Origin of the sequence: Exiguobacterium sp. UBA3491 (assembly GCF_002377745.1) — a bacterium.
In the GTDB taxonomy this organism is placed as follows: Bacteria; Bacillota; Bacilli; order Exiguobacteriales; family Exiguobacteriaceae; genus Exiguobacterium_A.
In genome coordinates this window covers 16,041-58,184 of the sequence record NZ_DFQK01000015.1, presented here as the reverse complement: position 1 = coordinate 58,184, position 42,144 = coordinate 16,041, and the positions used below count along the sequence as shown (strand labels likewise).

The 42,144-nt window shown below is 49.4% G+C and carries 49 protein-coding genes and 3 riboswitches; of the genes, 27 read left to right on the top strand and 22 right to left on the bottom strand.

The genetic code is table 11. From position 1 onward, the window contains the following. Both B4F99_RS05230 and B4F99_RS05225 read right to left on the bottom strand, forming a co-directional pair. A partial coding sequence (locus B4F99_RS05230; protein WP_290755807.1) for a Glu/Leu/Phe/Val dehydrogenase dimerization domain-containing protein occupies window positions 1-219 on the bottom strand: 219 nt, incomplete at its 3' end. Between the two features lie 37 nt (window positions 220-256). Beyond that, the gene (locus tag B4F99_RS05225) at window positions 257-658 is read right to left on the bottom strand and encodes a thioesterase family protein (RefSeq protein ID WP_290755804.1); all 402 of its coding nucleotides are present in this window, start codon (window positions 656-658) and stop codon (window positions 257-259) included. A 356-nt stretch (window positions 659-1,014) separates the two neighbouring features. Here B4F99_RS05225 and B4F99_RS05220 point away from each other — a divergent pair, with 356 nt between their 5' ends. The 12 genes from B4F99_RS05220 (at window position 1,015) to paaX (ending at window position 11,386) form a co-directional block, all read left to right on the top strand. Continuing rightward, on the top strand, window positions 1,015-2,268 hold the full coding sequence (locus B4F99_RS05220) for a phenylacetate--CoA ligase family protein (RefSeq protein WP_290755926.1): 1,254 nt from the start codon (window positions 1,015-1,017) through the stop codon (window positions 2,266-2,268). 18 nt (window positions 2,269-2,286) lie between these two features. Further along, the gene (gene paaA / locus B4F99_RS05215; protein WP_290755802.1) at window positions 2,287-3,258 is read left to right on the top strand and encodes a 1,2-phenylacetyl-CoA epoxidase subunit PaaA; all 972 of its coding nucleotides are present in this window, start codon (window positions 2,287-2,289) and stop codon (window positions 3,256-3,258) included. Window positions 3,259-3,272: 14 nt separating this feature from the next. Beyond that, complete coding sequence (paaB, locus tag B4F99_RS05210) at window positions 3,273-3,617, top strand: 1,2-phenylacetyl-CoA epoxidase subunit PaaB (RefSeq protein ID WP_290755800.1); 345 nt, start codon at window positions 3,273-3,275, stop codon at window positions 3,615-3,617. Then, a complete protein-coding gene (gene paaC, locus B4F99_RS05205) occupies window positions 3,614-4,399 on the top strand; it encodes a 1,2-phenylacetyl-CoA epoxidase subunit PaaC (protein ID WP_214856074.1) in 786 nt (261 codons plus the stop codon). Before paaB ends, paaC begins: the two co-directional genes overlap by 4 nt. A gap of 14 nt (window positions 4,400-4,413) precedes the next feature. Beyond that, a complete protein-coding gene (gene paaD / locus B4F99_RS05200; protein ID WP_056063796.1) occupies window positions 4,414-4,908 on the top strand; it encodes a 1,2-phenylacetyl-CoA epoxidase subunit PaaD in 495 nt (164 codons plus the stop codon). 15 nt (window positions 4,909-4,923) lie between these two features. Beyond that, entirely contained in the window at window positions 4,924-5,247 is a 324-nt protein-coding gene (locus B4F99_RS05195; protein ID WP_023466996.1) for an EthD family reductase, read from the top strand. After that, window positions 5,225-6,004, top strand: coding sequence for an enoyl-CoA hydratase/isomerase family protein (locus B4F99_RS05190; protein WP_290755796.1), 780 nt, complete (start codon window positions 5,225-5,227; stop codon window positions 6,002-6,004). Before B4F99_RS05195 ends, B4F99_RS05190 begins: the two co-directional genes overlap by 23 nt. A gap of 5 nt (window positions 6,005-6,009) precedes the next feature. Continuing rightward, entirely contained in the window at window positions 6,010-7,518 is a 1,509-nt protein-coding gene (locus B4F99_RS05185) for an aldehyde dehydrogenase family protein (RefSeq protein ID WP_290755794.1), read from the top strand. A gap of 74 nt (window positions 7,519-7,592) precedes the next feature. Further along, a complete protein-coding gene (locus B4F99_RS05180; protein ID WP_290755792.1) occupies window positions 7,593-8,459 on the top strand; it encodes a 3-hydroxyacyl-CoA dehydrogenase in 867 nt (288 codons plus the stop codon). Beyond that, complete coding sequence (locus B4F99_RS05175) at window positions 8,456-9,664, top strand: acetyl-CoA C-acyltransferase (protein WP_290755790.1); 1,209 nt, start codon at window positions 8,456-8,458, stop codon at window positions 9,662-9,664. The genes B4F99_RS05180 and B4F99_RS05175 overlap by 4 nt, the downstream gene beginning before the upstream one ends. Continuing rightward, the gene (locus tag B4F99_RS05170; protein ID WP_290755788.1) at window positions 9,661-10,428 is read left to right on the top strand and encodes an enoyl-CoA hydratase-related protein; all 768 of its coding nucleotides are present in this window, start codon (window positions 9,661-9,663) and stop codon (window positions 10,426-10,428) included. Before B4F99_RS05175 ends, B4F99_RS05170 begins: the two co-directional genes overlap by 4 nt. A 73-nt stretch (window positions 10,429-10,501) precedes the next feature. Then, a complete protein-coding gene (gene paaX, locus B4F99_RS05165) occupies window positions 10,502-11,386 on the top strand; it encodes a phenylacetic acid degradation operon negative regulatory protein PaaX (protein WP_053452558.1) in 885 nt (294 codons plus the stop codon). A gap of 46 nt (window positions 11,387-11,432) precedes the next feature. Here the strand turns inward: paaX and B4F99_RS05160 are convergent, their stop codons facing one another. Continuing rightward, window positions 11,433-11,972 (bottom strand): gamma carbonic anhydrase family protein, encoded by a 540-nt coding sequence (locus tag B4F99_RS05160; protein WP_290755785.1) that lies wholly within the window; start codon window positions 11,970-11,972, stop codon window positions 11,433-11,435. A 91-nt stretch (window positions 11,973-12,063) separates the two neighbouring features. Here B4F99_RS05160 and B4F99_RS05155 point away from each other — a divergent pair, with 91 nt between their 5' ends. The 4 genes from B4F99_RS05155 (at window position 12,064) to B4F99_RS05140 (ending at window position 14,746) form a co-directional block, all read left to right on the top strand. After that, entirely contained in the window at window positions 12,064-13,002 is a 939-nt protein-coding gene (locus B4F99_RS05155) for an NAD(P)H-dependent flavin oxidoreductase (RefSeq protein WP_290755783.1), read from the top strand. 136 nt (window positions 13,003-13,138) lie between these two features. Next, entirely contained in the window at window positions 13,139-13,567 is a 429-nt protein-coding gene (locus B4F99_RS05150) for a DMT family transporter (protein ID WP_035411027.1), read from the top strand. Window positions 13,568-13,582: 15 nt separating this feature from the next. Then, a complete protein-coding gene (locus B4F99_RS05145) occupies window positions 13,583-14,251 on the top strand; it encodes a Crp/Fnr family transcriptional regulator (RefSeq protein ID WP_290755781.1) in 669 nt (222 codons plus the stop codon). Between the two features lie 12 nt (window positions 14,252-14,263). Continuing rightward, window positions 14,264-14,746 (top strand): DMT family transporter, encoded by a 483-nt coding sequence (locus tag B4F99_RS05140; protein WP_290755779.1) that lies wholly within the window; start codon window positions 14,264-14,266, stop codon window positions 14,744-14,746. Window positions 14,747-14,822: 76 nt separating this feature from the next. Here B4F99_RS05140 and msrA read toward each other — a convergent pair whose 3' ends face one another. Both msrA and B4F99_RS05130 read right to left on the bottom strand, forming a co-directional pair. Continuing rightward, window positions 14,823-15,353 carry a peptide-methionine (S)-S-oxide reductase MsrA gene (msrA, locus tag B4F99_RS05135; protein ID WP_056063762.1) on the bottom strand — a complete coding sequence of 177 codons (531 nt, stop codon included), beginning with the start codon at window positions 15,351-15,353 and terminating at the stop codon, window positions 14,823-14,825. 94 nt (window positions 15,354-15,447) lie between these two features. Beyond that, window positions 15,448-15,551, bottom strand: a riboswitch (SAM riboswitch). A 62-nt stretch (window positions 15,552-15,613) separates the two neighbouring features. Next, complete coding sequence (locus B4F99_RS05130; RefSeq protein ID WP_215148357.1) at window positions 15,614-16,792, bottom strand: M20 metallopeptidase family protein; 1,179 nt, start codon at window positions 16,790-16,792, stop codon at window positions 15,614-15,616. Window positions 16,793-16,869: 77 nt separating this feature from the next. Here B4F99_RS05130 and B4F99_RS05125 point away from each other — a divergent pair, with 77 nt between their 5' ends. After that, window positions 16,870-17,163 carry a putative quinol monooxygenase gene (locus tag B4F99_RS05125; protein ID WP_035411012.1) on the top strand — a complete coding sequence of 98 codons (294 nt, stop codon included), beginning with the start codon at window positions 16,870-16,872 and terminating at the stop codon, window positions 17,161-17,163. A 55-nt stretch (window positions 17,164-17,218) separates the two neighbouring features. Here B4F99_RS05125 and B4F99_RS05120 read toward each other — a convergent pair whose 3' ends face one another. Together B4F99_RS05120 and B4F99_RS05115 are read right to left on the bottom strand one after the other, a co-directional pair. Next, window positions 17,219-19,579, bottom strand: a complete 2,361-nt coding sequence (locus tag B4F99_RS05120; RefSeq protein ID WP_290755776.1) for a C40 family peptidase — start codon at window positions 19,577-19,579, stop codon at window positions 17,219-17,221. A 141-nt stretch (window positions 19,580-19,720) separates the two neighbouring features. Beyond that, window positions 19,721-20,275, bottom strand: coding sequence for a GNAT family N-acetyltransferase (locus B4F99_RS05115; protein WP_290755774.1), 555 nt, complete (start codon window positions 20,273-20,275; stop codon window positions 19,721-19,723). A gap of 269 nt (window positions 20,276-20,544) precedes the next feature. Here B4F99_RS05115 and B4F99_RS05110 point away from each other — a divergent pair, with 269 nt between their 5' ends. From B4F99_RS05110 to B4F99_RS05100, 3 genes are all read left to right on the top strand, one after another. Next, window positions 20,545-20,874, top strand: coding sequence for a DMT family transporter (locus tag B4F99_RS05110; protein WP_029340708.1), 330 nt, complete (start codon window positions 20,545-20,547; stop codon window positions 20,872-20,874). Next, on the top strand, window positions 20,871-21,188 hold the full coding sequence (locus B4F99_RS05105; RefSeq protein WP_050678973.1) for a DMT family transporter: 318 nt from the start codon (window positions 20,871-20,873) through the stop codon (window positions 21,186-21,188). Before B4F99_RS05110 ends, B4F99_RS05105 begins: the two co-directional genes overlap by 4 nt. A gap of 128 nt (window positions 21,189-21,316) precedes the next feature. Beyond that, window positions 21,317-22,060 (top strand): general stress protein, encoded by a 744-nt coding sequence (locus B4F99_RS05100; protein WP_064300616.1) that lies wholly within the window; start codon window positions 21,317-21,319, stop codon window positions 22,058-22,060. 111 nt (window positions 22,061-22,171) lie between these two features. Here B4F99_RS05100 and B4F99_RS05095 read toward each other — a convergent pair whose 3' ends face one another. Further along, window positions 22,172-22,987: an aldo/keto reductase gene (locus B4F99_RS05095; RefSeq protein ID WP_290755770.1), complete on the bottom strand. Its 816-nt coding sequence runs from the start codon at window positions 22,985-22,987 to the stop codon at window positions 22,172-22,174. Between the two features lie 132 nt (window positions 22,988-23,119). Between B4F99_RS05095 and B4F99_RS05090 the strand changes: the two genes are divergently transcribed. Next, complete coding sequence (locus B4F99_RS05090) at window positions 23,120-24,145, top strand: iron-containing alcohol dehydrogenase (protein ID WP_290755768.1); 1,026 nt, start codon at window positions 23,120-23,122, stop codon at window positions 24,143-24,145. Between the two features lie 54 nt (window positions 24,146-24,199). Here B4F99_RS05090 and B4F99_RS05085 read toward each other — a convergent pair whose 3' ends face one another. From B4F99_RS05085 to B4F99_RS05050, 8 genes are all read right to left on the bottom strand, one after another. Next, a complete protein-coding gene (locus B4F99_RS05085; RefSeq protein ID WP_290755766.1) occupies window positions 24,200-25,162 on the bottom strand; it encodes an EAL domain-containing protein in 963 nt (320 codons plus the stop codon). 177 nt (window positions 25,163-25,339) lie between these two features. After that, window positions 25,340-25,603: a DUF1294 domain-containing protein gene (locus tag B4F99_RS05080; RefSeq protein ID WP_035410989.1), complete on the bottom strand. Its 264-nt coding sequence runs from the start codon at window positions 25,601-25,603 to the stop codon at window positions 25,340-25,342. Window positions 25,604-25,620: 17 nt separating this feature from the next. Next, window positions 25,621-26,361: a TPM domain-containing protein gene (locus tag B4F99_RS05075; protein ID WP_290755763.1), complete on the bottom strand. Its 741-nt coding sequence runs from the start codon at window positions 26,359-26,361 to the stop codon at window positions 25,621-25,623. Continuing rightward, window positions 26,358-26,951, bottom strand: a complete 594-nt coding sequence (locus B4F99_RS05070; protein ID WP_290755761.1) for a LemA family protein — start codon at window positions 26,949-26,951, stop codon at window positions 26,358-26,360. The genes B4F99_RS05075 and B4F99_RS05070 overlap by 4 nt, the downstream gene beginning before the upstream one ends. 107 nt (window positions 26,952-27,058) lie before the next feature. Further along, complete coding sequence (locus tag B4F99_RS05065) at window positions 27,059-27,895, bottom strand: undecaprenyl-diphosphate phosphatase (protein ID WP_290755759.1); 837 nt, start codon at window positions 27,893-27,895, stop codon at window positions 27,059-27,061. A gap of 331 nt (window positions 27,896-28,226) precedes the next feature. Beyond that, on the bottom strand, window positions 28,227-29,039 hold the full coding sequence (locus tag B4F99_RS05060) for a ZIP family metal transporter (protein WP_023467025.1): 813 nt from the start codon (window positions 29,037-29,039) through the stop codon (window positions 28,227-28,229). Window positions 29,040-29,090: 51 nt separating this feature from the next. Next, window positions 29,091-29,420, bottom strand: a complete 330-nt coding sequence (locus B4F99_RS05055) for a YolD-like family protein (RefSeq protein WP_214856048.1) — start codon at window positions 29,418-29,420, stop codon at window positions 29,091-29,093. Beyond that, a complete protein-coding gene (locus B4F99_RS05050; protein ID WP_214856047.1) occupies window positions 29,404-30,726 on the bottom strand; it encodes a DNA polymerase thumb domain-containing protein in 1,323 nt (440 codons plus the stop codon). The genes B4F99_RS05055 and B4F99_RS05050 overlap by 17 nt, the downstream gene beginning before the upstream one ends. 176 nt (window positions 30,727-30,902) lie before the next feature. On the opposite strand from B4F99_RS05050, the gene B4F99_RS05045 reads away from it, so the two are divergent. After that, window positions 30,903-31,541, top strand: a complete 639-nt coding sequence (locus B4F99_RS05045) for a pentapeptide repeat-containing protein (RefSeq protein WP_035410976.1) — start codon at window positions 30,903-30,905, stop codon at window positions 31,539-31,541. A 48-nt stretch (window positions 31,542-31,589) separates the two neighbouring features. On the opposite strand, the gene B4F99_RS05040 is transcribed toward B4F99_RS05045, so the two are convergent. The 6 genes from B4F99_RS05040 to B4F99_RS05015 form a co-directional block, all read right to left on the bottom strand. Next, window positions 31,590-32,345, bottom strand: coding sequence for an MBL fold metallo-hydrolase (locus tag B4F99_RS05040; RefSeq protein ID WP_056063727.1), 756 nt, complete (start codon window positions 32,343-32,345; stop codon window positions 31,590-31,592). 60 nt (window positions 32,346-32,405) lie between these two features. After that, a complete protein-coding gene (locus B4F99_RS05035; RefSeq protein ID WP_056063724.1) occupies window positions 32,406-32,894 on the bottom strand; it encodes an arsinothricin resistance N-acetyltransferase ArsN1 family A in 489 nt (162 codons plus the stop codon). A 125-nt stretch (window positions 32,895-33,019) separates the two neighbouring features. Further along, on the bottom strand, window positions 33,020-33,556 hold the full coding sequence (locus B4F99_RS05030) for a 1,2-dihydroxy-3-keto-5-methylthiopentene dioxygenase (RefSeq protein ID WP_035410968.1): 537 nt from the start codon (window positions 33,554-33,556) through the stop codon (window positions 33,020-33,022). Window positions 33,557-33,572: 16 nt separating this feature from the next. Next, complete coding sequence (locus B4F99_RS05025) at window positions 33,573-34,193, bottom strand: methylthioribulose 1-phosphate dehydratase (protein ID WP_290755756.1); 621 nt, start codon at window positions 34,191-34,193, stop codon at window positions 33,573-33,575. Then, window positions 34,190-34,849, bottom strand: a complete 660-nt coding sequence (locus B4F99_RS05020; RefSeq protein WP_214856043.1) for a 2-hydroxy-3-keto-5-methylthiopentenyl-1-phosphate phosphatase — start codon at window positions 34,847-34,849, stop codon at window positions 34,190-34,192. Before B4F99_RS05020 ends, B4F99_RS05025 begins: the two co-directional genes overlap by 4 nt. Beyond that, window positions 34,846-36,036 (bottom strand): 2,3-diketo-5-methylthiopentyl-1-phosphate enolase, encoded by a 1,191-nt coding sequence (locus B4F99_RS05015; RefSeq protein WP_290755753.1) that lies wholly within the window; start codon window positions 36,034-36,036, stop codon window positions 34,846-34,848. The genes B4F99_RS05020 and B4F99_RS05015 overlap by 4 nt, the downstream gene beginning before the upstream one ends. A gap of 70 nt (window positions 36,037-36,106) precedes the next feature. Continuing rightward, window positions 36,107-36,208, bottom strand: a riboswitch (SAM riboswitch). A 205-nt stretch (window positions 36,209-36,413) separates the two neighbouring features. After that, window positions 36,414-36,517, top strand: a riboswitch (SAM riboswitch). Window positions 36,518-36,595: 78 nt separating this feature from the next. On the opposite strand from B4F99_RS05015, the gene mtnK reads away from it, so the two are divergent. The 5 genes from mtnK to B4F99_RS04990 form a co-directional block, all read left to right on the top strand. Then, a complete protein-coding gene (gene mtnK, locus B4F99_RS05010) occupies window positions 36,596-37,762 on the top strand; it encodes an S-methyl-5-thioribose kinase (RefSeq protein ID WP_290755752.1) in 1,167 nt (388 codons plus the stop codon). Beyond that, entirely contained in the window at window positions 37,759-38,808 is a 1,050-nt protein-coding gene (gene mtnA / locus B4F99_RS05005) for an S-methyl-5-thioribose-1-phosphate isomerase (RefSeq protein WP_290755750.1), read from the top strand. The genes mtnK and mtnA overlap by 4 nt, the downstream gene beginning before the upstream one ends. A gap of 11 nt (window positions 38,809-38,819) precedes the next feature. Then, window positions 38,820-39,902, top strand: coding sequence for a sugar ABC transporter substrate-binding protein (locus tag B4F99_RS05000; protein WP_029340727.1), 1,083 nt, complete (start codon window positions 38,820-38,822; stop codon window positions 39,900-39,902). Then, window positions 39,899-41,407 carry a sugar ABC transporter ATP-binding protein gene (locus B4F99_RS04995; protein WP_290755749.1) on the top strand — a complete coding sequence of 503 codons (1,509 nt, stop codon included), beginning with the start codon at window positions 39,899-39,901 and terminating at the stop codon, window positions 41,405-41,407. The genes B4F99_RS05000 and B4F99_RS04995 overlap by 4 nt, the downstream gene beginning before the upstream one ends. Then, window positions 41,404-42,144, top strand: a 741-nt coding sequence (locus B4F99_RS04990) for an ABC transporter permease (RefSeq protein ID WP_290755747.1), incomplete at its 3' end; no start/stop codon positions are given. The genes B4F99_RS04995 and B4F99_RS04990, both read left to right, overlap by 4 nt.

Below are 42,144 nucleotides of genomic sequence, written 5' to 3'. Positions count from 1 at the left end.
GCCACGTGACAGGCGGAGGACATCGTCAAGTGCTTCATCGACAGAAGCGTAAGGCGCCATGCGGCAACCACCGAGAGCGGGACCGAGCGTCGTATCGTGGATGGCGATGATTGCTTGTAACCCTGAGACAGGGTCGTTGCAAAAGACGACTTGCTCGTGACCCGCGATTTTTTCCATGATCGAGAGCGTTGGATTCGTAGATGGGTTTAACATGTTCATAGTAGAGTCCTCCTCTATCAAATATAAGTAAGCGCTTTCATTTTGTTGGAGCATTGACTTGCAATTTTTCTTGAATCCGGCTTTTTTCTAAAATGAATTGTGTTACTTCTCCTGTTCCAATGACCGCTTGTCCGTCTCGGACTTCGATGTCAGCGTCAACGCGACGTGCTGTGACGCGTGTTACTGTAGCGGTCACGATCAATCGTGCGCCTTCAGCTGCCATACCAAGATGCTTCAGTGAAACTGCACCCCCGACACCTTCTTCACCAGCTTCTAGGTAAGGCAAGATCAGTTGACGTGCTGCCCATTCCATGTGATAAACCATCGAAACGGTGGAGTATGCTGGATGAACGAGCTGACCTTCGAATCGTGCAAACATATCTTCCGAGACGACTGCTTGAATCTCTGCTGTATCCCCGACAGCTAAACCTGGCTTCATCGTGATCCCCCTTCACTACAACGAATCCTCATTCCATCAAGTGGTCTTACCAAAAATAGTATAACACTTGTCACACGATATTTTATCAATCCGTTACAAAATGAGCAAATCATTTCAGAAATATTTTCCAAAAAAAAGACTCTCGTCATGAAAAAATAGCTTTATAAGCCGATTGATTTACTGGTAAGGTGCGTCGAAGTGATAAAGTGAGAATCGTTTGGGAGCATTTAACAAAACAAGATTGACAACATTGTGAACGTATCGTACGTTAAACATATAACTAAAAATAAACGACCGTCTTATTATTGTATACATGATGAGGAGGTGCAGATGTGTACGATCAACATCACGAAACGATGGATGCTCAAACGCGGGAGCAGCTACAAATGGAGCGATTGCGCCAAACGATGGAACACGTCACGCGCGTCCCGTTCTATCAAGAACGTCTGCAGACATTGCAGATGACGGCACATGATTTTCAAACGATCGAAGATCTACGAAAATTTCCCTTCACACGCAAGCAAGATTTACGCGATCATTATCCGTTCGGGCTATTTGCCGTCGAACGAGAACAGGTCACTCGAATTCACGCCTCGTCTGGTACGAGTGGTAAACCGACTGTCGTCGGGTATACGCAAGAAGATTTAGACGACTGGGCAGATGCCGTAGCACGGAGCTTAGTCTTAGCCGGTGGTTCACCAGCTGACTTGTTGCACAATGCCTACGGCTACGGACTGTTCACAGGTGGACTCGGTCTTCATGCAGGTGCTGAAAAACTAGGCATGACGATCTTGCCGATTTCCGGTGGCAACACGGATCGGCAAATCACGTTAATCGAGGATTTCCGACCGGATGGCATCTGTGGGACACCTTCGTATATTTTGCGATTAGCAGAACGCATGATCGAACGGGGGATCGATCCACGCAAGACAAGCATGCGTTACGGCATCTTTGGAGCTGAACCATGGTCGGAAGAGATGCGGCAGACACTCGAACAGACCTTTGATCTACAGGCATTTGATATTTATGGACTCAGTGAAATCATGGGACCAGGTGTCGCGATGGAGTGTCAGGAGCAGGCAGGTCTGCATATCATGGATGACTTATTCATTACGGAAGTCGTCGATCCCGTTACGGGGAAACCGGTACCAGATGGCATGGTCGGGGAACTCGTTTTTACAAGCTTAAAAAAGAAAGCGCTTCCAATCGTTCGTTACCGGACAGGTGACTTAGCATCGATCACGCACGAAGCGTGTGCTTGTGGTCGGACGACAACACGGATGTCACGTGTCAAAGGGCGAACGGACGACATGCTGATTATCCGAGGGGTCAACGTCTTCCCGTCAGAAATCGAGCGGGTCTTACTCCAACAGCCGGACGTGACGCCGCATTATCAAATTCATCTCGTGCGTAAAGCAGGACTCGATGCCGTTGAGCTACATATCGAATTCGAAAACATCTCGGAGCGACAAATGCGTTCGATATGTGACGCCATCAAGTCGGAATGCCTCATTTCCATTGATCTCGTCTGTCACCCGCACCAAGGGTTACCACGATCGGAAGGGAAAGCCGTTCGGATCGTTGATCGACGCTCGACATCACTCGTCTGATTCAAAGGAGGAACTAGCATGTATGATGCAACACAACTGTTCGAACCCGTCCAACTGACGGAAGAAGAAAAATTCGCACGCTTCAAGGAACGAATCGAGCAAGGTGAAAAAATCGAAGCCGATGACTGGATGCCTGATTTTTACCGGGACACGCTAATTAAATTGATTTCGATGCATGGTATCAGTGAAATCATGGGTGCGCTTCCGGAAAAAGAATGGGTTCCAAAAGCACCATCACTTCGCCGGAAGCTTGGCATCATGGCGAAGGTCCAGGATGAGATGGGGCATGGACAACTGTTACTTCGTGTCGTCGAGGATTTGATGAAGCCGTATGGCAAGACACGTGGGGATTTGATGGATGATTTATTTACGGGACGATTGAAATTTCACAACGTCTTCCACATGCCGACACGGTCATGGGCCGATGCCGGAATGATTGGTTGGCTTGTCGATGGGGCGGCAATCATCACGCAGACGAACATGCTCGGCGCTTCGTACGGACCGTACGCGCGTGCCTTGCAACGGATCTGTGCAGAGGAAGTCTTCCACGCACAGCACGGGGAGTCAATCATCATGGCACTCGCAGAAGGAACACCGGAACAGCGGGAAATGATTCAAGAATCACTGGATGAGTGGTGGGAATCCTTGTTGATGTTCTTTGGACCAGCCTCGAAAGAGACGACCGGGACATCGAAACAGGACGTGACGATTGCTTATAAGATTCGGACGAAAACGAATGAAGAGCTCCGGCAAAACTTCTTTACAAAGTACGTGCCGCGGATTCGTTCGCTCGGACTCGTCATTCCAGACCCGACGTTACGTTTTGATGAAGAGACAGGGCAATGGGAATACGCACAGCCGGACTGGACGAAATTCAAGACAATCATCCAAGGTGGAGGACCGCGTTCGAAAGAGCGACTGGATCTGCGCCGGACATCTTATGAGAATAATGCTTGGGTACGGGATGCACTCGCTGAAACGAAGGCATGAGAGGGGAAGGTACGATGAACGAGACGTTCTATCACGAATTCGAAGTCTTTAGCAAACGGACGCCGAACGCGGCGTTCACGCATCAATTCAGTTTACTTGCTCCAAATAAAGAGATGGCACTGTTGATGGCACAAGAAAATTTCATGCGCCGAGAACCAGTCGTCGATATCTGGGTCGTCAAACGTGAAGATATCCGTGGTTTGACACCCGATGAAAAGCAGATGCTCCAACGGCTCGACAATAAAGATTACCGGACGACGAAAGGATACGGCTACTTGAAGAAAAAATGGCGGCATTATGAGCAACAGATGCTCGATGAAAAAGAAATCATGTCGTGGCAAGGAGGCGATTCGAAATGACGGAACAAGAACGGACGGCACTCGCCTCCTTACTGTATCAACTCGCAGATGATGACTTTCTCTATGCGTATCGTGGTTCGGAATGGCTCGGGCTTGCACCGCATATCGAAGAGGACGTCGCTTCATCCTCGATCGCGCAAGATTCGATGGGACACGCGGCGATGTATTACCAACTCCTTGAGGAACTTGGTGAAGGGAATGCTGATGCGTTAGCCCACGTCCGCTTGGCACACGAACGGAAGAACTCGATTCTTGTCGAACGTGTCAATGGACCCGGCTATTATATGGAAAAACCCGAATATGACTGGGCATTCGCTGTCGTCCGGAACTATTGCTATACAGTCGCGAAAAAGATTCGGATTGATGCGTTGAAATCGAGCAGTTACGAGCCACTCGCTGCGGCTGCCGTCAAGATCAACATGGAGTTGTACTATCATTTGCTGCACTGGCAAACATGGTTCACCCAACTTTATCAATCGACGGAGACAGCTCGCCAGAAGATGGATGCAGCCCTAGAAAAAGTCCTCTATGACTTCGGCGACATGTTCGATTATGGCGAACACGGTCAACTGATCGAAGAGATGCGGTTGATTGAAGGGCAAGGGATTTTACTTGATTGTTGGTATCAGACGATCACACCGTTACTCGTCGAATTGAACGTGACCCTCCCAGAAATGCAGATGACACGCAACGGGCGGGACGGCGATCATACGGAAGACTTGAATGATGCACTCGCGACACTCGGAGAAGTCTATCTGATTGATCAAACGGCGACGTGGTGAAAGGAGAGGGAAGCATGACGACGACACTTCAACATGCAATCCGTGAAGCCCTGAACGGGGTGAAGGATCCAGAAATCGATAGCGTCAGTATTTTAGATCTTGGCATGGTCGAAACGATGGACGCGGAAGCGACGGCGCATGGCTACACGGTGCACGTCACGCTTCTCCCGACGTTTCTCGGTTGTCCGGCGCTTGAAATCATTAAAAAAAATACCGAAGCTGCTTTGCAGGTGATTCCGAACGTCGAGCAGGTCGATGTCCAGTTCCGGTTTGATCCACCGTGGACGTCAGACCGGATCACAGAACAAGGGATGCAAGGATTGAAGGCATTCGGCATCGCACCCCCTCGATTCGAACAAGGGAAGTGGGAGATCGACTGTCCGTACTGTGGGTCGACGTACGTGACGATGGAAAACTTATTCGGACCGACCGCTTGTCGAAGTATTCTCTATTGTAAATCGTGTAAAAATCCATTCGAGGCGATGAAACCCGTCTCTACTCTCATGTGAAGGAAGGTAATCAATATGGCAAAATTAATCGCACTGTACAAACATCCGGAAAACAAGGAAGCATTCGATCAGCATTACTTTGAGGTCCATGGTCCATTGACAGCAAAAATTCCAGGACTGCAAGAAATGAATGTCACGAAAATCGTCGGTTCACCAATGGGCGGGGACGGAAAGTATTACTTGATGTGCGAGATGGTCTATGAAAGTCAGGAAGCGATGCAAGCAGGCATGCGTTCTCTCGAAGGAAAAGCGTCAGGGAAAGACTTGATGAGCTTTGCGGGGGATCTCGTCACATTGATGATTGGTGAAGATGTCCATGCCGACACAACAGTACGTTAAGACGGAAATGGTTGGTCGGATCGGTCGAATTCGCCTCGACCGGACGGCACGATACAATGCGCTGAACCGGACGATGGTCCGCGAAATCGTCGAGGCGATGGAGATATTTGATCGTGACGATCGGGTGACGGTCATCGTCTTGACGGGAAACGGAAAGTCGTTTTCAGCAGGTGCCGATATCGAGGAGATGCTCGAAGCGACACCGATCTCGATGGAACTCCTCGATCCGTTCGCGGACTGGGACCGGATCAGCCGAATCAAAAAACCGATCATCGCAGGTGTCCATGGTTTCGTCCTTGGAGGCGGTTTCGAACTGGCGCTCGCTTGTGATTTAATCTACGCCGATCCCGCGACTCAGTTCGGTTTTCCAGAAGTCGGACTCGGCGTCATGCCGGGAGCAGGCGGGACGCAACGTTTGACAAAATGCATCGGTCGGACGCGGGCGCTCGAATGGCTCTTCACGGGTGACCGGATGCAGGCAGACGAAGCAGAACGACTTGGCATCATCAATCGAGTGACGATGGATGTTGAAGCGACGGTGCTTGCGATGGCAGAGCGGTTATCGAACCAGCCGAGCATGGCGTTACGACTGATCAAGGATGCAGCAAACAAAGCCGTCGATTTATCGTTACAAGATGGCATGGAGCACGAACGTCGGAACTTCTATCTGTTGTTCGCAACAGCCGATCAAACAGAAGGTATGCAAGCTTTTCTCGAAAAACGCCCACCGATTTTCAATCAACAGGAACAGGAGTGAATAAAATGTCGACAGTACATGAAAAAACACTTGAAATGAAACGGTCCGTCTATCATTTGCTCATTAACGGCGAACAAGTCGAAGGTGCAACAGGCGAGACATTTAAAACATATAATCCGGCAACAGGTGAAGTGATTGCGGAAGTTGCAAAAGCCTCGAAGGAAGACGCTGATCGTGCCGTTCAAGCCGCACGGGATGCGTTTGATCACGGGAAGTGGAAGATGTGGCCGGTCGGACGCCGCGCGCAAATCTTAAATAAGATTGCGAGCATCATGCGTTCCCGCTTCAACGAAATCGTTGAACTCGAGATTCTCGATACAGGGAAATCACTAGCAGCGGCACAAGGACAAGTCACGCAAGCGATTGAAGACTTTGAGTTCTACGCAGGTGCGATCGTCGGTCATCGTGGTGTCGTCAATAACATGCCGGGACAATTCCATAACTACACAGAAAAAGAAGCGGTCGGTGTTTGTGCGCAAATCATTCCGTGGAACTATCCATTGATGATGGCAGCTTGGAAAGTCGCACCAGCGATTGCAGTCGGTTGTTCGGTCGTCGTCAAACCAGCGACATTGACTCCGTTGACAGCGATCATTCTCGGTGAGATTTGTCTAGAAGCTGGCGTTCCGGCAGGTGTCGTCAACGTCATCCCAGGCTCAGGACGCGAAATCGGCAACCATCTCGTCGAGCATCCAAACGTCGATAAAGTCGCCTTCACGGGCTCGACGCCAGTCGGAAAAGACATCATGGGACGTGCCTCGGAAACACTAAAACGAGTCACACTCGAACTCGGTGGAAAATCACCGAACATCGTCTTTGAAGATGCAGATGTGACAGCAGCCGTTGATGGTTCGTTGTTCGGAATCTTCTATAACAGCGGTCAATCATGTGAAGCACGCTCGCGTTTGTATGTTCACGAAGAGATTTACGACGCGTTCATGGAGCAATTCGTCGCGAAGACAAAACAACTCGTTCTCGGCAATCCATTTGATAAAGGGACACACGTCGGAGCGATCATCGACCAACAACAAGTCGATGTCATCGATGGATACGTCCAGTCAGCGAAAGCAGACGGAGCGACAATCGTCACAGGTGGTCATGCGACAGCACCAGAAGGATACGAAAAAGGCTTCTGGTACGCACCAACGATCATCACGGACGTCACGCACGAGATGAAAGCGGTCAATGAAGAAATCTTCGGACCGGTCGTCGTCGTCATGCCGTTCAAAGATGAAAAAGAAGCGATTCGTTTAGCGAACGACACATCGTTTGGACTCGGATCAGCGGTTTGGACAAAAGACGGTGCAAAAGCGACGCGCGTTGCCAACCAAATCAAAGCCGGTATCGTCATGGTCAACTGTCCGTTCTCTGCTTTCCCAGGTACACCGTTTGGTGGGTATAAGCAATCAGGATTCGGTCGTGAACTCTGTATCGAAACACTTGATCTGTACACAGAAACGAAGAGTATCTTGTCGTATTACGGCAGTCGTCCACTCAATCCGTTCGGACTATAAGCAAGAGGGAAGGCTGGAGTTCCGTCGGGAAGTCCAGCCTTTTTTAACAGCACAGGGGATAAGGGGGAAGTCAGATGATAGAACAAATCGTTGTCGTCGGATCCGGCGTCATGGGACGTGGCATTGCGTACGTTGCCGCACACCGCGGATTTCAGGTGACACTCGTTGATATCAAAGAAGCGTATGTCGAAAGTGCCTATCAAGAACTCGAACGCATCGCGGAGAAAGGCATTACGCGAGGCAAAATGTCCGCGAGTGAAGTCGAGGGACTGTTCGATCGATTAAGTTTGTCGACGGATTTAGCAACAGCTGCACAACAAGCGGATCTCGTCATTGAGGCGGTACCGGAACAACTCAGCATTAAACAGCAAGTCTTTGAAACGTTAGAAGCGAATGCACGTCCGGACTGTTACTTTGCGACGAACACGTCGACGATGAGTCCGACGGAAATTGCCTCTTTTACGAACCGGGCGGACCGGGTCATGGCGATGCATTTCTTCAATCCGGTTCATTTGATGCCACTGATCGAGCTCGTTCGTGGTCTTGAGACGTCGGATGAGACGGTTGCTGCCTTAGAGAAAGTGGCGCGTCAGATGCAAAAGGAAACGGTCGTCATCCGTGAGTTTCCCGGTTTTGTGACTTCACGGATCAGTGCGCTCGTCGGAAACGAAGCGTTTTATATGTTGCAAGAAGGGCTTGGAACACCGGAAGAGATCGATAAAGCAATCAAACTCGGCTTGAATTATCCGATGGGACCCTTTGAACTGGGTGACTTGGTCGGACTCGATACTCGACTCCACAACTTAAAGTATCTCCATGAGAAACTCGGTGAAAAATACCGTCCGGCACCACTGCTTGAACAGTATGTCAAAGCCGGTCGACTCGGTCGTAAAACAGGTCGTGGGGTTTACGACTACACGAATCGTGAGGTGACGTCATGAAACGTGTTGCCATCATCGATGCCGTTCGGACACCAATCGGTCGCTATAACGGCGCGTTGCGTCAAGTTCGCCCGGATGATTTAGGGGCACGTGTCATCGAAGCGTTGCTGAAGCGCAATCCACAAGTCGATCCAAAGACGATCGAGGAAGTCATTTTCGGCAATGCGAATCAGGCGGGGGAAGATAACCGGAACGTCGCCCGGATGTCCGGACTGTTGGCTGGTCTACCGGTCGAAGTCGCCGGTACGACGATCAATCGCTTATGTGGATCAGGACTCGATGCTGTCATCGCAGCTGCTCGCGGAATTGCCTTAGGTGAAGGGGACATCTATATCGCTGGAGGAACGGAAAGCATGACACGTGCACCGTTCGTCCTCGCGAAGCCGGATCAAGCCAACCCACGTGGCAATCAGACGATGTATGATACGACAATTGGCTGGCGGTTCGTCAATGATCGTTTAGCAGATAAATATGGAACGGATTCGATGCCAGAGACAGCTGAGAACGTCGCCCGTCAGTACGGCATCTCACGCGAAGCACAGGATGACTTTGCGTTTGAGAGTCAGCAACGCGCAAAACGAGCCATCGAGGCAGAGCGCTTCACGGAAGAACTAGTTGCGGTTACGCAAATGGATCGGAAAGGCAACGTCAGCGTCTTTGATCAAGATGAACACCCACGCCCTGAGACGACACGTGAGAAACTCGCGACGCTTCGTCCTTTATTCCCGAACGGTACCGTGACGGCGGGAAATGCATCTGGCGTCAACGATGGTGCGTCGGCGCTGTTATTGATGAGTGAAGAAAAAGCAAACGAACTCGGCTTGACACCGCTTGGGTATTACCGAGCGAGTGCGACAGCAGGCGTTAAACCCGCCATCATGGGCATCGGACCGATCGACGCGACGGAAAAAGTTCTTAGACGGGCAGGATTGACGGTCGAACAGCTCGATCAGATTGAGTTGAACGAAGCGTTTGCGGCTCAAAGTCTTGCTTGTATTGAAGCACTCGGTCTACCGAGCGAAAAAGTCAACGTCAACGGCGGAGCGATTGCCTTCGGTCATCCGCTCGGCGCAAGTGGAGCGCGGATTTTGACGACGTTATTGCATGAGATGCGCCGGACGAACCGGACATATGGTCTTGCCACGATGTGTGTCGGAGTTGGACAAGGGATCGCACTCGTCGTCGATCGGGAGGGACTCGTATGATTCATTTGGAACGAGAAGGCTATATCGCGATCGTCCGGATCGATCGCCCAGAACGGTTGAACTGTCTCGATTATCCGACACTTGTCGCCTTACAGGAACAAGTCGATATGTTGTCGGCCGACTTGGAAGCGCGGGTCGTCCTGTTCACCGGAACCGGTAAAGCTTTCAGTGCCGGCGCCGATTTAAAGGAACGCGTACATTTGAATGAAGAAGAAGTCCGACGTAATGTCCTTGCGATTCGCAACGTCTTCACCTCGATTGCACAATTACCCCAACCGACGATCGCTGCCGTCAATGGGCACGCGCTCGGTGGTGGCTTTGAATGGATTCTTGCCTGTGATTTCCGCTTTCTCGTCGAGGATGCACTCGTCGGGTTGACGGAAACTAGCTTCGGAATCATTCCTGGGGCTGGCGGAACACAACGCTTGCCACGATTGATTGGGGAGACCCGGGCAAAGGAATTGATCTTCACGGCGAAAAAAATCGATGCGATGACAGCAGAACGGTACGGACTCGCGACAGCCGTCGTCGCCCGGGAAGCGTTGATGACGACCTGTCTTGAGTTTGCCCATCAAATGTTACAGAACGGACCAATCGCCTTGCGCCAGGCGAAGCGAGCAATTGATCAAGGACGGGACGTCTCACTCGAGAAAGGACTGCAGCTCGAGACGGAAGCCTATGAAGTCGTCATTCCGACCGCCGATCGTCAGGAAGCGCTACAAGCCTTCGCTGAAAAACGACCACCACGCTTTGAAGGAAGATGAGGATGGTCGACGTTTGAAATAACCCGTATACTAACGATACACACTATGAACGACTGAAGAGAGAGTGAATACCATGAGTGCGAACACCCAATCAATGATCTTTACGATTTACGGCGATTATATCCGTCATTACGGCAATCAAATCTGGGTCGGGAGTTTAATTCGACTCGTCAAAGAGTTCGGACATAACGAACAAGCCGTTCGGGTCGCAGTATCCCGGATGGTCAAACAAGGCTGGCTCGTCTCCGAGAAGCAGGGGAGTAAAAGCTTCTATTCGTTGACGCCGCGTGGGGTGGAACGGATGGAAGAAGCAGCGCGCCGGATCTATAAATCAACACCGCACGACTGGGACGGGAAGTGGCGGACGTTAATGTACACGATTCCTGAGGATAAGCGACAGATTCGCGATGAGCTTCGTAAAGAACTGACGTGGAGTGGGTTTGGCAACTTATCAAACGGGGTCTGGATTTCGCCGAATCCGCTTGAAAAAGAGGCGGAACGATTGATTGAAGCGTACGAAATCGAAGAGTATGTCGATTTCTTCGTCGGTGAATACCACGGTCCAAAGCAAGACCAATCCCTTGTTGAGCGCGCTTTTCCACTAGAGGAATTGCAGGAACGTTACGAAACGTTCATCACGGATTATAGCCGGCAATACATCGTCCATCAGAGTCAGCTCCAACTAGGAGAAATGACGGATGAGCAGTGTTTCGTCGAACGGACGATGCTCGTACATGAGTACCGGAAATTCCTCTTCACGGATCCGGGACTCCCGCAAGAACTATTACCGGATGCTTGGAGCGGACACCATGCGGCACTGTTGTTCGAGCAATATTACCGTCTGCTTGCGCAACCAGCGAGCCGGTTCTTTGAATCAATCTTTGAAGAGACACACGATGTGTCACAACGTAGCGCTTCGTATGATGCAACAGAACACCCGCTGTTTGCGGAACGATGATATACAAAAGAGCGGGACGGATCGCGCGATCCGCCCCGCATTCGTGTCATTCAGATGTGTTCTGTTCAGCTGATCCTGCGAGAATGTTTCGGAAAGCATATCCTTTATCGACGTAGGAATCAATCGACTCCTGAATCATCGCGAGATCCGCTTCCGTCAGTTCACGCACGACTTTACCGGGTGAGCCGATGATCAGCGAACGGGGTGGGAAGACTTTTCCTGATGGAATCAACGCGTTCGCCCCGATGATGCATTCTTCACCGATGTCTGCATGATCAAGAACGGTCGCGCCCATTCCGACGATCGAACGACGTCCGATTTTACAGCCGTGTAAAATCGCGTTATGTCCGACCGTCACTTCATCCTCGATGACGACAGGTGCGCCTTCGTACAGATGAATCGTTGCGTTGTCTTGGATACTGCAGCGTTTGCCGATTGTAATCGGTCCTTCGTCACCGCGTAAGACAGCGTTGAACCAGATGGTAGACTCGGAACCGATTGTGACGTCTCCAATCAGATAAGCGCCAGGAGCGATGAATACATCGGATGCTACGTTCGGATGAATCGATTGATACGGAATCTTCATAACAGAACGACCTCATTTCTAGGATAAGATGAACTACTATTCATTCCCTGTCAGTATATCATGCGGTGGGAGTCGAGAACGGAGGAAAGATATGTTTCCGATTTGTGAGCTATTCAACATTCGTTATCCATTGATCCAAGGAGGGATGGGTAACATTAGTCATGCAGCACTCACGGCAGCGGTGTCGAATGCCGGAGGACTCGGAACGCTTGGGTGCGGTACGTTGTCGGTCGATGAAGTAAAGTCTCGGATTCAGGAGACACGAATGCTGACGGATCAACCGTTTGCCTTGAACATCGCGATTCGTGTGTCTCCTTATACGGAAGCACTGATCGATCTCGCGATTGCAGAAAAGATCCCGGTCGTCTCCTTGTCGGCGGGAAATCCGGCACCGTACATAGAGCGACTTCAAGTTGCCGGTATCAAAACGATCGCGGTCGTCGCTTCAGTCAAACAGGCAGTAAAGGCAGAACAGGCAGGGGCAGATGTACTCGTAGCGGAGGGAGTTGAAGCGGCAGGCATCAATTCACCGCTCGAGTTGACGACACTGACCTTGATTCCGCAACTCGTCGATCGGGTCAACATTCCGGTCCTTGCAGCAGGTGGGATTGGCGATGGGCGTGGACTAGCAGCTGTCCTTTTGCTTGGTGCTGCCGGCGTCCAGCTCGGAACACGGTTGATCGCGACGGAAGATGCGAAGGTCCATCCAGTTTATAAATCGCGCTTAACGGATGCGACAGATACCGATACACGCATCATCGGGCGCTCCGTTGGATTTGTCCGACGTGTCCTTGGTGGTCCTTACGTCGAACACCTCACAGCCGAGACACCTGCTGCTTTTCTCGATCAGACGAATGAGTCGTATCATATTACAGGCGCTCTTGAAGGCGATGAAGAGAAAGGATATGTCAACGCTGGACTGGTTGCCGGTTTGATTGGTGATGTGCCAACGGTTGCTGAGTTGTTTATGCGCATGATGGAGGAAGCAGAGGAACAGCTGAAGCGGACGACTGCTCGTTTTGCGACATGAACATACAATGATGACCCGTAAACCCGCTTTCCACAAGCGGGTTTTTTCATGTTTTTTTGAAAATGGGACATTTGTCCTTTTCAAGTGAGGCACGAATAAGGTCTACTCTAGTGTAGAGATTAAAGGAGGAGATGACGTGCAAGGAGTCGTGTTTGCTTTGATGAGCGGTCTGTTCATCGCCCTGCAAGGCATATTCAATGCGCGCCTTGCGACAGGCGTCGGACCGTGGTTATCCGTATTGATCGTCCACTTTGTTGGTCTGATGGGTTGTTTAGTCATTTATAGCTTCGTACGAGATCGGAAAATCGGCGGATTCCGTCAGTTACCGTGGATTTATGCGAGCGGTGGTTTGATTGGCGTGCTAGTCGTCGTAACGGAACTGACAGCGATCCAAAAACTCGGCATGACATGGGCGATGTGTTTGTTACTCGTCGCGCAGATTTTATGTGCCTTTCTGATTGATTTAAAAGGATGGTTCGGTGTCTTAAAAAAACAAGGAAATCGTGGTCAGTGGGTTGGTGTGGGTCTCATGCTTGCAGGAGTTGCGATTTTCTCACTTGCCTAAAGGGAGGGAACGAACATGGAAACCGTCATCCAACAATATGGACTGGATACGATTTTAACGAAAGAGACGCGCGCTTGGTTGCGTGAAGAAACCTTCCGAAAAGGAGAACTCCTCTGTACGACCGGTGCGACAATCGACCGGATGTACTTCATCGTCGCAGGCAAGGTCAAGATTTCTGCTGCTTCATCAGAAGGAAAACAACGGATTTTACGATTCAAAACACCACTGACAGTGATTGGTGACGCCGAGTTCATCAATGAACGAGAAGTGTTGAATACAGTTGAGGCGGTGACCGATGTCGATGTGTTGAGCGTGCCGTATACGATTTTACGCGAGCACAATACGACGAATGTCTTTCTGCAATTTTTACTAAGAACAATTACAGCGAAGTGGTATGCCGATTCGAAATCAGCGTCGCACCACGTACTCTATACGGTCGAGGAGCGATTTGCAGGCTACTTATTATCGATTGCGTCCGAAGCTAGTGACAGTTTGTTTTATCAGGAGATGCGGACGTCGAATCTACATGACGTCGCTGACTGGCTTGGAACAAGTTATCGTCATCTCAACCGGATCATCACGAAGTTGTGTGAGGAAGAGATTCTTGTTCGACGACGTGGCAAGATCATCATCGTCGATTTGGAACGGATTCGCGAGAAAGCGAACGGTAACAGCTATGAGTAAGGAGGAACGAACATGATAATAGGCATTGTGTGTGCCGTATTGGCTGGAATGTTAATCAGTTTGCAGACGGTATTGAATGCTCGGATGAGTAATGCATTCGGCGCATGGGCAACGACGACGCTGGTTTTCTTCGTCGGCTTCATCGGAGCAAGCATCACGTATGTCCTGTTTCGTGGTGGAACGATCGGACAGATTCAAAACGTGTCACCACTCTACTGGTTCGGTGGACTCGTGGGTGTCGGTGTCGTCTTTTGTGTCATGCGCGGGATTCAATTGCTTGGTCCGTCCGTCGCGATTTCTGTCGTGTTGATTTCGCAGTTGAGCTTTGCCCTTGCTGTTGATACGTTCGGTTGGTTCGGTTTGCCACAAATCGACTTATCGTTTGGTCAGCTCATCGGTCTCGCTGTCATGGTGTGTGGCATCTTCGTCTTGAAACGGTATCAAGTCGTGGCACCGGAACAACAGGCAAAGGATCAAGTAGAACGTGTTTCATGACTTACTTTTTCCATAACAATGAAACAGGTCAGCAAACCAACGTTTACTGACCTGTTTTTATATACATTTTTTTGAATCAGACCGTCGTCGTATCTTTCCATTCCTGTTCGATGAAAGCATCGCGACCAGAAGCAGCACGATCTTTTTTATAGTGTTCTGGATTTTTCTTATGGAAGTCTTGGTGGTACTCTTCCGCCGGATAAAATTCAGAAGCAGCATCGATCCGCGTCACGATTGGTTGTTTGAAACGGTTGCTTGCAGCAAGAGCGTCACGAGAAGTAATCGCAGCTTCATGCTGCGCATCCGTATGATAGAAGATTGCTGGCGCGTACTGCGTGCCGCGATCTTGGAATTGACCTTCTGCATCCGTCGGATCCGTTTGTGGCCAGTAGAGTTCGAGCAGACGCTCGTACGGGAACAGGCTCGGGTCAAACGTGATTTGGACGACTTCGAGATGTCCCGTCGTTCCTGTCTTGACTTGCTCGTATGTCGGATTGTCGACGTGTCCGCCCATGTAACCTGATACGATTCCCTCGATTCCTGGTAATTCTTCAAACGGTGTCACCATGCACCAAAAACATCCACCTGCAAATGTTGCTTTTTCCATCTGTCTCTTCCTCTCCGTGGGAAATCCCCATTGTATGTCTGACAGCGAGAAAACGAAAACGACTCCTTCGCTTGGTTGCAAAAGGAGTCGCCGCTTTTTATCAACCAAAGCTTTCGCTTTGCTGGTCGTAGCACCTTGCTATGCGCAGGTTGCTGGGACGTCATCGATCCAGATCTCTCGGTCCACTCTTGATAAGGGTATATGAAGTTGATGTCATTCGTTATCATTGTTGTGATGATACCATTCACACAGAAATAAAGTCAATCCTTAGGTTTCAAGGCACGTAAAACCGTCGCTCCGAGTGTCTTCGCACCAATCAACAACGCCTGTTCGTTGATTTCGTACTGCGGATGATGCTGTGGATAGTTGACGCGACCGTCCGTATATCCGGAGCCAGTAAAGAAATAACTTCCCGGGACATGTGTTAGATAATGCGCGAAGTCATCCGCAGCCATCATTGGTGTGAGTGCCCGGACGGATGCTTCCGGTAAGAAAGAAGCGGCTTCCTGAACAAGTTTTGTCTCGTCCGGATGATTCCAGAGTGCTGGATAACCAGTCGTGAAGTCGATTGAATAGGTAGCACCGATGCCGGCACATGTCGTTTTGGCGACAAGATCGACTTCTTGCCGGAGCTGATGCCGCAATGTCTCATTGAACGTCCGAATTTCACCGACGATGCGTGCTTCACCCGTGACGATGTTCGGAGCCGTTCCCGCATGGAAAGAACCAATTGCAAGAACAGCAGGCTCAAACGGATCGACCCGTCGACTGACGAGATGCTGTAAGTTGCAGACGAGTTGCGCTCCAGCGACGAGAGCATCTTTTGTTTTATGCGGTGCCTGGGCATGACCACCTTGACCATGGACGATGATTTCGAATTCGTCGATCGCACACAATGTATGTCCTTCCCGGAACCCAATCGTGCCAACCGGTAAATCATTTTCGAGATGTGTCGCAAAAATTGCATCGACCCCTTCGAGGACGCCGGCTTCAATCATTTGAATTGCTCCACCGGGAAAGACCTCTTCGCCATGCTGGTGGATGATTCGAATCGTTCCTTGCAATTGATCGCGTAACGGATAGAGCGTAGCAGCCAGGGCCATCACCATTGCCGTGTGACCATCATGCCCGCAAGCATGCATGATACCAGGATGGATCGACCGGAAAGCAAGCGTTGTCTCTTCCTGAAGTGGTAATGCGTCAAAATCTGCGCGGACAGCAATCGTCGGACCAGGCTGTTTACCTTCAATCGTCGCGACGACACCACGACCTCCGACGGCTGTTTGATAAGGGATGCCCTGCTCCGCGTAAAAGTTTGCAATTCGTTCTGGTGTGCGGACTTCCTGGAAAGAGAGTTCCGGATGTCGATGAAAATCACGACGTAACGCGATCATCGTGGGTTCGAATTGTTCAAGTGCTTCAAAAAGTTGAGTTTGCATCTTCAAGCTCCTTTGACGTGTGTCTTTTCGTGAAAATGGGTACATATACAGGTAATCACGAAAGGGGATAATGAAACATGGGAGAAATCGTCGTCAACGCTGTACTTACCATCAAAGCTGGACTTGCGGATCAAGTCTTCCCGATTTTACAAACGGTTTATCATGCTTCACAAAAAGAAGAAGGATGCTTACGTTATTCCTTGCACCAATCGATCGAGGATGAGCATCAATTCATGCTGTATGAAGTGTATCGGGACGAAGAAGCGCTTGAAGCGCATATCGCATCCGACCACTATAAAGCCTATCGTGAACAGATCGAATTATACTTGATGGACCGACAAGTGGCGAAATACGTCGAGATGACTTTCTGACGTGTTGCGATAAGAAGAGACGAACCCGTCGAAACCGACGGATTCGTCTTTTTTATTACATCGATTTAAAGCCGAGGAAATGCTCCTGCCAACGCGGTTCATAGATTGAATTGATTTGCAGCTGTGAACCACCCGCATGGATGAAGTGTTCGTTGTCGAGCATGATTCCAATATGCGATGGACCGTCTGTATAGGTGTTCTGGAAGAAGACGATATCTGAGCGTTTACCACTTGAGATGCTCGTCCGGCGATTCGTAAAGAAAGCACCGTACCAGTAGCCACGAACGTTCGTCCGACCACCGTATTTTCCAGCCTTGTTCGTCGCGTAGTGAATCAAACCGGAACAGTCAAAACCACCATTCACGGCATCTTGCGAACCCCATGTGTATGGTGTGCCGATATGTTGGACTGCTGCTTGGATCAGCTTTTCACCACGCGTATTCGTATTATTCTTTTTAACGACCCGTTTATCGGACGTGATCGTCACAGCGGATACAGGAAGATAAACAGGTGTCCAGCCTGACTGGATGACATAGAAGTTTCCGACTCGATGACGCGGATAAACCCGTTTGCCTTGTTCAACGAGTCCGCTACCTTTTGGACTTGTTGGACTCGCAAAGAACGACGTCGTCTGTTTGACCGTATAGATTTTCGCCCGGTCGATCGCTTTTTGTGTCAGTTTCATATCGGGTTTGCTCGTGCTGATATAAGGGTTGAGGACGTAACCCGTTTGACCATTTGCCAGGCGAACTTGCCAAAAATCATCATCAATTGATTTTAGACCGATTAATTTCGTCCCTTTCTTCAAATAGGCAGCTGGGCGACTGTAAGCCACGTCGGCAGAGAAGAGTGGCGTCTGGTCCAGGTGGACATAAAATGTCGTGCCTTTTTTTGCTTTTGCCGTCGGCTTGTTCAGTCCGATACGACTCGAATCGACGAAACCAAAGGCATTTTTATATTTGACGCGTGTATAATAACCGCTTTTTCCGTAAATCGAAATCGAGGTACCTTTTTTTAGTGTGCCGATTTTTTTGCTCGAAAGTTTTGCCTGCGAACGAATGACGACATCGTCTTCCGTCACGTAGCGTTGACCAGTGACGTCATACAGATCCGGCTTTTTCGTCACGAGATCCGTCGTCTTGACGTAGCCGTAGACCGCTCCTTTTTTCAAGCGTGTGTAACTACCGCTTGTGCCGTAAACCGTTAGTTTGTCAGCTCGTTTGACGGAATACATAATTTTGCTCTTCGTCGAAGCAGACGTGTAGACGGACAAGTTGCGTTTCGCGTATCGTGTCCCGGTTGATGCATAGACTTTTCCAGTACCGAGATCAGCTGTCTTGACGTAAGCATGAACTCCACGGAAGATGATCCGGCTATAGGTACCGCTTGTGCCATACACCGTCAGCAGCGTATTCGTTTGGTGTTGCTTCAAGACAGGACTTGAAGATTTGGCGTCCGAATAGATTGGCGTAGCGCGCTGAACATAGAGGCGTGCAGTCTTCGGATAGTACTTTAATGTCCCAAGATGTGCCGTCAACACATAGGCATACTCGTCGTTTCGTTTGATTCGTGTAAATGACCCCTCGATGCCGTACGTCTGAAGAGAAGTATTCACAGGAAGCGATTGTACGACTTTTCCTTTCGTAGTCGCAGTAGCATAGACCGTCGTCTGCTGTTGGACGTAACGCACCCCTGTTTCCGGATGGTTCACGATTGGCGTATCTGCTAAATCAGTCGTCAATACGAAGGCGTAACCCGTCTTAGTCGCAACACGTGTAAAAGTACCGATCGTACCGAACGTTTCGAATGCTTGATTTTGAGTGACAGCTGACTTCGCGCTCGTCGTCTTCGGTTCAACGAAAAGAGAAGTCGCTCGTTTGGCATAACGCGTTCCAACTAATTTCGGAAGTTGCTCGAGTTGTGTCGTAGAGACGTAGACGTATTGATCGTCCCATTTCAGACGTGTGAACGTGTCGAAAGTGCCGTATGTATCGATTCGCTGATAGGCGGGAAGTGTCGTCACGACGGTGGAATCAAATGGTGAAGCAACTAATGAGAGTGGACCTTTCGACGTCAGTGTTGCTTGTTTTTGAAAGACAGGTGCTGTTTGCGTCAACGCGTTTGTTGCGACATAAGCAGCGCCTTCTTGCCAACTGACACGGGTAAAGTCACCGTCCGTGCCAAGTGTCTTGAATGTCGTTCCTGCTGGTAGTTGTTGGATGACCGTTGCGGAATCAGCCGTTTGTAGCAACGCAGCATCCTTTTTCAAATAAGCCGTTCCGATCGTCTCGGTGACTGTTTGTGTTTCTGCCGTTGGTTGAGCAGGTGGCGATTCAGCGAAAGCGGGTGGGGGTAAAACCGAGCTCAACATTAACGTTGCGGCAAGTCCAGCAACATGAGCAGTCCATTTTTTCATCAAGAGGTTCACTCCAATTCTTAAAATTTGTCATTATGAATAGTGTAGCATGCGCTTGTTTAAAAATTGATAAAAATCAAAAAAATAGGAGATTGTCCATAAAAAAACGGTATGCCTCGGCACACCGTTTGAAGTCATATGTTAGTTATCTTCTTCGTGATCCACTTGCCATTCCCAATCGAGCATGCCGTAAATCAAGGAATCGCGCCAGTGGTCTTCGAGATAGACCGTCTCGCGAAGCTGTCCTTCCTTCGTCATGCCGACCTTTTGCAACACGCGTTCGGAAGCGACGTTCCGTGGGTCACACGTTGCCGTGATGCGGTGTAGTTCTAGTTTTTCGAAACCGAATTGGAGAAGGAAAGAGGCGATCGACGTCGCATATCCGTTCCCCCATTCATCAGGCGAGAGGACGTATCCGATTTCGGCGATTTTATTATCAACGTCTGTGATGACGAGTTCACCGGCACCGATGACGACGTCACTTGGAAACGTCACGGCAAAGACATAACGACGTCTTGGTGTCTCGAGTTCACTTTCAAGCGCATCATGTAGGAATTGTTTCGTATCCGTTTCGGTATTCGGTCCCCATGATTGGAATTGACTGACGATGGGTTGTGAGGCATAGGCGTGAACCGCTTCTATATCTTCTGGTGTAAAACGACGAATCCGAAGTTGATCATTGATTTTATAACGCATGCAGCATCCTCCTCTTTCAGATGAAGTCACTTTGATTCTATTTGACAGATGGGGAACGGATTCCTGTTTGACACGGGAAAAAGGGCGTGCTAGGGTGGTTGTATCGAATGGAATAGGGAGTATCCTCTAGGGTTCCGTACGGCTGGACCGAGGGAGGAACATGGACGTTTGTCCATGCAACGGAGGGATAAAAGCCCGGGAGTAAAGCGAATCGTCTCGCTTGCTCCCGGGCTTTTTCATTTGAATTTACCTATCAGGAGGCAATTACTATGGCAAAGTATTGGATTGGCATCATCGTCGCAGCGTGTTTTGAAGTGGGCTGGGTCATCGGATTAAAACATGCGGCAACACCACTTGAGTGGGCTGCAACGATCGTCTGTATCATCGTTAGCTTTACCGTGCTAATTAAAGCGAGTAACCATTTACCAGTCGGAACGGTCTATGCTGTTTTCGTCGGTCTCGGAACAGCAGGAACGGTCGTGACGGATATCGTCTTGTTCGATCAAGCCGCTTCCGTGATGAAATTAGCATTGATTGCTGTCTTACTCGTCGGCGTCATCGGTCTGAAATTAGTCAGTGGAGAGGAGAAATCAGCATGAGTTGGATTTATTTAATCATTGCCGGAATCTTTGAGATGTTTGGTGTCGTCTTGATCAATACGTTCAATCAAAATAAGAATGCGAAGAATCTACTGTTGATGGGAACAGGATTCGGACTCAGTTTTCTATTTTTGACACTTGCGATGAATGGTTTACCGATGGGAACAGCGTACGCGGTATGGACGGGAATCGGAGCAGCGGGAGGTGCGATTCTCAGCATGATGCTCTATAACGAATCAAAAGACTGGAAGCGACTGGTCTGCATCGGTCTTGTCTTGAGTGCTACAATCGGCTTGAAACTCGTCGGTGAATGATCGTTTACATGTCAAACAGATGACGTTTTAATGGAACGCATGTTTTTTGGCATATTTTAACGCAAAAGAGGAAATACTCCTTATAGAAGTCACGCATGACAAATCGTGTCGATAAGGGGAGAATATTCATGAAAACGAAACAATATATCGGAACATTCTATTCAGAAGAAGAATTGATCTCAAAAATGGATGAGTTACACATTCAGGGACATCGGGAGGAAGACTTCTACGTTATCGTCAAGGAGAAGTCGAACATCGCACTCGTCCGTAGCCAGATGGACGCAGAAATCGCGACGACGAAACCGTCTTGGATCGACCGGATTCGTGGAAACAAAGGACGCGATCAAGAAGTCGATGATCTGTTCGGGTCACTTGATCTATCAGACAATGAGATCGAACAACGCAAAACGGAAGTCGAAGGTGGAGGCTTCGTTCTGTTGCTTGAAGTCCAAGACATCCAGTTCGATCCACATTTAAATACAGATAATACACATCCTGATGTAAAGGTTCGTTATGGTAGTGGCGAAGAGACGCATACGTCATCAGATGCGAATTCCAATGCACAGCTCGGCTCCGGTAATCCGCTTGATATTGATAAAGATTCGAAGGAAGAGCATGCAGAGATTGATTTGCATCGTGCCGGTACGGATAAGATGCCGCAAGACGAGCAGGCAATCGATCATTCAAAAAAACTCGACGGGAACCGGGAACCGGACATCGCGATGCGTCGGGATGATGATTTCCGACGTCCGGAAACAGAACGCGAGGAAAAAGAACATGATGCAACGCAAGACGGCGAAGAACATCGTCAATCGAAACATCAATCAGATGACATCGCCAAGCAAGACCATGGAAATAATTTAGACCGCTAAAATAATAGATTAGAATCACGCATCAGGGTCATCATCAAAGAAGGTACTTTCCGGATCAATTCCGAAAGGTACCTTCTTTTTGTATGGAGATTAAACGAGAATCGTCTCGTCTTATTTATGATCCGGATTTGATCCTGTACGCACGTTGGCGTTCAATTGATCGATGGCTTGCATATCAGCGTCTGACAAGGTGAAGTCGAAGACATCAAGATTTTCGCGAATGCGGCTTGGCGTGACAGATTTCGGAATCGCGACGATATCGTGTTGCAAGTGCCAACGGAGGACGACTTGAGCTGGCGTTTTCTGATGACGATCGGCAATATCGACGATGACCGGATGCGTTAACGCGTCGCGTCCTTTCATCAATGGACTCCAAGCTTCAACGACGATACCGTGCTTGCGGCAAAAGTCTCGGATCGCTTCTTGGCTGAGGAACGGATGGAGTTCAATCTGATTGACGGCAGGAACGATTGATCCTTCGGCTAAAATTCGTTCCAAGTGCGGAATATGGAAGTTCGAAACACCGATAGCACGCGTCTTTCCTTCTGAATAGAGATGTTCGAGCGCCCGCCATGTCTCGACATAACGATCTTCTTTTGGCATCGGCCAATGAATCAGGTACAAATCGACGTAATCGACACCAAGCTTTTGCAGACTCGTCTCGAAAGCGGCAAGTGTCTCTTCATAGCCGTGATCGGAATTCCAGACTTTCGTCGTTAGAAAGATCTCTTCTCGGGGAATGCCTGAGTCACGCAGCGCGCGACCGACACCTTCTTCGTTCTCGTAAATCATCGCCGTATCGATCGAACGATACCCGGCGCGGAGTGCTTCGCTGACCGCTTCATATACTTCTTCTTCCGGTACTTTAAAGACACCATATCCGAGTTGGGGCATACTGATGCCGTTGTTTAACGTGATCTGTTGCATCGATTCATCGACTCCTTTGTAGTGAACTGTTGTCTTTTCTAGTGTACGCTCTCCTTCTATGAAAATCGAATGATTGCCGAAGCGAGTTCTTTTGCGTATACTGAGCGATAACAAATATTAGGAGGCGATCCTGTGATTCGACAAGCTGTTTTGCAATACATACATGAGGAAAACACGCTCGATCAACTCAAAGAAGTGATAGGTAATCGTTCAGCAGTCCTGATTCATGGACGTCAGGCCTATGAAGCAGCCGCTTTTGCTTTACCAGAGTTACCACGTCTTTTATTTGAAGGGCATTGTACGGATCAACAGGTGGAAGCTTTCAAACAAGTATGTGCTCCGTACGATGTGATTCTCGCGCTCGGAGGCGGGAGTGTCATCGATACGGCAAAACAGGTCGCGTTTCAACTGAGACGCCCGATCATCATCATTCCGACGATCGTCTCGAACTGTGCTCCGTGGACTCCGCTTAGTGTCATGTATAACGAAGAGGGACAGTACATCCGATTTGATACGTTCCCCGTCGTGATTGAAGCCCTTTTACTCGATCATCGGATCATCGCAGCGAGTCCGTATGATTATTTTGTAGCGGGGCTCGTCGATACGTTAGCGAAGTGGTATGAAGCACGTGCCTTAAGCGGATCATCGGCTGAAGATCCCGTCATCGAGATGGCACTTCGGACGGCTGAACGTTGTAAGGATCTTATCTTGTCGACGAATATAACGGAAACGCGTTTTCGTGAGTATCCCGTTGAAATGCAACATCTCGTCGAAACCGTCATTCCGTTAGCCGGAAGCATTGGTGGTTTTGGTGACGCGGCGACGCGTGGTGCAATCGGACACGCAGTGCATAACGCGTTATCTCCTCATCCAGAAACGCATGCGTTCTTGCACGGGAGTAAGGTCGGTTACGGACTACTCGTTCAAGAGAAGTTACTCGGACATGATGATGATTATGCAGAGTTGCGTGACTATCTTCTTGCACAAGAGCAGCCGACGGCACTCGCAGACTTCGCATTATCGCTCGATGTCGTCGAAACACTTGCTTTACGGACATCGAAAGAGGAATTGTGTCGTCTGTTGCGTCCGATCGTGTCAATGGAACAACTAGTGGATGCTATTACACGGAACGAGACGGTTTTCGTTTCGACGACTTAACATAAAAATACACACATGTGCCGAATAATCATCAAACGGTCCATGTGCGTATTTTTATTGTGCTTTCGCAAAGCGAGCGTAAGGAGCAGGGCGACCGAGTAAGTATCCTTGACCAAGATCAAAGTCGAGTTCGCGGCAAAGATCGAGTTCTTCTTGCCGTTCGATGCCTTCCGCTAAGATTTGAATCCCCATTTCTCGTGTCAGATGACGGGCTTTCCGTAAAAAGGCTTCGTTTTCTGGATTCGTATCGCAGTGATCGATGAAGGAACGATCAATTTTAATATAATCCGGTTGAAGCAAGGACAACATATCGAGTGTCGAGAAACCAGCGCCGACATCGTCCAGTGCTACTTGAATGCCTTGCTTTTTATACTGTTCGAAGACGTGTTTCAAATGGTTGACGTCTTCAATTTTTTCCGTTTCGACGACTTCGAAGACGAGCCGACTCGGATCGACTTGATAACGTTCGACGATCTCAAACGTATGGCGCAGGCAGTACTCCGGATTATAGATCGTCGAAGGGAGAAAGTTGATGAACGTTTTTGTTGTGCCACCGATATGATGCGTCGCACGGATGGCTTCTTCACGCGCCCGCTGATCAAGACGGGAATGAAGCCCCATCTTCGAGGCAGTGGAGAACAGGACACCCGGTGAGATCGGCGTGTTGTCATCTGCTGCGCGCAGTAAGGCTTCGTTCGCAACGAGGATATTTTGTTGAATATCATAAATCGGTTGCAGATGGCTTGTCATGACGCCGTGCTGGATAAAATCAATCGCTGACCGATGCTTTAGCTGTTCTAAGAGTGCTGAAGCTAGGATAGGTGCTGTCACATAACGCGATTGTGTGGCGCGACAGGATACGGGATAATCCGCTACACGCAAAAGCGACGTCAGTAACTGTTCGAGTTGTTCGAATGATTGATAGGAATAGATTTCTGGTGTTGGTGACTGGATATGGAGTGCTCCCGCTTCAATAAAACGGATTGATGTCGTGCATTCGGCGCAAGGATGCCACATAAAAAGATGTCCACCTCTCGATACATCAAAAGATGTATTAATTAAATTGGTTAAACTCTTTACCCTGAGAGAAAAAGAATTTAAACCTATCTTTTATAATCATTGACCTCATCCCAAAAAGAGAAGGGAACGACGGACACATTTCCGTACGTTCCCTTCTCTATCGGTCACATTCTTTCATTGTGAAGTGTAAAATATCCAGAAAGCGAGATGCAACACAGCTGCAAGCGGCACCAGCCATTGGAATTTCGCTTTCCGTGTCTTATGCCGGACTGTATACATACCAATCCAAGAACCGAGCGCACCACCGAGGAAAGCAATCGTCAATAGTGTCGCTTCCGGTGTCCGGTAAGCATGTTGTCGTGCTCGACGTTTATCCTGCCACATCGAGCCAAATCCGATGAGTGTCAGGAGGATGTAATAACCTAAAATGATCCTCATGAAAACCGACTCCTTTTCTAACGTTCGGCACCGCCGCCGCCGGAACTACCGCCGCCACCACGACTGCCGCCGTTTCCACCACCGCCACCGCGCATGATCGCGGAAAAGATGTTCAAAATCGCAAAGAAGAACATACCGCCGGTGAACTTCATATCGAGGAATAACAAGATCAGCAATCCGGCACCGATCAGAATCTTCGTCCACAGCGGAAGCCCCCCATCATTTTGGGATTTCGGAGGATCTTGTGACTCAAGCGACTGATCCTTTGAAATGACACTGACGACAGCTTTATATGTTTCAGTCGCCGCTTTTCCATACTCGCCATTCTCTTTATAAGGAACCGCGTATTGATCGAGGATGCGCCCAGCCGTGATGTCCGTCAGAATGCCTTCTAGTTTATAACCGACCTCGATCCGGAATTGCCGATTCTTTTCGTTCGGAGCGACGACGACGAGTACCCCATTGTCTTTTCCTTTTTGACCGATGCCTTGTCGCCGGAATGTTTCATTGGCGTAAGAACTTAAGTCCTGTCCCTTTAGATCGGGAACCGTCTTCAGCACGACTTGTGCTGTCGTGTACTGTTCCAGCTCCTGACCGAGTTGCGCGAGTTCGGCTTCTTCCGAAGGAGTGAGCAGCTGAGCATCATCCTGGATGAAAAAAGCTGCTCCCGTTCGTTCTGAAACGGCACTAGCTGTCGGAACGAAGAGGAAGAAGACGAGGAACGCGCTCAACAGAAGTCGCGTCCACCGCCGAATCATTTCGAATCACTGTTAAAGTCGACAATCGGATTTTCTCGGTCGCTGTCTGAAATCTCGTAATACGGTTTTTTCTCGAATCCGAAGGCGGAGGCATAAAGTGCTGTTGGGAAGCTCCGACGTTTTTTGTTATAAAGCGTCACGGCATCGTTGTAATCCTTGCGGGCGATCCCGAGACGATTTTCTGTTCCTTCCAGCGTGTCCATCAAGGATTGGAATCGTTCACTTGATTTTAGTTCCGGATAAGTGGTTTGCAAAGCAATCAATCCACGAAGCGAAGACGTGACTTGTTGATCGGCTTCAATCCGTTGTTCGGTTGACGCGGCGCGCGCAAGACCAGCTTGAGCTTCAGCGACTTTGCCGTACACTTTTTCTTCTTGACCCGCGACACCTTTGACCGTTTCGACGAGGTTCGGAATTAAATCCGCACGACGCTTGATCTGGTTATCGACTTGCGACCATTTATTCGATACATCTTCTTCTACATTGACGAGGCTGTTGTATTGGCCGATTGCTAAAAACGCAATCACGACGACGACAACGACTCCGATGATTAATGGGAGTTTTGATCGACTCCGACTTCTGCGTGCCATATGGCGTTCACTCCTTTAATTATGTCTCATCCCTATATACCCTTAACCGAGTGAATTAGTTTCAAAAAAATAAAAAACCGTCAGCTAAAATAGCTAACGGTTAGGACTTACATGTAGACGATGACAGCAAGAACGGCTGCTAAGACGAGGCGATAGATCGCGAACGGAACGAGTTTAATCTTGTTGATCAGTTTCAGGAAGAAGCGAATCGATAAGAGGGCAAACACGAACGATGCGACGAATCCGACGGCATAGAAGCCGAAGTCGCCTGGATTAATATTATCCCAGTTCTTAACGAGTGAGAGGAAACTAGCACCGAACATGATCGGTACAGCCATGATGAACGTGAAGTCGGCTGCCGTCCGGTGATTCATCCCGAGGAAGACACCTCCGGAAATCGTTGAACCAGAACGGGAGAAGCCAGGCCAAAGGGAAATACATTGGAACAGACCGACGAGTGCTGCTTGGCGATATGTAATCTGATCAAGCGATGTCGTTTTTGGTTCCTTTGGTCCGAGTTTGTCGGCTGCGATCATCAAGAGAGCACCGACCGCAAGTCCGATGATGACCGTTTCGATCGAGAAGAGGTTCTCATCGATGAAGTCCTCGAATAACAACCCGAGAACAGCAGCAGGTAATAGACCAATCAAGACGTGACGTAGTTTTAACTTGTGTGTCCCCGTCGCATCGTGCTCTCCTTCGATCTTATATAAACCGATCAAGCTGAAGAGGCGTTTCCAAAAGACGACGATGACAGCTAGAATCGATCCGAGCTGGATGACGACCTTAAAGGTGTTCGCCGAATACTTACCAAGAAATTCTGTTGTTTGTAACCACATGTCATCCACGATGATCATATGACCAGTCGAGGAGACAGGTGCGAATTCCGTCATCCCTTCGACGAAACCGAGTAAAAGAGCTTTCAAGAGTTCAATGATGTGCATGGTAATCTCCTTCTATAATGATGTGCTATGTAAAAACATATCATGTTTTATTCTTGTGAGATAGAACCAATCAGAATATCGGGCGCAGGTCTGAGGGAACGTGACCAATCTGATCCGTGAATACGCACTTCGATCATAGAAAGCAAGAGAGACGAAATACTTAGGACAGCAACGCAAACTTCAAGACGAAGTTTGTGTGTAGGACGGCATCTTGAATAAAATCCTCCGCTTATCACACAAGGTCAGGACAACTTCAAATCGAATAATGATTCGAATGGGAATGGATAAACGAGCAGTGGAGGCTTCAATCCACTGCTCGTTGCTGTTGAGCTCAACCTAAAGCGACATCGAGAATCATCATGACCGTGAAACCGACCATTAGACCAAGTGTCGCTAAATCGGATCCGTTCTCTGCTTGTGATTCCGGAATCAATTCTTCGACGACGACGAAAATCATCGCTCCGGCAGCGAACGATAATGCATACGGCAGAAGCGGTTGAACGAAGAAGACAGCCGCCGCACCGACCATCGCAGCAATCGGTTCGACGATTGCTGACAATTGACCGTAATGAAAGGCGCGCCGGCGCGACATCCCTTCACCGCGTAACGGAATCGATAACGCAGCACCTTCGGGCATGTTTTGAATGCCAATCCCGAGTGCGAGTGTCAAAGCCCCGGCGACGGTCGCTCCGTCCATATTCAAGGCAGCGGCACCAAAAGCGACACCGATCGCAAGACCTTCCGGAATGTTATGCAACGTGATCGCAAGAAACAGCAACGTCGTTTTCTTAAGTCCTGTTGAAGGACCTTCAGCTGTTTCAAGTGGTGCGGATAAGTGCAAATGCGGTGTGACGAAGTCAAGGAGACGGACGAAAAATCCACCAGCGAGAAAACCGATGGCGGCAGGAATCCACGCGATGCCACCGTCCTGCTCCGTGAATTCGATCGCTGGGGCGAGCAAAGACCAGAATGAAGCGGCAATCATGACGCCGGCTGCAAAACCAAGCATCATGTTCATGACGCGTTTTTCAATCGTTGTAAAGACGAAAACGAGTGCCGCACCAAGTGCGGTTAATCCCCAAGTCATCATACCGGCAAGTAATGCTTGCACGACGACGGGGAGGGAAGTGAACCAATCCAACATGACTATTCCTTCTTTCCGGGCACGATTTAAAGCGGCGATCTGTATGAAAGCTTACCCGTTTTCGATCCGAACGATTCGTGTGAAGGAGATTTCTACTACAACACGACCACGCAGAAAGAGAACGGAACGTTCAGGCTCTAGCCGTTCAACAAAACCGACGACCGTCACGTAGCTACTTTCCTTATAATACGTGATTTCGAGTTCGTTTCCTTCTATTAAAGCCTCTTGAAGTAAAAAGTGCCACGATTCTTGCAGTTGTTCATCGATTTCAGGCAAGTCGAGCTGATGCATTTGGACATAATACTCCCGGAGCAATTGCAAGTGCTCCGGCATGAGAAAAGGGATCCACTTTAAATTCCCTCGATCACGATACGCTGTCATGAAGATCACCTCCTGGATGACCGCCAACGAAACGAAGCCGCCGTTTGGCGACGCTCGTATCGAGAAACGAGACAGCGAGACGAATCGTTCCTTTCCCGTAGCGGAGGTTAACGATGTCCATTGCTTTTAATAAGCGCCGCCGTTTCCAAAGTCGTGTATTATCCTCGAACAAGGATAATTGTAAGGTACCTTGATCGGCAGTCAGATGACCCACTGCGACAGATAAAAAACGAACAGGTTCTCCGTCCAGCCAATTCGGTTCGAATAATTGTAAGACATGACGCAGAATGATTCGCTCATCGGATGTCGGATAAGGCAACCGGACTTGACGCGAGAAGCCACTTCGGACGACGTTTCGAGAATAACGGACACCGATATGAACAGTCCAACCGACTTGATTCGAAAAGCGGCAACGTGCGGCAACATCCTGCACGAGTTCGTTGAGCACATTCCGGATACGTTCGAATTGATAATAGTCCTGCATCAAGGTCACACCGTGTCCGATCGTCCGTTGAGGGGCTTTCTCGAACAAATGGCGAGGGGGAAGCAGTGTCGGTGACGCGTCAAGACCCCAAGCGTGGTGCCACAATTCGGCGCCGATGACACCGAAGCGTTCATGTAACTCTTCGACGGGGCGCATGGCAAGGTCACCGATCGTTTCAATCCCCATCATCTGCAGATGTTGTTCCATGCGGTGTCCGACTCCCCACATCTTCCGAATCGGAAAATCATGGAGACGTCGTGCGACATCAGCGTATCCACATTGTGCGATGCCTTCTTTTTTCCCGATTAAGTCAAGCGTCAGTTTCGCGATGACGTTATTTGGACCAATCCCGATGCGGACATGAATGCCGGTCTGCTTCAGAATCGCTTCTTGAATCTTTTTGGCAGCTTGCAGATCGGAACCAAACAGGCGATCGGTTCCAGTCATGTCAATGAAACTTTCGTCAATCGAATAGACACGGATCGCTTCAGGTGGGGCGAATTGGTGCAGGACATCCAGGACACGAATCGACGTTTTCATATAAGCGAGCATGCGCGGTTCGACGAGTTGAATCGTACGACGAATGGCGTAGGGTAATTGCTCGATTTCGTACAGTCGACCGGCTGTCTTGATTCCAAGCGCTTTTAAGGCGGGAGTAGCGGCGAGAATGACGGATCCGCTTCGTTTTAAATCGGAGACGACCGCAAGACGTGTCGTTAAGGGAGGGAGATTGCGATACTGGCATTCACAGCTGGCGTAGAAGGAAACACTGTCAACACAAAAAATACGTTTATTCTGTGGTAAAACGACGGAAGGAAACATTTGAATCACTCCTTTACATGAAAGAACATATGTTCTTATTTTGATTTTCTTTGACTATAGCATGGTCTCAAAGTGTCTCAAAATAAAAAACTGTTGAAAAAAGAGGGATTTCGAACGATTGACCCTTATGCAAAAGGAGTTTGATACACTAAAGGAGAGAAAAAGGGGGAATTTTTATGAAAGAGATCGTTATCCGTTTACCAGAATTACCGAAAACGCTTCAAGCAGAGACGTTCGATCAAGTCGAAATCGACGATCCATATCTGAAAGGAGCACGTTATGAAAAGGAGTCGATGCCTGTCGAACTGACGGAGCGTATCGATGCCTATCAAGTATGTTTTCAAAATGTCTCGTTCGCGAACCTCACCTTTGACCGCGGTTCGTTCGAAGATATTCGTTTCGAGCAATGTGACTTAACAGGATGTCACTTCCAAGAAACCCGTTTTCACCGCGTGTCTTTCGTCGGATGCCGGATGACGGGTGTTCAGTTTGAAGATTGTACGCTTGATCATCTGACGATCGAAGAAGGACTCGCAGACTATGCCCAGTTCATTCGTAGTACTGTCCGTCATCAGCATTGGAGTGAAACGACGATGAAAGAAGCACAGTTCTTCGAAGTGAAACCGACCCATTGGAAACTCGAAGCGGTCCGGCTTACTGATAGCCAATGGATTGAAACACCATTAAAAGGTCTTGATCTCCGGCAGACGGAACTCTCTGGTATCACAATCGATCCGCGATTTTTACCGGGCGCAGTCATTACGGAAGAACAAGCAGTCGCCTTCGCTCGATTATTAGGATTGGTCATTCCATGAAAAAAGTCTCTTTTCGATGAATTTCGAAAAGAGACTTTTGATTTGTTCTTAAAATGACATCGTTTCGCCATCTTCCGGAATGAGGAAATGGGCAGAGAGGTGGAAAGCAGCTAAAAAGTCAGCAATCATGTCGCGCCGCAGGAGACAGTGATTGACGGACTCGAGGTGCGAGACGATGATCGTTGCTTCCGCTGCTGCTTCGTGTACGGCAAGGAGATCACGCTGCGACATCGTGATCGGTTCTCCCGTCAGGAACTGGGCAGCCCCACTGTTGACGACGATGATATCTGGTGTATGTTGTTCAATCGCATGCGCGACCTCGTCACACCAAATCGTATCACCTGCGATATAAAGCGTCGGTTCGTCCGGATGCGTGAGGACGAGTCCGGAGACATGTCCCATTCGTTCACCGATTTCACCGACACCATGCTGTCCACCTGTTCGATGGACCTGGATATCACCGATCGTCACACCGGAATCGAAGGAAGAGACGTTCGTGAAGCCGGCTTCTCGGATTTGCCGTGCGTCTTCTTCTTGCTGCGCATAGAATGGCAAATGCTTGGGTAGAAATTGTTTTGCAGCATCATCGAAATGATCGGCATGCAGATGCGTGACGAAGACAGCGTCAGGATCGAGCAGTGTCTTAACATCGACCGGTAAGTCGACGAGTGGATTGGCGACGGCATTCGGCGTTTGACCGAAAGGAGGTAAACTGCCTTTTTCGCCGAGAAACGGATCGATCAGTAAAACTTGATTGGCATACGTGACGACAAGCGTTGCATTACGAATTTGTTGAATATCCATTAGGTTCATCCTCTCTCAATGACTCGGATTGACTATTCCCCGTCTGGCATTCAATGAATCCTATCGTAAGCGTTTCTCCATCGCCATGACGTCGACGTATTCGCCGTTCAAGCGACCTTGTTCCTTAAATGTCCCAACAATCCGGAATCCGGAACGGATGTAGAGCTTTTGTCCGATTTTATTGAACGGGAAGGTAAAGAGGATCAGCTTATGCATCTGATGATCGCGCGCATGTTGTTCGGCAGTTTCTAACAACTGTGTCCCGATCCCTTGTCCGCGATGTGTTCGAGTAATGTAGACGGAAATCTCACCAACTGTCGCATAGACAGGACGCGGGTTATACGGATCAAGAGAAATGAAGCCGAGGACACCTGTCTCATCTTCTGCGACATATCCAGCGTAGCGATGCGTACGCTCTGCATACCACTGGGTCATGAACGATAAATCTTTTCGATCCGTCTCAAGCGTTGCGATTCGGTCTTCGATGCCTTCATTATAAATGGATAGAACAGCGGGTAAGTCATGTTCCGTTACAGGACGAATATGCATGTTGCTCACTCCCCAATCGCTTTTCCCTCATTATATCTGTTACGTGTCGATGTAGTGATATGTTTGTGAGATAAGAAAAAGCGCCGATTCTCCTTATATAGAAGAAATCAACGCTTTTGTCGTTCTTAAGAGACCGTGGATGTCTCGTTCTCGTAAATTGGAACCCAACCATCCGTCGTGACGAAAATTCGAACAGCGACGACTTTCCGATCCTCTTGGAGCGTAAAGTAGTGGCGTGTATTGACAGGAACAGAAATCAAATCACCAGGATTGAGTTCGATGTTATAGTAGCCGACTTCTTCGTCTTTGATCGCGAAGACGCCGTGACCGCTGACGATGAAACGGACTTCATCATCCGTGTGATGATGTTCTTTCTGGAAGTTGACGAGCAACTCGTCAAGGTTCGGTGTCGTATCCGAAAGTGAAATGATATCAGCTGTCTGATATCCACGACGTTCTGATACGTCTTTGATTTCTGGAGCGAACGTATCGAGAATCGTTTGTTTGTCGGCATCCGTCAGTGTGAAGTTCTCGACGAGAGGTGCTGGTAGTTTTGAGACGTCCCATTGTTCGTAAAGAACGCCGCGCGATGCGAGGAAGTCAGCGACTTCCGTTTGATCCGTATACCGTGTGTTTGTTTCTTGGAATAAGACTGTTGCCATGAGATGATTCCTCCTTTTAATAGATAGATTGACGGCATGATTGCAACGTCAACGTATAGTTGAATAAAAACTCGAAGGCTTCGAGGTGTTTCTTTGCTTCAAAGGCGGTCGGTGCCCAGACCGTGATTCCGTGATTGCGAATCAGGACGGCACCGCTGTCCGCTGTGACATATGGCGCAAAAGCAGCAGCGAGTGTCGGGATGTCCGCGTGATTCGGAATGATCGGCACCGTGACCGTCGCATCTTCTTCCCAGTGACCGAGTGCCTTGATGATTTCTTGACCGGAGAAGGTGATACTTCCTTGATCGCCATATAACTCCGAAATCACATTGTTCGCAATCGTATGGACATGCAGGGAACATCCGGCGTTCGTTCGGTTGAACACTTCGACATGGAGCAATGTCTCAGCAGAAGGACGCCCGGATTGCTCACCGATCAATTGACCGGTCGCATCGACATGAACGAAGTCGTCAGGAGTCGTCTGCCGTTTATCTTTTCCGCTTGCCGTCACAAGGAATTCAACCGGGACACCGGATGTCCGGATGGCGAGATTGCCACTCGTACCAGGGAACCAATCGCGCGCCGCAAGCTCTTGTTTGATGGCGCGTAGCTCTTCATACCGTCGCATGAATGTCATGTTGTCACCTCCGCTCGTGTTAAATCATGAACGATATCGTGGAACGTCTCAAACGGTGTATAGGCGATATCGTTCTCTTCACACAACGTGATCAGATAATCACGGGCATAGACACGATCCGCTTGTTTTGCGAGTTCGAAGTCCGTCACCGAGTCGCCGATGACGATGATGACGTCACCGTCTTTACGTAGTGTCCGGGCAACGGACGTTTTACAACAGCCGCACCCGTTCGTGCAATGGGTATCGCAGGCGTTTGGCCAATCGATATGGACGAATGGACCACTAAAATCAGCGACGTTACAGTAAATCTGTTCTTGGTCGAGGAATGGCGCTAAGATTGGTTCGACGAAAAAGTCCATTCCACCGCTGACGATCGAAAAATCGATGCCTTGACGACGACTGTACTGCAGTAACTCCGAAAATCCGTCGCGAATGACTGCACGCTCCAACAAAAAGTCAAGATAGGCTGTTTTTCCGTCAGACGGCAGAAGTGCGAACATTTGCCCGACACCACTCTGAATCGATAACGTCCGGTCGAGTACACCGCGTTTTAACGGTTCGAAGTCACTCGCTGGCGCAAATGCCTGCATGAGTGCGATGATGTTATCCTGTGTCGTCACCGTCCCGTCGAAGTCACAAAGAATCCGTACGGTCATGACTTGATCCCCCAAGCGTCGAGGGCAATTCGTAATTCTTCATGACGCGATGCTGCCGTCGATAGGGATTCATTTGCGAGTGCCGCATCGAGTGCCTGACGGAAAGCAATGACACCAGCCGCAGCACCTTGCGGATGACCATGTACGCCGCCGCCGGCGTTGATGACGGAAGCGATCCCGAAGTCTCGTACGAGTTGAGCGACGAGTCCAGGATGAATACCGGCTGAAGGAACCGGGAAGATTGATTTCGTCTGACCGAGACGGGTCGCTTCGACCGCGATACCACGGGCGACATCCTTTGGCAAAGCGACATTGCCGTAAGGAGACGGGAATAGCGTCAAGTCTGCTCCAGCAGCGCGCGGTAATGTGCCGAGTAAGACAGGAGCTGCGACTCCGTGATTCGGGCTAGCGATCAACGCACCGCTATATGCCGGATGATTGAAAATCGGAACGTTGATTTCCGGATCACTTGCCAGTTCGCGTAAGACGTCGAGTCCGTATGTGAAGGTATTCAGCAAGAAAGCAGTCGCTCCAGCATCAATCAATCGCTTGGCTTGATCCTTGAGCGTAAAGACAGGACCGCTGAGTGTGATCGCATATAACGCACGTTTACCGGTCCGTTGGAAGTGAGCATCGATGACCTCACGTCCGATCCGTGCCCGGTCAATCGTTGGTGTCAATGGATTGTCGTATAGGATCTCATCGTCTTTGACGAGATCGATCCCACCAGCGAGTTGTCCTTCGAGTTGATCACGAAGGAACGATAAATCGCGTCCGATGACTCCTTTGAAGATGCTCATTAATAGTGGGCGATCTTCGACACCGATCAAGGAACGGACCCCTTCGATCCCGAACTTTGCACCTGGAAAGTCCGACGTAAATGTATCGGGTAGTAGCAATTCCGTTAATTTGATTTCACCGTCGAGTGAGAGTTTCCCGAAGACGGTCGTCAGAATCGCAGAAAAGTCGCGCGATACGTTATGTTCCGGGTAACGAATCGTGATATATCCTTTGCCATCGCGTTCTTCGGTATGTACGACTTCCCCTTTGAACGAGGCAAGTTGTTGTTGTTCGAGATGATTCAGTTCCGTCCAAGAACCGACTGTCAGACCAAGCGCGAGTTGTTCAGCGCGCTGCTCGAGTCGATCACGGGCAGTCAATTGATAAGTAGCAGTGATATAAGCCATGTCTTTCCTCCTTCAACAAAAAAATGGTCTCTCGTCAGCGACAAGAGACCATGAATGATTCGAACGTGGACTCTTATCTGTCAGCTTAGTAGCTGCAAGAATTAGCACCGTGCCAAAAGGTCGGTTGCTGCGACATCGTAGGGCTTGTCCCTCCGTCTGCTCTTGATAAGAATTGGATGAAATTGTGAAATCTAATTGCAATTTTTACATGAGAATCGCCACTTGTCAAACTATTTTTAGAAAATTTATTTTTTTGAAAATACTCTTTCTATAGATGACTTAAAAATGATATCCGTTTCTGCTTGATTTCGATTTGACAGCGAGGAAGTCGATTGCGTAAGATTCAAATCAATATCACACACGACAACTACATACGACTCTTATCGCGAGTTGGCAGAGGGAATTGGCCCGATGACGCCGCAGCAACCGACCACTGGGCACGGTGCTACATCCAACAGACGTTTCGTCTGAGAGATAAGAGGACGCAGTGACTTTTCTGCGCCTCTTTTCGATGACGAAAAGAGGCGCTTTTTCGTGTATCACATAGGGGGAAACTGAGATGACATATAAAGCATTCACAGAACAGGACGCGATTGATTGTGTTCGGACATTAGGACTGATCGGCGATGGAGCCGTCGAAGCAGAAGAGATTGGCGACGGGAACCTCAACCTCGTCTTTCGGATTCGAGAAGGCGAACATCGCTTGATTTTAAAACAAGCATTACCATATGCGAAGGTCGTCGGGGAGAGCTGGCCGTTATCGCTCGAACGAGCGTGGATCGAGCAATCCGCACTCCGTGAATTCGCACGGCATGCCGTACCGTTCGTGCCACGTGTTTTTCATGCTAGTCATGAAGAGGCATATACGGTCATGGAAGATCTTTCACATCTGACGATCGTTCGAAGTGGTTTACTCGCAGGTGAACAGTATCCGTTGCTTGCGGAACATATCGGTTCTTATCTCGCTCGGACGTTATTCCATACATCGGACTTTGCGCTTGGTCCGGTTGAAAAGAAACGTGTCGCCCGAACGTACTACAATCCAGACTTGTGCGACATCACGGAAAAATTAATCTTCACGGATCCGTTTCATGACGCGGAGACGAACGAGATTGAAGCCGGACTCGAAGAAGAGGTGGCACGTCTATGGGCAGACGATGAGTTGAAACGCGAAGTCGCAAAACTCGAAGCGCTCTTCATCACGAAAGGAGATGCATTGCTGCACGGCGATCTACATACAGGAAGCATCTTCGCCTCGGCGACGGAAACGAAAGTCATCGACCCTGAATTCGCCTTTTATGGTCCATTCGGATTCGATGTCGGGCAGTTCATTGCGCATCTATTCTTCGCGGCATATCCGGATTACCCTACACGACGTGGCGCCCGAATCAAGGATATCGATACGTTCTGGCTGACGTTTGCTTCAACGTTCCGTGCATTATGGGAACGGGAAGCCGTCGAACCATTCCGGGCATCGGGGCTCGTCGACGATGTACTGAGCACGATCTTGCAGGATGCCCTTGGCTTTGCCGGTTGCGAATTGATTCGGCGGACGATCGGCCTTGCACCGGTCGCTGATTTAGAATCAATCGATTCAACGACGGAACGCTTAGAGCGGAAACGTCACGCTCTTCGTCTAGGAGCGGCGTTAATCAAACGCCGTACAGAATGCCGGACATTCGATGATTTACGAAACTTTGACGTAACGGAGGAACTGAGCCGATGACTACATTCGTTCAAAGTATCCGTTACGAAGATCGTGTCTTGACGATTCTCGATCAGACACGTCTACCGCAAGAAGAGCACTATGAAGTCATTGCTGATCTCGCGCAAGCGGTTGAGGCGATTAAACAACTACGTGTCCGGGGCGCACCTGCGATCAGCTTATTCGGTGGATTCGTGCTCGTTCAAGAAGCGTACCGCTTTGAAGCAGAGCTACCGGTCTACAAGCAAGCCTTGCTTGAGACATCGGCGACGTTACTCGCGACACGACCGACGGCCGTCAACTTGCGAAATGTCCTCGATCAATTGAATCCAATCATTCAAGACGGGACGTCGGTAGAAGTGATTCGCGAACGGTTGGAAAAACGGACGGTCGCCTTATACGACCAGGATGCGCAGACGTCACGTCAAATCGGGATTCATGCACTGGAATTGTTCCAGTCAGGCGACCGGATCCTAACGATTTGTAATGCTGGATCGATTGCGACCGCTGCTTATGGAACGGCACTTGCGCCGTTCTACATCGCAAAAGAACGCGGCATCGAATTATCCGTTTTTGCGAGTGAGACGCGACCGTTACTGCAGGGAGCACGATTGACGACATGGGAGCTGCAACGTGCCGGCATCGATGTCACGTTAATTACGGACAACATGGTCGCCCATACGCTGAAAGAAAAACAGATCGATGCGATCATCGTCGGTGCCGACCGCATTACACGAAACGGAGATACGGCGAATAAGATCGGGACGTTCCAATTGGCACTGCTCGCGCAAGCTTTTGGTATTCCGTTTTACGTCGCAGCACCGCTCTCGACGTTCGACTTCTCGCTCGTTTCCGGAGACGCGATCGAAATCGAAGAACGTGATCCGCAGGAAGTGACGACTGTCCAAGGTGTCGCGACAGCACCGGGAGGCGTCGCTGTCTTCAACCCGGCGTTTGATGTCACACCACACACATTGATCACGGGCATCATTACCGAACTTGGTGTCATCACGCAACCGAATGAAGAAACGATTGAACAATTAACAGGGCTTCAACCCCTCGGATAAGGAGATATGTCATGAAAAAACTAGCTTACGCCGTCCTAGCACCGGCACTGTTACTAGCGGCTTGTGCGAATGGAGAAGCCACGACGACGAAGGTCGTCAAGGATGTACCAAAAGGGGTTCAATCGGACGTCAAGATCGCCGTCATCCGCAACCTAGCATCGGACGACCATACGAAACAATTCCTTGATGGCGCACGAAGTGAAGGCGAAGCGCTTGGCTTTAAAGTCAGCACGTTTATTTCGGAAGGTAACGACGTCAAGTTCAAGGAGCTGGTCGCGCAAGCGATTCAGCAAGATTATGATGGGCTCATCATCTCGCATGGTAAGGAAGACTACGCCTATGACATGATTAAACCAGCGGTCGACAAAGGGCTGAAGGTCGTGACGTTCGATACGGTCACGAAGAAAAAAGGAACGGCGTTAAAAGGTGTGACGGAAACATTCCAAAACGATCATCAACTCGCGAAGCTATCGCTTGATGAAGTGACGAAGGTGACGGACAAAAAGCCGGTCCGTGTCATCAAACTTTGGTTCGGACCAGGTTTTGCCCCGCTCGATCGTCGTCAGGAAATCTATAAGACGTACGAAGCAGACGGTAAGATCAAAACGCTTGAGACGGTTGGACCGACAAACTTCCAAGATGTCCAAGGGGATATCGCAACGAAGATGAATGCGATTCTCGCGAAATATCCGAAAGGAAGCATTGATGCGGTTTGGGGAGCGTGGGACGAAGTCGCAAAAGGGGCTTACAAATCGCTCAAGGATAATAAACGTCAAGAAATCCCGCTAATCTCGATCGATGTCTCGAATCAGGATATCAACCTGATGCGTGAAAAAGGCAGTAACTGGGTCTCGACGAGTGCGGTGGATCCATTCTTGATTGGACAAACGGACATGCGATTACTGGCTAAGAAAATCGCTGGCGAGAAGACGCCGGATAGCTTTGATCTCGATGCGAAACTTGTGGAGCAGAAGGCGTTGAAGCAGGATACGACGATGTACAATCTCGATACGATCATCAAAGGATGGAGTACATCGGACAAATTCAATGAACCGTGGATGGACCGGTTGCGTGACGTCCATAAAAAACAATGACGTCTACCAATCATCACTTGAAGATGACTGGGATTTCACTGGCGTTTCCAGGAGTGCAAGCCTTAAAACAAGTCTCGTTTGAAGTGAAATCCGGTGAAATCCACGCGCTTGTCGGTGCGAATGGTGCCGGTAAGTCGACGTTGATGAAAGTCTTATCCGGAGCGGAAACGGCGGACGAAGGAACGATCCGTCTCGACGGGAAGGAGTTGTCCATCACGTCACCGCGTGATGCGAAACAGATTGGAATCGACCTCGTCCAACAAGAGGTCGATGTGGCGCTTGTCCCGTATTTGACGGTCGCTGAGAATATCTGTCTCGATCTGTTGACGGACGGAACGATGACTGGCTTCGTATCCCAACGCCGTTACATACAGCGTGCCAAGGAAGCGTTAGCGACATTACAGGCGGATATTTCCGTCAAGACACGCGTCGAGGAGTTGCGGCTTGCTGAAAAGCAACTCGTACTGATTGCTCGCGCCCTCGTCCAAGAACGCCGTTTTTTGATTTTAGATGAACCAACGGCACCTCTCAGTCAGGCGGAAACAAGCCATCTCTTTTCAGTCGTGCGTCGTTTAGCCGAACGAGGGCTTGGGATCATCTTCATCTCGCATCGTTTACAGGAACTATATGAGATTTGCGACTCCATCTCAGTCATGCGCGACGGTCAACTCATCTCACGATGTCTTTTGACAGACATCACGAAGGGAGCTGTCGTTGAGCAGATGCTCGGGCGTCAGCTTACGTCTGTTGCGAAAACGTCACGGGTAAATGGAACGAACGTATTGACCGTCGAGAGTGCTACGAATGCGGACGTCCACGATATCTCCTTGACGGTTCAAGCAGGTGAAGTCGTTGGTATCGCGGGTCTTGTCGGTGCTGGTAAAACGGAATTATGCAAAGCATTGTTCGGTGATCGCCCGTTTCAGGAAGGGGAGGTTCGGATAGGTGGAAAAGCCCATCGCCTTCGCAATCCACAAGCTGCGATTCAAGCGGGAATCGGTCTCGTTCCGGAAGAACGGCGAAAAGAAGGAATTCTTGTTGCCGATTCTGTCGCAGAAAACCTGACAGCAGCGGCAGCTCATGATTTCGTCAACCGCTGGGGGCTGATGGATCGTCGCAAAGAAGTTGAACAGGCATCGCAATGGGTCAAGGAGCTGGGCATTAAAGTGGCAGACGTGAAACAGGAAGTAGGTCAACTATCCGGTGGGAATCAACAAAAAGTCGCCATCGGAAAATGGTTACTGACCGATGTCTCTGTACTCGTCTTGGACGAACCGACAAAAGGTGTCGACGTCGGAGCCAAACAAGATATCTATCGTCTGATTGACGGACTCGCACAACAACAAAAAGGGATCCTTTACGCGACGAGTGAATGGGATGAACTTTTGACCGTCACGGACCGAATCTACGTCATGTTCGATGGACGGATCGTCCATGAAACGAAGACGGCGGATACATCAGAAGAAACCTTGTTGTGGTATGCGACAGGAGGAGGGCAACGATGAATGAGGTAGTATCAAAACAAACGAACCGAGGGAAGGGGTTACGTCCTGTCCTCGGATTCTTGAACGACTGGGGGATCGTCCTCGCGATCCTTGCCCTCGTCCTATTTTTTGCGACGACGGCTCCAACATTCCTACAAGGGACGAATTTGATTAATATTTTACGAAGTATCTCCATCGTGACGATTATCGCGATCGGCTTGACCGTTTCTTTGACGGTCAATGGATTTGATTTATCGGTCGGGTCGACCGCGACGCTTGCGAGTTCTTTCGTCGTCTCGTTCTTCGTCTGGTACAGTCTACCGCTCGGTGTCTCGATTGGTTTAGCACTTCTCTTATCTCTTAGCGTTGCTCTGGTGAACATCTTACTCATCGTCTGGTTTAAGATTCCGGATTTGTTTGCGACGCTTGCAACGATGTTCATCGTCGAAGGTGTCGCGATGACGTATACCGGTGGTGGTTCAATCAGTGCCGGAATGCCGCGCCTGGACGGTACACCAACATTCGGCACGATTCCGGAGGCGTTCGCGAAAATCAGCCAGGCGCCTTGGATCATCGTCATCATGCTCGTCGTCGTCGCTGTGACACATGTCTTTTTAAGCCATACGCGACATGGTCGTTTTCTCTATATTATCGGTGGGAATCCGGAAGCCGCACGACTGACAGGAATTCGTGTCAACCGCTACCGGGCACTCGCGTATCTGATTGCTGGGTTACTTGCTGCGGTCGGTGGGATTTTG

Bases quoted from the DNA above. Each gene is read 5' to 3' on its own strand.
- B4F99_RS05225 (WP_290755804.1), bottom strand. From the start codon at position 658: ATGAAGCCAGGTTTAGCTGTCGGGGATACAGCAGAGATTCAAGCAGTC.
- B4F99_RS05220 (WP_290755926.1), top strand. From the start codon at position 1,015: ATGGATGCTCAAACGCGGGAGCAGCTACAAATGGAGCGATTGCGCCAA.
- paaA (WP_290755802.1), top strand. From the start codon at position 2,287: ATGTATGATGCAACACAACTGTTCGAACCCGTCCAACTGACGGAAGAA.
- paaB (WP_290755800.1), top strand. From the start codon at position 3,273: ATGAACGAGACGTTCTATCACGAATTCGAAGTCTTTAGCAAACGGACG.
- paaC (WP_214856074.1), top strand. From the start codon at position 3,614: ATGACGGAACAAGAACGGACGGCACTCGCCTCCTTACTGTATCAACTC.
- paaD (WP_056063796.1), top strand. From the start codon at position 4,414: ATGACGACGACACTTCAACATGCAATCCGTGAAGCCCTGAACGGGGTG.
- B4F99_RS05195 (WP_023466996.1), top strand. From the start codon at position 4,924: ATGGCAAAATTAATCGCACTGTACAAACATCCGGAAAACAAGGAAGCA.
- B4F99_RS05190 (WP_290755796.1), top strand. From the start codon at position 5,225: ATGCCGACACAACAGTACGTTAAGACGGAAATGGTTGGTCGGATCGGT.
- B4F99_RS05185 (WP_290755794.1), top strand. From the start codon at position 6,010: ATGTCGACAGTACATGAAAAAACACTTGAAATGAAACGGTCCGTCTAT.
- B4F99_RS05180 (WP_290755792.1), top strand. From the start codon at position 7,593: ATGATAGAACAAATCGTTGTCGTCGGATCCGGCGTCATGGGACGTGGC.
- B4F99_RS05175 (WP_290755790.1), top strand. From the start codon at position 8,456: ATGAAACGTGTTGCCATCATCGATGCCGTTCGGACACCAATCGGTCGC.
- B4F99_RS05170 (WP_290755788.1), top strand. From the start codon at position 9,661: ATGATTCATTTGGAACGAGAAGGCTATATCGCGATCGTCCGGATCGAT.
- paaX (WP_053452558.1), top strand. From the start codon at position 10,502: ATGAGTGCGAACACCCAATCAATGATCTTTACGATTTACGGCGATTAT.
- B4F99_RS05160 (WP_290755785.1), bottom strand. From the start codon at position 11,972: ATGAAGATTCCGTATCAATCGATTCATCCGAACGTAGCATCCGATGTA.
- B4F99_RS05155 (WP_290755783.1), top strand. From the start codon at position 12,064: ATGTTTCCGATTTGTGAGCTATTCAACATTCGTTATCCATTGATCCAA.
- B4F99_RS05145 (WP_290755781.1), top strand. From the start codon at position 13,583: ATGGAAACCGTCATCCAACAATATGGACTGGATACGATTTTAACGAAA.
- B4F99_RS05140 (WP_290755779.1), top strand. From the start codon at position 14,264: ATGATAATAGGCATTGTGTGTGCCGTATTGGCTGGAATGTTAATCAGT.
- msrA (WP_056063762.1), bottom strand. From the start codon at position 15,353: ATGGAAAAAGCAACATTTGCAGGTGGATGTTTTTGGTGCATGGTGACA.
- B4F99_RS05130 (WP_215148357.1), bottom strand. From the start codon at position 16,792: ATGCAAACTCAACTTTTTGAAGCACTTGAACAATTCGAACCCACGATG.
- B4F99_RS05125 (WP_035411012.1), top strand. From the start codon at position 16,870: ATGGGAGAAATCGTCGTCAACGCTGTACTTACCATCAAAGCTGGACTT.
- B4F99_RS05120 (WP_290755776.1), bottom strand. From the start codon at position 19,579: ATGAAAAAATGGACTGCTCATGTTGCTGGACTTGCCGCAACGTTAATG.
- B4F99_RS05115 (WP_290755774.1), bottom strand. From the start codon at position 20,275: ATGCGTTATAAAATCAATGATCAACTTCGGATTCGTCGTTTTACACCA.
- B4F99_RS05110 (WP_029340708.1), top strand. From the start codon at position 20,545: ATGGCAAAGTATTGGATTGGCATCATCGTCGCAGCGTGTTTTGAAGTG.
- B4F99_RS05105 (WP_050678973.1), top strand. From the start codon at position 20,871: ATGAGTTGGATTTATTTAATCATTGCCGGAATCTTTGAGATGTTTGGT.
- B4F99_RS05100 (WP_064300616.1), top strand. From the start codon at position 21,317: ATGAAAACGAAACAATATATCGGAACATTCTATTCAGAAGAAGAATTG.
- B4F99_RS05095 (WP_290755770.1), bottom strand. From the start codon at position 22,987: ATGCAACAGATCACGTTAAACAACGGCATCAGTATGCCCCAACTCGGA.
- B4F99_RS05085 (WP_290755766.1), bottom strand. From the start codon at position 25,162: ATGTGGCATCCTTGCGCCGAATGCACGACATCAATCCGTTTTATTGAA.
- B4F99_RS05080 (WP_035410989.1), bottom strand. From the start codon at position 25,603: ATGAGGATCATTTTAGGTTATTACATCCTCCTGACACTCATCGGATTT.
- B4F99_RS05075 (WP_290755763.1), bottom strand. From the start codon at position 26,361: ATGATTCGGCGGTGGACGCGACTTCTGTTGAGCGCGTTCCTCGTCTTC.
- B4F99_RS05070 (WP_290755761.1), bottom strand. From the start codon at position 26,951: ATGGCACGCAGAAGTCGGAGTCGATCAAAACTCCCATTAATCATCGGA.
- B4F99_RS05065 (WP_290755759.1), bottom strand. From the start codon at position 27,895: ATGCACATCATTGAACTCTTGAAAGCTCTTTTACTCGGTTTCGTCGAA.
- B4F99_RS05060 (WP_023467025.1), bottom strand. From the start codon at position 29,039: ATGTTGGATTGGTTCACTTCCCTCCCCGTCGTCGTGCAAGCATTACTT.
- B4F99_RS05055 (WP_214856048.1), bottom strand. From the start codon at position 29,420: ATGACAGCGTATCGTGATCGAGGGAATTTAAAGTGGATCCCTTTTCTC.
- B4F99_RS05050 (WP_214856047.1), bottom strand. From the start codon at position 30,726: ATGTTTCCTTCCGTCGTTTTACCACAGAATAAACGTATTTTTTGTGTT.
- B4F99_RS05045 (WP_035410976.1), top strand. From the start codon at position 30,903: ATGAAAGAGATCGTTATCCGTTTACCAGAATTACCGAAAACGCTTCAA.
- B4F99_RS05040 (WP_056063727.1), bottom strand. From the start codon at position 32,345: ATGGATATTCAACAAATTCGTAATGCAACGCTTGTCGTCACGTATGCC.
- B4F99_RS05035 (WP_056063724.1), bottom strand. From the start codon at position 32,894: ATGCATATTCGTCCTGTAACGGAACATGACTTACCCGCTGTTCTATCC.
- B4F99_RS05030 (WP_035410968.1), bottom strand. From the start codon at position 33,556: ATGGCAACAGTCTTATTCCAAGAAACAAACACACGGTATACGGATCAA.
- B4F99_RS05025 (WP_290755756.1), bottom strand. From the start codon at position 34,193: ATGACATTCATGCGACGGTATGAAGAGCTACGCGCCATCAAACAAGAG.
- B4F99_RS05020 (WP_214856043.1), bottom strand. From the start codon at position 34,849: ATGACCGTACGGATTCTTTGTGACTTCGACGGGACGGTGACGACACAG.
- B4F99_RS05015 (WP_290755753.1), bottom strand. From the start codon at position 36,036: ATGGCTTATATCACTGCTACTTATCAATTGACTGCCCGTGATCGACTC.
- mtnK (WP_290755752.1), top strand. From the start codon at position 36,596: ATGACATATAAAGCATTCACAGAACAGGACGCGATTGATTGTGTTCGG.
- mtnA (WP_290755750.1), top strand. From the start codon at position 37,759: ATGACTACATTCGTTCAAAGTATCCGTTACGAAGATCGTGTCTTGACG.
- B4F99_RS05000 (WP_029340727.1), top strand. From the start codon at position 38,820: ATGAAAAAACTAGCTTACGCCGTCCTAGCACCGGCACTGTTACTAGCG.
- B4F99_RS04995 (WP_290755749.1), top strand. From the start codon at position 39,899: ATGACGTCTACCAATCATCACTTGAAGATGACTGGGATTTCACTGGCG.